Annotated in this window: 46 protein-coding genes and 2 tRNA genes (1 of these 48 running past the window's edge); 28 read left to right on the forward strand and 20 right to left on the reverse strand. The window is 39.8% G+C overall.

The features are described 5' to 3' along the window. The first annotated feature begins 646 nt into the window (after positions 1-646). The 7 genes from ACWIB3_RS15190 (at position 647) to ACWIB3_RS15220 (ending at position 7,283) form a co-directional block, all read left to right on the forward strand. Positions 647-1,099 (forward strand): GNAT family N-acetyltransferase, encoded by a 453-nt coding sequence (locus ACWIB3_RS15190; protein WP_214648425.1) that lies wholly within the window; start codon positions 647-649, stop codon positions 1,097-1,099. 89 nt (positions 1,100-1,188) lie between these two features. Next, positions 1,189-2,127: an alpha/beta fold hydrolase gene (locus tag ACWIB3_RS15195; RefSeq protein ID WP_454292023.1), complete on the forward strand. Its 939-nt coding sequence runs from the start codon at positions 1,189-1,191 to the stop codon at positions 2,125-2,127. Between the two features lie 68 nt (positions 2,128-2,195). Continuing rightward, positions 2,196-2,657, forward strand: coding sequence for a GyrI-like domain-containing protein (locus ACWIB3_RS15200; RefSeq protein WP_313262230.1), 462 nt, complete (start codon positions 2,196-2,198; stop codon positions 2,655-2,657). A 191-nt stretch (positions 2,658-2,848) separates the two neighbouring features. Next, positions 2,849-3,844, forward strand: a complete 996-nt coding sequence (locus ACWIB3_RS15205; RefSeq protein ID WP_262890807.1) for an NAD(P)H-dependent glycerol-3-phosphate dehydrogenase — start codon at positions 2,849-2,851, stop codon at positions 3,842-3,844. Next, complete coding sequence (gene hemF / locus ACWIB3_RS15210; protein ID WP_454292024.1) at positions 3,844-4,740, forward strand: oxygen-dependent coproporphyrinogen oxidase; 897 nt, start codon at positions 3,844-3,846, stop codon at positions 4,738-4,740. The genes ACWIB3_RS15205 and hemF overlap by 1 nt, the downstream gene beginning before the upstream one ends. Before the next feature lie 22 nt (positions 4,741-4,762). Continuing rightward, on the forward strand, positions 4,763-6,022 hold the full coding sequence (locus ACWIB3_RS15215; protein ID WP_454292025.1) for a M16 family metallopeptidase: 1,260 nt from the start codon (positions 4,763-4,765) through the stop codon (positions 6,020-6,022). Further along, entirely contained in the window at positions 6,012-7,283 is a 1,272-nt protein-coding gene (locus ACWIB3_RS15220) for a M16 family metallopeptidase (RefSeq protein ID WP_454292026.1), read from the forward strand. The genes ACWIB3_RS15215 and ACWIB3_RS15220 overlap by 11 nt, the downstream gene beginning before the upstream one ends. A gap of 108 nt (positions 7,284-7,391) precedes the next feature. Here ACWIB3_RS15220 and ACWIB3_RS15225 read toward each other — a convergent pair whose 3' ends face one another. Genes ACWIB3_RS15225 through ACWIB3_RS15235 form a run of 3 tightly spaced genes read right to left on the reverse strand, consistent with a single transcriptional unit; the run spans position 7,392 to position 9,132 of the window. After that, positions 7,392-8,111: a tRNA threonylcarbamoyladenosine dehydratase gene (locus ACWIB3_RS15225; RefSeq protein WP_185212623.1), complete on the reverse strand. Its 720-nt coding sequence runs from the start codon at positions 8,109-8,111 to the stop codon at positions 7,392-7,394. Between the two features lie 3 nt (positions 8,112-8,114). Continuing rightward, on the reverse strand, positions 8,115-8,765 hold the full coding sequence (locus ACWIB3_RS15230; RefSeq protein WP_313262236.1) for a TatD family hydrolase: 651 nt from the start codon (positions 8,763-8,765) through the stop codon (positions 8,115-8,117). A gap of 40 nt (positions 8,766-8,805) precedes the next feature. Beyond that, the gene (locus ACWIB3_RS15235) at positions 8,806-9,132 is read right to left on the reverse strand and encodes a hypothetical protein (protein ID WP_185212621.1); all 327 of its coding nucleotides are present in this window, start codon (positions 9,130-9,132) and stop codon (positions 8,806-8,808) included. Positions 9,133-9,543: 411 nt separating this feature from the next. Between ACWIB3_RS15235 and ACWIB3_RS15240 the strand changes: the two genes are divergently transcribed. From ACWIB3_RS15240 to ACWIB3_RS15250, 3 genes are read left to right on the forward strand one after another with little or no spacing between them, the layout of a single operon-like run. Continuing rightward, positions 9,544-10,455: a histone deacetylase family protein gene (locus tag ACWIB3_RS15240; RefSeq protein ID WP_313262238.1), complete on the forward strand. Its 912-nt coding sequence runs from the start codon at positions 9,544-9,546 to the stop codon at positions 10,453-10,455. A gap of 6 nt (positions 10,456-10,461) precedes the next feature. Beyond that, a complete protein-coding gene (locus ACWIB3_RS15245) occupies positions 10,462-11,517 on the forward strand; it encodes a nucleoid-associated protein (RefSeq protein WP_185216872.1) in 1,056 nt (351 codons plus the stop codon). 2 nt (positions 11,518-11,519) lie between these two features. Next, complete coding sequence (locus ACWIB3_RS15250) at positions 11,520-12,590, forward strand: DUF3810 domain-containing protein (protein ID WP_454292027.1); 1,071 nt, start codon at positions 11,520-11,522, stop codon at positions 12,588-12,590. Between the two features lie 32 nt (positions 12,591-12,622). Here ACWIB3_RS15250 and ACWIB3_RS15255 read toward each other — a convergent pair whose 3' ends face one another. Then, positions 12,623-12,949 (reverse strand): HesB/IscA family protein, encoded by a 327-nt coding sequence (locus ACWIB3_RS15255; protein WP_185212618.1) that lies wholly within the window; start codon positions 12,947-12,949, stop codon positions 12,623-12,625. Between the two features lie 74 nt (positions 12,950-13,023). Continuing rightward, positions 13,024-14,196 (reverse strand): cysteine desulfurase family protein, encoded by a 1,173-nt coding sequence (locus tag ACWIB3_RS15260; protein ID WP_454292028.1) that lies wholly within the window; start codon positions 14,194-14,196, stop codon positions 13,024-13,026. A gap of 85 nt (positions 14,197-14,281) precedes the next feature. On the opposite strand from ACWIB3_RS15260, the gene ACWIB3_RS15265 reads away from it, so the two are divergent. Further along, on the forward strand, positions 14,282-15,136 hold the full coding sequence (locus tag ACWIB3_RS15265; protein WP_454292029.1) for a mechanosensitive ion channel family protein: 855 nt from the start codon (positions 14,282-14,284) through the stop codon (positions 15,134-15,136). Positions 15,137-15,285: 149 nt separating this feature from the next. Here the strand turns inward: ACWIB3_RS15265 and ACWIB3_RS15270 are convergent, their stop codons facing one another. The 3 genes from ACWIB3_RS15270 to ACWIB3_RS15280 are packed head-to-tail and all read right to left on the reverse strand — an operon-like array spanning position 15,286 to position 19,144. Next, entirely contained in the window at positions 15,286-16,011 is a 726-nt protein-coding gene (locus tag ACWIB3_RS15270; RefSeq protein ID WP_454292030.1) for an MIP/aquaporin family protein, read from the reverse strand. A gap of 45 nt (positions 16,012-16,056) precedes the next feature. Next, complete coding sequence (gene glpK / locus ACWIB3_RS15275; protein WP_454292031.1) at positions 16,057-17,550, reverse strand: glycerol kinase GlpK; 1,494 nt, start codon at positions 17,548-17,550, stop codon at positions 16,057-16,059. A gap of 25 nt (positions 17,551-17,575) precedes the next feature. Further along, positions 17,576-19,144, reverse strand: coding sequence for a glycerol-3-phosphate dehydrogenase/oxidase (locus ACWIB3_RS15280; RefSeq protein WP_454292032.1), 1,569 nt, complete (start codon positions 19,142-19,144; stop codon positions 17,576-17,578). Between the two features lie 513 nt (positions 19,145-19,657). Here ACWIB3_RS15280 and ACWIB3_RS15285 point away from each other — a divergent pair. The 4 genes from ACWIB3_RS15285 (at position 19,658) to ACWIB3_RS15300 (ending at position 27,896) form a co-directional block, all read left to right on the forward strand. Further along, positions 19,658-20,926 carry a Gfo/Idh/MocA family oxidoreductase gene (locus ACWIB3_RS15285; RefSeq protein WP_185212612.1) on the forward strand — a complete coding sequence of 423 codons (1,269 nt, stop codon included), beginning with the start codon at positions 19,658-19,660 and terminating at the stop codon, positions 20,924-20,926. 11 nt (positions 20,927-20,937) lie between these two features. Further along, positions 20,938-24,336, forward strand: coding sequence for a family 16 glycoside hydrolase (locus ACWIB3_RS15290; protein WP_454292033.1), 3,399 nt, complete (start codon positions 20,938-20,940; stop codon positions 24,334-24,336). Positions 24,337-24,487: 151 nt separating this feature from the next. Beyond that, positions 24,488-26,818: a prolyl oligopeptidase family serine peptidase gene (locus ACWIB3_RS15295; protein ID WP_454292034.1), complete on the forward strand. Its 2,331-nt coding sequence runs from the start codon at positions 24,488-24,490 to the stop codon at positions 26,816-26,818. Positions 26,819-27,710: 892 nt separating this feature from the next. After that, positions 27,711-27,896 (forward strand): hypothetical protein, encoded by a 186-nt coding sequence (locus tag ACWIB3_RS15300; protein ID WP_185216852.1) that lies wholly within the window; start codon positions 27,711-27,713, stop codon positions 27,894-27,896. 221 nt (positions 27,897-28,117) lie between these two features. On the opposite strand, the gene smc is transcribed toward ACWIB3_RS15300, so the two are convergent. The 4 genes from smc to ACWIB3_RS15320 form a co-directional block, all read right to left on the reverse strand. Then, the gene (gene smc, locus ACWIB3_RS15305) at positions 28,118-31,663 is read right to left on the reverse strand and encodes a chromosome segregation protein SMC (protein WP_454292035.1); all 3,546 of its coding nucleotides are present in this window, start codon (positions 31,661-31,663) and stop codon (positions 28,118-28,120) included. Positions 31,664-31,762: 99 nt separating this feature from the next. Beyond that, positions 31,763-32,236, reverse strand: coding sequence for a DUF6882 domain-containing protein (locus tag ACWIB3_RS15310; RefSeq protein ID WP_454292036.1), 474 nt, complete (start codon positions 32,234-32,236; stop codon positions 31,763-31,765). 100 nt (positions 32,237-32,336) lie between these two features. Continuing rightward, positions 32,337-33,038 (reverse strand): DUF4397 domain-containing protein, encoded by a 702-nt coding sequence (locus ACWIB3_RS15315; protein ID WP_454292037.1) that lies wholly within the window; start codon positions 33,036-33,038, stop codon positions 32,337-32,339. 145 nt (positions 33,039-33,183) lie between these two features. Further along, complete coding sequence (locus ACWIB3_RS15320; protein WP_313262268.1) at positions 33,184-33,747, reverse strand: suppressor of fused domain protein; 564 nt, start codon at positions 33,745-33,747, stop codon at positions 33,184-33,186. Positions 33,748-33,893: 146 nt separating this feature from the next. On the opposite strand from ACWIB3_RS15320, the gene htpG reads away from it, so the two are divergent. Next, a complete protein-coding gene (htpG, locus tag ACWIB3_RS15325; protein ID WP_454292038.1) occupies positions 33,894-35,783 on the forward strand; it encodes a molecular chaperone HtpG in 1,890 nt (629 codons plus the stop codon). Between the two features lie 1,024 nt (positions 35,784-36,807). Here htpG and ACWIB3_RS15330 read toward each other — a convergent pair. Then, positions 36,808-37,218: a hypothetical protein gene (locus tag ACWIB3_RS15330; RefSeq protein WP_454292039.1), complete on the reverse strand. Its 411-nt coding sequence runs from the start codon at positions 37,216-37,218 to the stop codon at positions 36,808-36,810. Positions 37,219-37,485: 267 nt separating this feature from the next. On the opposite strand from ACWIB3_RS15330, the gene ACWIB3_RS15335 reads away from it, so the two are divergent. The 3 genes from ACWIB3_RS15335 to ACWIB3_RS15345 are packed head-to-tail and all read left to right on the forward strand — an operon-like array spanning position 37,486 to position 41,924. Next, a complete protein-coding gene (locus ACWIB3_RS15335) occupies positions 37,486-38,460 on the forward strand; it encodes a 2-hydroxyacid dehydrogenase (RefSeq protein ID WP_454292040.1) in 975 nt (324 codons plus the stop codon). Next, positions 38,460-39,596, forward strand: a complete 1,137-nt coding sequence (locus ACWIB3_RS15340; protein ID WP_454292041.1) for a glycerate kinase family protein — start codon at positions 38,460-38,462, stop codon at positions 39,594-39,596. The genes ACWIB3_RS15335 and ACWIB3_RS15340 overlap by 1 nt, the downstream gene beginning before the upstream one ends. 27 nt (positions 39,597-39,623) lie before the next feature. Beyond that, positions 39,624-41,924 carry a GH92 family glycosyl hydrolase gene (locus tag ACWIB3_RS15345; RefSeq protein WP_454292042.1) on the forward strand — a complete coding sequence of 767 codons (2,301 nt, stop codon included), beginning with the start codon at positions 39,624-39,626 and terminating at the stop codon, positions 41,922-41,924. Here the strand turns inward: ACWIB3_RS15345 and ACWIB3_RS15350 are convergent. Next, positions 41,921-43,495, reverse strand: a complete 1,575-nt coding sequence (locus tag ACWIB3_RS15350) for a hypothetical protein (protein WP_454292043.1) — start codon at positions 43,493-43,495, stop codon at positions 41,921-41,923. The genes ACWIB3_RS15345 and ACWIB3_RS15350 overlap by 4 nt on opposite strands. Positions 43,496-43,882: 387 nt before the next feature. Between ACWIB3_RS15350 and ACWIB3_RS15355 the strand changes: the two genes are divergently transcribed. Next, entirely contained in the window at positions 43,883-44,605 is a 723-nt protein-coding gene (locus ACWIB3_RS15355; protein ID WP_185212597.1) for a WbqC family protein, read from the forward strand. A gap of 120 nt (positions 44,606-44,725) precedes the next feature. On the opposite strand, the gene ACWIB3_RS15360 is transcribed toward ACWIB3_RS15355, so the two are convergent. After that, positions 44,726-44,799: transfer RNA gene (locus tag ACWIB3_RS15360), tRNA-His, on the reverse strand. Positions 44,800-44,994: 195 nt separating this feature from the next. Here ACWIB3_RS15360 and ACWIB3_RS15365 point away from each other — a divergent pair. Further along, a complete protein-coding gene (locus ACWIB3_RS15365; RefSeq protein WP_454292044.1) occupies positions 44,995-45,903 on the forward strand; it encodes a hypothetical protein in 909 nt (302 codons plus the stop codon). 339 nt (positions 45,904-46,242) lie between these two features. Here the strand turns inward: ACWIB3_RS15365 and ACWIB3_RS15370 are convergent, their stop codons facing one another. The 4 genes from ACWIB3_RS15370 to ACWIB3_RS15385 all read right to left on the reverse strand — a co-directional run bounded on the left by ACWIB3_RS15370 (position 46,243) and on the right by ACWIB3_RS15385 (position 50,715). Continuing rightward, the gene (locus tag ACWIB3_RS15370) at positions 46,243-47,184 is read right to left on the reverse strand and encodes a hypothetical protein (RefSeq protein ID WP_454292045.1); all 942 of its coding nucleotides are present in this window, start codon (positions 47,182-47,184) and stop codon (positions 46,243-46,245) included. A gap of 11 nt (positions 47,185-47,195) precedes the next feature. Continuing rightward, positions 47,196-48,263 (reverse strand): glycosyltransferase family 4 protein, encoded by a 1,068-nt coding sequence (locus tag ACWIB3_RS15375; RefSeq protein WP_454292046.1) that lies wholly within the window; start codon positions 48,261-48,263, stop codon positions 47,196-47,198. Between the two features lie 661 nt (positions 48,264-48,924). Next, positions 48,925-48,998 (reverse strand) — tRNA-His (locus ACWIB3_RS15380). 157 nt (positions 48,999-49,155) lie between these two features. After that, complete coding sequence (locus tag ACWIB3_RS15385) at positions 49,156-50,715, reverse strand: serine hydrolase (RefSeq protein WP_454292047.1); 1,560 nt, start codon at positions 50,713-50,715, stop codon at positions 49,156-49,158. Positions 50,716-51,038: 323 nt separating this feature from the next. Between ACWIB3_RS15385 and ACWIB3_RS15390 the strand changes: the two genes are divergently transcribed. Together ACWIB3_RS15390 and ACWIB3_RS15395 are read left to right on the forward strand one after the other, a co-directional pair. Beyond that, complete coding sequence (locus tag ACWIB3_RS15390; RefSeq protein WP_237219476.1) at positions 51,039-51,467, forward strand: four-helix bundle copper-binding protein; 429 nt, start codon at positions 51,039-51,041, stop codon at positions 51,465-51,467. A gap of 188 nt (positions 51,468-51,655) precedes the next feature. Next, complete coding sequence (locus tag ACWIB3_RS15395; RefSeq protein WP_185212595.1) at positions 51,656-52,072, forward strand: hypothetical protein; 417 nt, start codon at positions 51,656-51,658, stop codon at positions 52,070-52,072. A gap of 3 nt (positions 52,073-52,075) precedes the next feature. On the opposite strand, the gene ACWIB3_RS15400 is transcribed toward ACWIB3_RS15395, so the two are convergent. Further along, positions 52,076-53,467: an aminotransferase-like domain-containing protein gene (locus tag ACWIB3_RS15400; RefSeq protein WP_454292048.1), complete on the reverse strand. Its 1,392-nt coding sequence runs from the start codon at positions 53,465-53,467 to the stop codon at positions 52,076-52,078. A gap of 142 nt (positions 53,468-53,609) precedes the next feature. Between ACWIB3_RS15400 and ACWIB3_RS15405 the strand changes: the two genes are divergently transcribed. The 5 genes in view from ACWIB3_RS15405 to bioA are tightly spaced (at most 4 nt apart) and all read left to right on the forward strand, a layout consistent with a single transcriptional unit that may run on beyond the window. Next, positions 53,610-54,230, forward strand: coding sequence for a hypothetical protein (locus tag ACWIB3_RS15405; protein WP_185212594.1), 621 nt, complete (start codon positions 53,610-53,612; stop codon positions 54,228-54,230). Further along, on the forward strand, positions 54,217-55,329 hold the full coding sequence (locus tag ACWIB3_RS15410) for an aminotransferase class I/II-fold pyridoxal phosphate-dependent enzyme (protein WP_454292049.1): 1,113 nt from the start codon (positions 54,217-54,219) through the stop codon (positions 55,327-55,329). Before ACWIB3_RS15405 ends, ACWIB3_RS15410 begins: the two co-directional genes overlap by 14 nt. Further along, positions 55,322-55,939: a dethiobiotin synthase gene (gene bioD, locus ACWIB3_RS15415; RefSeq protein ID WP_454292050.1), complete on the forward strand. Its 618-nt coding sequence runs from the start codon at positions 55,322-55,324 to the stop codon at positions 55,937-55,939. Before ACWIB3_RS15410 ends, bioD begins: the two co-directional genes overlap by 8 nt. A 4-nt stretch (positions 55,940-55,943) precedes the next feature. Beyond that, positions 55,944-56,942, forward strand: coding sequence for a biotin synthase BioB (gene bioB, locus ACWIB3_RS15420; RefSeq protein ID WP_254527661.1), 999 nt, complete (start codon positions 55,944-55,946; stop codon positions 56,940-56,942). Then, a protein-coding gene (bioA, locus tag ACWIB3_RS15425; protein WP_454292051.1) for an adenosylmethionine--8-amino-7-oxononanoate transaminase crosses the window boundary here: on the forward strand, positions 56,924-57,671 show its 5' portion. The gene runs 527 nt beyond the window's last position; only the first 748 of its 1,275 coding nucleotides appear in the window; the start codon lies at positions 56,924-56,926; the stop codon falls past the right edge of the window. The genes bioB and bioA overlap by 19 nt, the downstream gene beginning before the upstream one ends.

Raw genomic sequence — 57,671 nt, forward strand, 5'->3', positions numbered from 1 at the left:
GTGCTGGTCGAAAATGTTCCTGAAAAACGATATACAAAAAGCCTTCATCGAATAGATGAAGGCTTTTTTGCGTAGGTGAGGGATCGAACCTTGTGTTGGCCGGGGTTCGACCCGCAGGGGGTTCAGGGTTTGCGCTGGGGGCATGTGGGGCTGAACCAATCCCTCACGGGTGCTGGTCGAAAATGTTCCTGAAAAACGATATACAAAAAGCCTTCATCGAATAGATGAAGGCTTTTTTGCGTAGGTGAGGGATCGAACCTTGTGCCGGCCGGGGTTCGACCCGCAGGGGGTTCAGGGTTTGCGCTGGGGGCATGTGGGGCTGAACCAATCCCTCACGGGTGCTGGTCGAAAATGTTCCTGGAAAACGAAATACATAAAGCCTTCATCGAATAGATGAAGGCTTTTTTGCGTAGGTGAGGGATCGAACCTTGTGCCGGGTGGGGTTTGCCTAGAGTCCATCTAATTTTCAGCTTCATTTTTAAAATATCATGTAAAGGCTGTTTAGGCGTTCAATTTTGCAATTAGAGAATGCATTTGGCTTTCAGTTGTCACAACGTTTTTTAATCCTTTCCCTAAAGCGATCACATCGTTAGATACAGTTGATATTTTATTTAATTTTGCAACAGCAATCAATAAATATATTAGCATGATGCCTTCTGAGAGCTTTGAAATTATTAAATATTCCGATGCATATAAGCAACAAGTTTTGACTGTTTGGGAAAAATCAGTTCTTGCGACACACGATTTCTTGACCCCAAATGATTTTAAAGAAATTAAGGAATTAGTCAGTACAATTAATTTCAATGATTTTCAGGTTTTTTGTTTAGTAAATGGAAAAGTTATATTAGGTTTTATTGGTGTTGCAGATATGAAAATTGAAATGCTCTTTTTAGACCCTAAATATTTCGGACAAGGGCTGGGACAGAAATTATTAAATTTCGCAGTCAAAAAACTAAATGCAGACAAAGTAGATGTAAATGAGCAGAACTCAAAAGCAGTGAAATTTTATCATAGGTTTGGGTTTGAAATTTTTGAAAGAACTGATAAGGACGACCAAGGAAGAAACTACCCTCTGTTAAGGATGAAATTAGCTGATTAACAATACAGTATCTATAAAATTATCTGTCAATCTGTTTAAATTATAACCTACCCATTTCCTTTCCTCTCTCCAAATCTTTAACTTTATACATGGCTATTAAAAAATCTGGAACTCATTCCATTTCCTTTGAAGGCACAACCCTCGACGTCTTTTACAACTCATATCTTCCTAGCTCCGACAAAATATACGGCAGCATCATTGTCCTGCACGGTATGCAGGAGCACAGCGGTCGATACGATGAATTTGCTACCTTTCTTTCGAAAAACGGATTTGCAGTCCTGACCTATGACCATCCTGGTCATGGACAAACTGCCAAGGGAAAAGAAGAATTAGGTTTCTTCCATGAAAACAAACCTGGAGAGTTTTTGATTCAGGTAGCTATAGGCATGTCACAGTTTTTGAATTCGCAGTACAAAGATCAGCCTCATTTCATCATAGGTCATTCATTAGGTTCCTTTATCTCAAGGAATGTCATTCAGGAGATAGGGGAAGAATTTAGGGGAGCCATCTTGATCGGTTCGGGACATGCAATGAAGGGAAGCTCCCTGGGCACGAAGTTTTTGGGAGTTCTTAATCGAGTAGCTCCAAATTCCAGGTCCAGTTTTATGAACGAAAAGTTTGCCCAGATCAATAACAGGAAGTTTAAGGATGAGCCCAACCATGAGGATCTAAATTGGTTGAGCCTAAACTTGGAGAATCGTGATAATTACCTTACTGATGAATACTGTGGGATAGACTTTACGGACAATGCTTTTTATGGAGCGGCGCAGGTGACATTGTGGGGCAGTGGGAACGGATGGGTCAAAAAGATTCCAAAAGAGCTATCGGTTCTGTTTTTGAGTGGTGAGGACGATCCGATTGGTGATTTTGGGAAAGGGGTGAAAAAATCTGCTGAGGAGTTGGTAGAACATGGGAGCAAGGATGTCAAGTATCAACTTTATCCAAAAATGAGGCATGAACTATTGAATGAGGATGTAAAGAAGGATGTTTATCAGAAAATATTGGACTGGTTATTAATCAAGATTTGAGTTTGGGGATGATGCTGACAGGCTGTTGTCATAGCTTTGTTTTTCTTTGTCCTAAATAAATACGAAAAATGATGAGTAGAGAACATATTGAAAGGTTTTATGTGATAGGCATTGCTGTCACAACCTGTAATACCGATGGGTCGGCGGCACAGGATATTCCTGCACTTTGGGCAAAATTTGCAGGGGAACGATTGGATTCTAAAATTCCTAATCGAATCGATGACACTGTTTATTGTATCTACACAGATTATGAAAGTGACTATCAACATCCTTATCTAACCTTATTGGGGTGCAGGGTGAGTTCTTTGGATGAGATTCCTGTAGATATGGTCGGGAAAGAGATTCCGGCCTCGAATTATGAAAAGACCATTGTGGAAGGTGATATTTCAGGTCCTGCCATTTATGGAGCTTGGGAAAAAATCTGGGCTTCTGATCTGGACAGAGCATATAGAGCGGATTTTGAAGTCTACTCTGCTGAAACTTGCCAAGCCGAGGAACCATCCCTTGAAATCTTTGTTTCCGTGCGTTAATTGTAGATTAGTTAAAGAAATTCTTAATAGGAAAGCTGCCATTGGTGGCTTTTTTTGATTTCTGCATCGTTTTATTTTAGGATTGATGGGCCAGCCTTTAAGTTATATGCGGTAAAATCAAGCTTTATTTTACATTAGCAACGGGCTTTTATTGGTATCTTTGTTTTTCATACAAATAAAGGAGGGATCTTTTGGCAAAAATTGGAGTTATAGGTAGTGGAAGTTGGGCTACTGCAATGATCAAAATGTTGACAGATAACCAACAGACTAAACATATCAATTGGTGGGTTCGCAAGCAGGAAGATATTGATTATATAGAGCAATACCATCATAATCCATCTTACTTAAGTGCTGTTGAAGTTAAATTGGACCATATCAGTTTGTTCTCTGATCCAAAGGAAGTATTCCAAAATTCGGATATCATTATTCTGAATACCCCTGCAGCTTATCTTGAAGACGCCTTGCAGGATCTTCAACCTGATGATTTCAAGGATAAACTTCTGGTATCCGCCATCAAAGGAATTGTGCCATCCATAAAAATGATCGTCGGCGAGTTTTTGAACAAGAAATTCGAGGTGCCATTGGAGGATACGGTTGTTGTAGGTGGTCCTTGCCATGCGGAGGAGGTATCGCTTGAAAAACTTTCGTACCTGACCTTTGCTTCGAAGAACACTGCAAATGCTGCTGTTGTTGCTCAATTTTTTCAAAACCATTATATAAAAACAGTGGTGTCCAATGATATGTTGGGCGTAGAATATGGCGCTGTCCTTAAAAATATCTATGCATTGGCTTGTGGTATCTGCCATGGTCTAGGTTATGGCGATAATTTTCAGGCGGTATTGATATCCAATGCTATCCGTGAAATGGAGTATTTCGTCAATGCTATCGATCCGCAGAAAAGGGAAATCAATCAATCGGCCTATTTAGGGGATCTATTGGTGACAGCCTATTCGCAATTCAGCCGCAATAGGACCTTCGGTACCATGATCGGCAAGGGCTACAGTGTGAAATCTGCACAGATGGAAATGAATATGGTGGCAGAGGGATATTTTGCTTCTGATTGTATCCAAGATATTATCTTGAACCATCAATTGGATATGCCAATCTGCAACACCGTTTACAATATTTTATACAAAAATCAATCAGCTACATTAGCTGTGAAAGCATTATCGGATAAACTGACGTAATGATTAATAAAGATCAAATCGCTGAAAAATATAAAGAGATTCAAGACGAGATCACCCAAGCGCTAGAGGCATTGGATGGAAAGTCTCGTTTTGAGGAAGAACTGTGGGAACGTGAAGGTGGAGGTGGAGGAAGGACCCGTATCATCCAACATGGAAATATATTGGAAAAAGGTGGGGTAAATTTCTCTGCTGTACATGGAAAGCTTCCTGAGCAGATCAAGAAAGCATTTGGCGTAGATGAAGATGAATTCTTTGCTACAGGTGTTTCCATTGTGATCCACCCCAATAATCCATGGGTGCCGATTATCCATATGAACATCCGGTATTTCGAATTGAATGAAAATATACGTTGGTTTGGTGGTGGTATTGACCTGACTCCGCATTATGTGGATGAAACCGATGCTACTTATTTCCATCAGGAACTGAAGAAAGTCTGTGATCAGTATTCATCGGAATTCTATCCTAAGTTCAAGGATTGGGCTGACCAGTATTTCTTTATCAAGCATAGGGATGAAACCAGAGGGATCGGTGGTATATTTTACGATAAATTGACTCCTGAAAAGGCAGGTATCTCTGATCAAGAGATCTTTGACTTTTCATGTGATCTTGGCCATCTTTTCCCGAAAGTATATAGTGAATTAGTAAACAGAAGCCGAAATAAACAATTTACAGAAGCTGAAAAGAACTGGCAGTTACTGAGGAGAGGCCGATATGTGGAATTTAACTTGGTATACGATGCTGGTACTAAATTTGGCTTAGAGACCAATGGAAGGATTGAATCCATATTGATGAGCTTGCCAGAACAAGCGAATTGGTTCTATAATTTCCAAACCGAACAAGATTCTAAAGAAGAAAAAACTTTGTCCCTATTGAAAAAGGGGATTAACTGGGTTTAGTGTTTATTGAAATTCAGATTCAATGATAAAATTTGAAAGATTCATTCTTGAGAATGGATTGAAAGTGCTTGTCCATGAGGACCCTCATAGTCCTATGGCTTGCATGAACATTTTGTATAATGTAGGGGCACGGGATGAGCAGGAAGACAAAACTGGCTTCGCCCATCTGTTTGAGCACCTTATGTTCAGTGGTTCAGTAAATATTCCGAACTACGATCAACCTTTACAGAGAGTTGGCGGTGAAAATAATGCGTTTACCTCAAACGATATCACCAATTACTATATCACCTTACCCGCAAACAATATTGAAACTGCCTTTTGGTTGGAATCGGATCGTATGATGGGCTTGGCATTTAATGAGCAAGGCTTGGAGGTTCAGCGCAATGTAGTGATCGAAGAATTCAAGCAGCGTTATCTGAATCAACCTTATGGTGATGTTTGGCTGAAGCTGAGGGATTTGGCCTATAAGGTGCACCCTTATAAATGGGCTACCATAGGGAAGGAAGTCAAGCATATCGAGGATGCCAAAATGGAGGATGTAAAGGCTTTCTTTAAGAAGTTTTACACCCCTAATAATGCCATTGTAGCCATTACCGGTAACGTAAAGTTAGAGGACATCAAGGCATTGGCTAAAAAATGGTTCGCTGATATTCCGGTTGGGGAAGCCAATGATAGAAACCTTCCGCAAGAGCCTAAGCAAACAGCGGCCCGTGTGGAAGAAGTGACCGCGGATGTGCCGGTGAGCAGTATTTACATTACTTTCCATTCGGTAGATCGGCTAGATCCCAACTATCAGGTGGTTGATCTGATCACGGATGTGCTGGCCAGAGGAAGCTCCTCTAGACTCTACAGGAGATTGGTAAAGGACCGCAAATTATTCAGCGAGATCAATGCATATGTGCTGGGTAGCTTGGATAACAACCTTATCGTTGTGGAGGGCAAGCCGGTTGAAGAAGTCTCCCTTCAGGATGCAGAGAAAGCAATCTGGGAGGAGCTTGATAAACTGAAATCGGAATTGGTTTCTGTGGAGGAACTGACCAAAGTAAAGAACAAGATTGAATCAACCATGGTCTTTGCTGAACTATCGATCTTAGATAAGGCGATGAACCTGGCATATTATGAATTGCTTGGGGATGCTGAACTATATAATCAAGAAGTAGAAAAATATTTGAACATAACTGCCGAAGATATCATGCGAGTATCTCAGGAGACCTTTCAACGAGATAACTCATCCACATTAATGTACAATGCAAGAAGTAAGGAGGCTGAACATGCTGAATAGAATACATGCACCATCGATTAATGGAATTGGCGATATCAACCTTGAGCGACCAGAGGAAATCAATTTTTCCAACGGGCTGAAGGTTTTTGTGTTCCATGCGCCGGAACAGGAGCTGGTAAAGGCCGAGTTTGTTTTCAATAATCTCTTTGAAGGTTTTGAAAATCCGGTTAGGAACACCGCTCTGAGCTCTATGTTGAAGGAAGGGACGAGTTCATTGAACAGTGCCCAAATTGCAGAGAAGATTGATTTTTACGGGGCTTATCTGGTTCCTGAATTCAGTTTTGACTATAATGCCCTGACGCTTTATTCATTGGGTAAGCATATTGATGCGGTCCTGCCCATAGTCAATGATATCCTGAATAACTCCATCATCCCTGAACAGGAATTGCAAACCTATGTGAGGAACAACAGTCAAAGTCTGCAGATTTCATTGGAGAAAACTGATTTTATCGCTCGTCGTTGCTTTTATGATAGCTTGTTCGGTTCCACACGTTATGGACAATCGGTAACGGATGAATTGTTAAAGGGATTGGATAGGGAGGATATTGCAAGATTGTACAGACAGCAGATTCAACCTAAAAACGCGACATTGTTCCTTTCGGGAAATATTACTCCGGAGGTCTTGTTCAGTTTTCGGAATTATTTTGAAGATCAATGGCAAGGAGATGTTCAGATCAACCATTCGCCATTTATCCAAAAAGCAGAACATAATATGGAGTTGCTTAAGGTCGATAAACCTGGAGCATTACAATCGTCCATCCGCCTAGGAAAGATTGGAATCAAGCGTTCGCATGCGGATTATCCAGCTTTACAGTTTGTAAACACGTTGTTTGGTGGTTTCTTTGGTTCCAGATTGATGAGCAATATCCGTGAGGATAAAGGCTATACCTACAGTATTGGTTCGTTGGTGGCCAACCTAAGCCATGCTGGTTTTATTTCCATCGTCACAGATGTTGGTTCTGCATACACAGAAGATACCTTGAAACAGATCGAGTTGGAGTCCAGGAGATTGCAGGATGAAAAGGTGAGCGAAGAAGAATTGGAATTGGTGCGGAACTATATGCTAGGGGCAATGCTAGGAAGCTTGGAATCTATATTTTCGCATGTCGATAAATTCAAGTCTGTCTATTTTTCAGGATTAGACCTTGATTATTACACCTATTACAGCAATATCGTAAGAAATATCAACGCCGACCAAGTTCAAGATATAGCCCAGAATTATTTGGGAGTAGATGATATGGTGAAGGTGGTTGTGGGATAAGTAGTATTTAGTAGTTAGTATTTAGTATTTAGACCCTTTCAACCGTCTAAATACTAAATACTTGATACTAAATACTATTTTCAATATACTTGATACTAAATACTAGTTTCATGCCATTAAATCCCTGATTGCTACGGAGGCTAAAGTGCCACCAAATGCTGCTGGTAGGTAGGACATGGTTCCGTAGGCAGATTTTTTGAAATTGCTGCCATCGGTGTACAGTAAAGATTCTTTATCTGGGAGTTCGGTTGAGAAAACAACTTTGACTCCTTTTTTTATGCCGTGTTTTTTGAGTTTTTTGCGGATATGCTGTGCAAGCTTACAGTTGAAGGTACTGCCAATATCGGCTACTCGGATTTTAGTAGGGTCGACCTTGCCACCAGCACCCATGGAACTTACAAAAGGTACCTGGGCATCCAATGCCAAGCGAATGAAAAACAATTTAGGCGTGATACTGTCAATAGCTTCTACGCAGTAATCGGGTTTTAAGTCCAATAGACCGGGGATGCTCTGTGGCAGAATAAACTCTTGCACCACATTAAGTTCCAATTCAGGATTGATAGCCAATAGCCTTTCTTTCATGATCTCAGCCTTTGCTTGGCCATGATTGGTTGCCAAGGCTGGTAACTGCCTGTTTCTATTGCTGGGATCGACCGTATCTCCATCGATAATGGTCATCTTTCCAACACCAGACCGTGCAATAAATTCAGCGGCAAAGGAACCTACACCGCCAAGACCAAGTACCATGACATGGGAGTTAGCCAATTTCTCCAGAGCTTCTCTACCGACAAGTGCTTCGGTACGAGAAAGCCATGATATATCCATCATTCTTTATATACTATAATTAAAAACCTTCTTGAAATTCAGCAAGATCTGCTGCTCCAGTTCCTGCAAAGGCAGTTTTCTGGCGCGGCAAAAATAAGCATAAATTTCAGAGATTTTTGCATTCTTATCGTCACATTCTAAGAAAACACGATCGAGAGGGATATTGCGGATTACCTCCAGCATTCCGCCCTGTAAGATGTGTGGGCCCAAGGATAGGTAATAGCCATTTTTCAGGAGGGTTTCTGCCAATGCCCAGTTTTTTGCATAGCCATGCATCATGACGGGAACTTGATTGTGTTTTGCGGTCAAGGCACTGAATACTTCCGAATAGGCTCGGACACAATGGATAATAAGGGGCTTGTTGATTTCATTGGCTAATTCGATCTGTTTTTCGAAAGCCATGACCTGCTTCTCCCAAGGAGTAGAGGCCAATTTATCTAAACCACATTCACCAACGGCGATCACTCCTTCTTGAGCCTGATAGCGCAGCAAGGTTTCAAACTGCAGATCAAAATTCTCATCTATATACCATGGATGGATCCCTGCGCTGCAGGGTTTTCTGTAGATAGACTCTTTGGAAACAATGACATTGGGCAGCGTGAGGACTCCCGGATCAGGTTCTGCATGTTTATGGGTATGGATATCGATCAGCAACATATAGATTTTGATTCTAAACTAATGATATTTTTGGCAAAAACTACTCCATTATTTCTACCCGTTCAAATTCAAGGATGATAATTCCCGAAGTGGTATCTATTTTAAAACGTTTGCGATTGTGGTCATTGTCGAAATTCTTTTCGATTTCAGGGACTGTTTCTGAAATCTCGAGGATTACTGGATAGCCTTCGTGGGCAATTTCAGAGCGTGAGTAATGGGTGACCTGATCAAATTTCATTTTCCGCTCATGTCCATGATGGCCGGCATCATCATCCAGCAGTAGGGTTACGAATAGTGTCTGCGACTTGGAGTCTTCTTCTGTTTTTATGATTTCTGCTCCTAATAGAGAATTAATGTCTATTACCATAATGCTACATTGTCTAGGTATCTACCTGTATAACAGAAATCGCGTTATTTCGTTTTTATAATAGGTTAATTATTACTAAAAACAAAATTATTGTGCCTAAGGTCCTCCATAATCAACTTCATGATATCCTTCTTTCTTTCAGCTATCAGTTTAGCCTTCAGATTTTTGATAAAAGGATGCTTCCCAGACGACTGGGACTCATTTTTTGAGGAGTTGTTTTTCTTGTTGAACATATTACCTCCTGATGATAAATTGTTTATAATGGTCAAACATTCTAGTAACCAAATGAGATTCAGCTAACTAAGTGTTGTATTAAAGTTAAGGTAATGTGTTGATAATAACAATAGATGGGAAGAATTTTAAGCAGGGATTTAATTTTGCTTAAGGATTGCATATCTTCGTTTCAAAATCTTGAAATTGCTAAAAATCGCCCATCATACTGCTTATATACAACCTTTGCCGGAAGGACATCGCTTTCCGATGATGAAATATGAGCTGATTCCCGAGCAATTGATTTATGAAGGTTTGGTGGGTAGAGATTCCTTCTTTGAACCTGAATTGGTTGATAAGGAAATCATCTACCTAGCCCATGACAAGCAATATACTGACGCTTTATTGAACCTGACCTTAGATCCGAAGATGGTCCGTCGGATTGGTTTTCCTATGACGGAATCGCTTGTTGCACGAGAAAGGTATCTGATTGATGGAACCATTAAGGCTTCCCTGGAAGCCATGAAAAATGCTGTGTCATTCAATACCGCCGGAGGTACCCATCATGCCGGAAGGGACTTCGGCGAAGGATTCTGCCTGCTCAATGACCAGGCAGTAGCTGCCGCCTATCTGTATCATGAAGGGCTGGCAAAGAAGATATTGATTATCGACCTGGATGTTCATCAAGGCAATGGAACTGCCCATATCTTTGAAGACCATCCCGATATCATTACCTTTTCAATCCACGGTGAGAAGAATTTTCCTTTCAAAAAAGAGAAATCTCATTATGACATCGCATTGCACGATGCTGTCGAAGATGAAGAATACCTTTCCATATTAGCAGATAGTATTCCCGAATTATTTAATAAAGTTGAACCTGATTTTGTGTATTTTCAGTCAGGTGTCGATGTATTGGCGACTGACAAGCTCGGAAAATTTAACCTGAGCATGGAAGGTTGCCGCCAGAGAGATGCGATCGTCTTTCAAAATTGCAAGAAGTTTAAAGTCCCAGTTGAAGTGAGTATGGGCGGCGGATATTCTGTTCACATCAAGGATATCGTCAATGCTCATGTCAACACCTATAGGACTGCCATAGATATTTACGATTTATAAAAAATTATGTTTTTTCACCAAGATGCTAGTTTCCTGAACCTGATAATCCATCATGTAGGAAATAAAAGCCAAGACGAGTATTTTACCTTATCTGAGGAAGAAGTTGATGTTAAATCTGATGAGATATTAGCAGATCTGTTGATGCAATATTTTATGAAACCATTTGCTAAGGCGAATGAGGTCTATCGATTCTACCATCCTAACGATACCTTGGATCTAAATGAGGTTTTTTACTTTTCAAGACAGTATTTCAAAGGAGAATTGGGATTCGTGGATTTTTCAAAATCCATTGCTAAGTTCCTGTATGAAGTAACCGAACATCCCAAGATCAAATCTGGAGAGCTGTATGTTGTAGCTCTGGATAATGTGCAATTGGAAGGAGAGGAGCATAAGGCTATAGGGATCTTTAAATCGGAAAATAAGGAGGCTTATCTGAAAGTTTATACCGAAGCTTCAGGCTTAGGGGTGAATTACGAAGAAAAAGCAATCAATATCAATAAACTTGATAAAGGGGTGGTCATCGTGAATGTTGAAGAGGAGGAAGGCTATAAAGTGCTCTGTGTGGACCAGACCAATGGTTCTGAAGCGGTGTACTGGAAGGATGATTTCTTAAAACTGAAGACCAGAAATGATAACTACCAACAGACCGGGAACCTGATGAAAGTCTACAAGAACTTTGTTAACGATAAGATAGATGAGGTTTTTGATATGGACAAAGCAGATAAAATTGACCTGATGAACCGTTCCATGAACTATTTCAAGACAAAGGAAACCTTCGTGGAGGATGAGTTCAACGAAGAGGTAATCGGTAACCCTGATGCTATTTCTCTATTCAAGGATTATAAGAGCAATTTTGAGGATGAGTTTGAAACTCCTTTCCAATCGAACTTCGATATTGCTGCTCCAGCAGTGAAGAAAATGGCAAGCAGCTATAAATCCGTCCTTAAACTGGATAAAAACTTCCATATCTACGTGCATGGCAAGCGTGAGCTCCTTGAGAAGGGTTATGATGAGGATAAGGGAATGAATTATTATAAACTGTATTTCGAAAACGAAGATTAGTCATGGCAAGACCTAAGTCAAATAAGCAGTATTACAAATGGATAGGCATCTGTATTTTGCTGATATTGGCCTTGCAGATCTTTCAATCAAACTCGAGTTGGGTAGAAACTGCTTATAGCCGTGGTTTCTACCCCATTTACGCTTATATCCCCAAATTTCTTTTTGGCTGGTTACCCTTTAGTATCGGAGACCTGATCTATGCTTTTATCTTTATCCTTCTTGCATGGACACTAATAAAAGCCATTGTTTTGCTCTTCAAAAAGCAATATGCTCAGTCAGGAAAACGATTTTTAAGGTTTATTGGCCTACTCTTGACTTTCTATATCTTCTTTTATGCTGCTTGGGCATTGAACTATTATAGGATACCCATCAGTAAGCAATTGGATATAAAAGTTGATACCATAAAGCTTGAAGATCATCTATCGGTACTGGAGGCCCATATTGCCAAGGCAAATGGGCTTCGGGAACAGATAAATATTACAGATCAAGATAGGGAAAAGGCAGCTGAGCAGATTCAGGAATTGATGTTAACTGATCAAACATTTCCTATGCTCAGTAAGTCGCAGGTCGAGATTAAGACCCCATTGATTGGTCCTATGGCATCGTATTTTGGGGTGTCGGGTTATTTCAATCCATTCAGCAATGAGGCTCATGTCAATGCTGAGATGCCAAAAACGAGCTATCCTTTCACGGTTGCCCATGAACTATCCCATCAGATGGGGATTGGATTTGAAGACGAATGTAATTTTATCGCTTTTGTTAAGTTGAAGGACCATGCAGATCCTTGGTATCAATATGCGGCCTATTATGAAAGTGTTACTTACCTGCTTAGGACCTTATATCTGGTCGATAAAGTAAAGTTCGAGACCTATAAGGAGCAGCTTTCCCCACTAGTTAAAGCTGATATCAAGGAAGACCAAGATTATTGGCTGCGCTATACCGGTTGGATATCGGATATATCAGGCTTGTTTTACAACCAATATTTGAAACATAACAATCAGATCGAAGGGATGGCAAGATATGGAATGGTCAGTAGGTTGATCATTGCCTGGGAAATAAAAAAGGCTAACTGAACCAGCTAGCCTATTATCGATTTTATCTTTTCCTATACAGAGAAACTTTCTCCGCATGCACAAGTTCTAGAAGCGTTAGGATTATGGAATTCAAATCCTTTACCTGTCAGACCATCAGAGTAATCCAATTCTGTTCCGGCTAAATAAAGATAAGATTTGATATCTAAACAAATCTTTACTCCATTGTCCTCGAAGAACTGATCTCCTTTTTTCTCTTCATTGTCGAAGTTCAATTTGTAAGATAGTCCTGAGCAACCACCGCTTTCCACAGCAACACGTACGAAATAAGTGTTATCGTAGTTCTCTTCCTTAATAATTGCGCTTATACGTTCTTTTGCTTTATCAGTAACGGTAACCATGATTTCTCCTTTAAATAATTCTACAAAAATACATAAAACAAATATGAAATATGATTTCAATCATCTTTCTTCTGTCAAATTAATCCTTCCTTGTACATCTCCCAAATTGGTGAATCCTTCCTAATGCTTTCACAGGCGGCTTTTATGAGAGGAATCGCATAGTCTATTTCTGCCTTGCTATTGTATTTGCTAAAGCTGAAGCGAAGGCTGCAATAAGCTTCGTCATCGGTATAGCCCATGGCCTTTAAAACATGAGAAGGATCTCGATCTCCAGAGACACATGCCGACCCAGAGGAAATAGCTATGGTTGGAAGTTTGGTCATTAATTCTGTTGCCTTTACATGTTTGATATGTATATTGCTGCTGTTGGGTAATCTGCTGCTTCCCAGTGTTTTGATTTCGCTCTCCTCAATCTCTTCTAGAAGCCTTTTTTCAAAGTAATCTCTTACCTCTCCCACTTTATCATGGTCGAAATTTACCTGTTTCGCTGCCTCTCCCAAGCCTACAATTTGATGGACAGCATAGGTTCCGCCACGAAAGCCTGATTCCTGTTTTCCTCCTACAATCAAGGCTGGGATCTGGGTAGGTTTCGTCTTCCTGCGGATATATAATGCGCCAATTCCCTTCGGTCCATGGATCTTGTGGGCACTCAAACAGGTAATATCGATAGGTATCTTACTGAGGTCCAATGGCAGCTTTCCAATCCATTGGGTGGCATCACAGAAAAAAAGAACATCGTTTTCTAAACAGATCTTGGCAATCTCTTCAATAGGTTGAAGAACTCCGGTTTCATTATTGGCTGCCATAATGCTTATCAAAACTGTTTTGTCTGTGATCGTGTTCTTTAATTCTTCCAAATCGATAACTCCAAATTTGTTCACCTTGAGGTAGCTAACCTGCATACCTTCTTTCTCCACAGCGTGACAACTGCTCAATACAGCTTTATGCTCCGCACTGGAAGTGATGATATGGTTGCCTTTGGATTGATAGGCTTTGCTGATTCCCTTGATTACGGTGTTAATGGATTCTGTAGATCCCGAGCTGAAATAAATTTCCTTAGGGTTTACATTCAATAATTCTGCGATCTGTAAACGAGCCTTTTCTACAGCATGGTTGGCTTGTCTCCCTAATTTATGCTGTATGCTGGAAGCATTTCCGTAGGAGTCCTTTATATAGGGGAGCATGGCCTCAAAGACCTGATTGTCTATCTTCGTTGTGGCATTATTATCAAAATAGCAGTAGTCCATATGTTAAAGTTATTTAAAATATTAAGCCATCAGCTGAATAAAAGACTATTTTTTTATTTTTGGGCTAAATTATCACAGCAAGAAAATGAACTTTGCAAATTTAGAATCAAGCTTAGAGAAGTTGTTCGACGTAATCCTTCTTAAAATCCCGAGTATAGCCGTTGGTTTCTTCATCTTAATTGTAGGCCGTTACATCATAAAATTCGTCCTGAAATTTATCGATAAGCGCTTTGTCAAAAAAGATGTTGATATTTCAATCCGCTCCTTTATCAAGAGCCTTTTAAAATTTGCGATGTATGCCTTATTGATCCTGACGGTAGCTAATACCATGGGGATTGAAACCACCTCCTTTATCGCTGCATTATCAGCCTTCGGTCTAGCGGTTGGTATGGCCTTGCAGGGAAGCTTGTCAAACTTTGCAGGTGGGGTGCTGATCTTGGTGTTCAGACCATTTGATGTGGGCGATTATATATCCAGTGCCAATGGTTCTTCTGGCTCTGTGGAAAGAATTGATCTATTGTATACCACCATTATTGATGATGACGGAATCCGCGTATTTAGTCCTAACGGAACCTTAGCGAATTCGGTCATTAAGAATTATACAAAGATCACCGCGCGAAGAATGCAGTTCACTTTCGTTGTTTCCTATGATACGAACATCAAAGTGGCCCGTGAGGCAATCCTTTCGGTATTAAATACTGATGAACGTATTTTGGATGCGCCAAAGAAAGAGGTCATCGTGGGTGACTTAAAGGAATCAGGAATCAGTTTGGTGGTAAGGGCTTGGGCGAACCGCGAAGTATTCTGGGCAACGAAAAACCAGGTTAGCGAGGAAATCAAGAATGTTTTAGATGGAAAGAATGTAATATTCCCTTCCAATATAGTGAAGGTCATAGATGAAACTCCAGGCGATGAAGAAAAGGACAAGGCCGTTTCCTAATCCATTGAGTTAATCAAAACATAATATCGGTAAGCTACAACAGCCTGTTGTAGCTTACTTAGTTTAGAAGGGTCCTCCTTACTATACTTTGGAAGTACTTTCTGGTTGATTTTGTTCAAAATCCTAAAGAATCCCTTTTTCATATTTTTTTAGTGAATCAATAAATTCAAACCTACAGCTAATAATGCTCCAATAATTGGACCAAGAACAGGCACCCAAGCATAACCAGCATCAAATCCAGCTTTATTTCTTATCGGAAGGATGGCATGTACGATCCTTGGACCTAAATCCCTGGCAGGGTTGATCGCATAACCCGTTGTTCCACCTAGAGAGAGTCCGATCACCCACACCAAAAAGGCAACAGGAATTGCCCCAATAGAACCCAAACCTACCACAGAATCATCCGAAAGCTTGGCATCCGTAAAATGGAGGATAGTGAAGATCAGAACAAAGGTTCCCACAACCTCAGAGATCAGGTTGATGGGCAGGTTCCTGATGGCAGGTTCTGTACAGAATACAGCTTGCTTTGCACCAGGGTCTTCCGTAGCATCAAAATGACTCTTATAGACCAACCATACCACAGTTGCCCCGATCATAGCACCCAAAAACTGAGCAGCAATGTAAGATAGGGAAGTAGCAAGGTCCAATTTGCCCAATGCCAGGTTCGCAATGGTTACAGCGCAGTTCAAGTGGGCTCCTGAATAGGGAGCGGCAATGCTGACCCCTACAAATACAGCCAATGCCCAGGCGGTTGTGATCACGATCCATCCCGAATCATTTCCTTTAGTTTTGTTCAATACGACATTGGCAACAACCCCGCCTCCTAAGAGAATCATTACGGCGGTGCCAACAAGTTCAGCTATAAATGGTGTCATTTTTAGGTTTTATAGTAATATGTTTTCAATTAGGTGTTAGTGGTATTATGCGTTATCCGACCAATAGATCACAGCGTTTACCGCGCGTTTCCATTGTTCAAGATTCTTGTCCAGCTTTACGGACTTATTGTTTTCAATGCGTTTATCTTCTTGCCAAAGCTCTTGGAGTTCCGATAGATCCTTCCAGAATCCAACAGCCAGACCCGCTAGAAATGCGGCTCCCATAGCAGTAGTTTCTGTGATCTTAGGTTTTACAACCGTAGATTTTAATATATCAGCCTGGAACTGTAAAAGGAATTGGTTTTGAGTCGCACCGCCATCCACGCGCAATTCTTTGATCTTGGTCTTAGAATCCGCTTCCATGGCTTTCAGGATATCATGGGTTTGGTAAGCGATACTTTCGATGGCTGCCCTAGCAATATGGGCATCAGTTGTTCCTCTTGAGATTCCAAAGATTGTTCCTCTGGCGTTTGGGTTCCAATGTGGAGCACCCAATCCCGCAAAAGCAGGGACTAAATAAACCCCATCAGTGGTATCAACACTGGTTGCCAAGGCTTCTATATCGCTTGATTTTTTGATGATCTTTAACTCATCCCGTAGCCATTGTACAACAGCTCCGCCAATAAAAATACTTCCTTCCAAAGCGTAGACTACCTCTTTTCCGATTTTCCAGCCAATGGTAGTTACCAATTTATTTTCCGATTTGACAGGTTTGTTGCCAATATTCATCAACAAGAAACATCCGGTCCCATAGGTATTCTTGGCCATTCCCTTTTTCAGGCACATCTGCCCAAAAAGAGCCGCTTGTTGATCACCGGCGATACCGGCAATCGGAATAGGTCGGCTGCCCAATTCGGTGGATGTTTCACCATATACCTCAGAAGAGCTCTTTACTTCAGGCAACAGGGACTCCGGAATGTCAAACAATTCCAATAGTTCCTTATCCCATTCTAGATCATTGATATTGTAAAGCATGGTTCGTGATGCGTTGGTCACATCCGTAACATGTTTTTCACCATTTGTCAAGTTCCAGATCAACCACGAGTCAATGGTTCCAAAAGCAAGTTCCTTGCGTTCAGCCAGCTTTCTTGCACCTTTCACATTGTCCAGGATCCATTTGATCTTTGTTGCAGAGAAGTAAGAATCGATCAGGAGACCAGTTTTCTCCTGAACCATGTCCAAGTGACCGTCTTTGATCAGCTTGGCACAATAGTCAGCAGTTCTGCGATCTTGCCATACGATTGCATTATAGATAGGTTCGCCAGTTCTACGGTTCCATACCACGGTCGTCTCCCTTTGGTTGGTAATACCGATACCTTTGATGGATTCCAACTTGGTCTTGGATTTCGCCAAGGCTTCCGTGAATACAGCCATCTGGCTAGACCAGATTTCCTGCGGATCATGCTCCACCCATCCCGATTTGGGATAGATCTGTTGAAATTCCTTTTGGGCTATGTTGACGATATCCCCCTTTTTGTTAAATAAAATTGCTCTCGAGCTTGTCGTTCCTTGATCTAATGCAACAATATATTCTTTCATTCTCTACGGTTTATATAGTCTTGAATTATAGTGTGTAGCGTTTCGCTAGTTCAATGTATTGCTTAACTTCATCTTGTGCCCAACCTTCAGGTTTTCCCAGTTCCTTGGCCATGATCTCGGCCACTTTAGGAGCGGCTTTCATCGACGCCTCGGCATTTAACAGTAGGAGGCGACAACGTCTGGCAAGGAAATCTTCAACCTTACGGACCATCTCGTAACGGCAAGCCCAAACCACTTCAGCGGCGTTGTATTCATAGCCATCCACCAGCAGGTCGCGTAAGGATTCATCCTCTTGGATCAGTTGCTGTATCGCTTGATAATCCTTACCATAAAGGTTCCAATGCGCATGATAGACATCTGGGGTTGAACCATGGATTGCTAAGTTTTTGGTCCTACATGGTACATCTTTCAATTTCCCGATCTCAATGGCCATATTGACGGTATCTTCTGCCATTTTACGGTAGGTTGTCCATTTACCTCCCGTAATCGTGATCAAGTCAGATTCCGAGTGGATAAGCTTATGGTCCCTTGAAATTTCCTTTGTGCTTTCATCATCGTCTTTTGGAGCGGCCAAAGGCCTTAATCCGGCATAAATAGCTAGGATATCTTCACGCTTTGGCGCTGGATTCAAATAACTGTCTGCGGTTTCCAAAATAAAATTGATTTCATCTTCCATTGGTCTTGGTTCGATCATATGATCCTTGATAGGGATATCGGTTGTGCCGAGCAGGACTTTCCCATGCCAAGGCACACCAAAGAGGACACGTCCATCACTAGTCTCGGGAATCATCAATGCATCGATCCCATCGAGGAACTTCTGGTCAATCACGATATGCGAACCTTGACTTGGACGAACCAAGTTTTTATGCTTAGGGGAGTCCATCTTCAGGATATCGTCCACAAATACACCGGTAGCATTGATAACCGTCTTAGCCTGAATGCGATATGATTCGTTTGTTTCAGTGTCTCTTACGGTAATTCCATTGACTTTTCCTTGCTCATTCTTGTGGATCTCCATTGCTTCCATATAGTTCAGAACCGTCGCGCCATGTTCAAATGCCGTCTGACCCAAGTTCACGGCAAGTCTGGCATCGTCGAATTGACCATCATAGTACAAAATCCCACCTTTCAAGCTTTTTGTCTTGATGTGAGGGAGTTTCTGAACCACCTCATCTTTGGAGAGGCCTTCCGAATTTCCGATGCGTAGGCTGCCTGCAAGCCAATCATAGAGCTTCAGGCCAATTAAGTATTTTAATTTGCTAAAAGTCGAATAGACAGGGATAACAAAGGATTGTACGGATGAAACGTGTGGGGCATTCTTAAATATCAGGCCTCTTTCTCTCAAGGCACCCATCACTAATTTGATATCACCATTTGCCAAGTAACGGACACCACCATGTACCAATTTGGTACTCTTACTGGAGGTTCCTTTGGCAAAGTCATATTTTTCGATCAATAGGACTTTAAAACCTCTACTGGCAGCATCTACTGCTGTCCCTAAGCCGGTAGCACCGCCTCCGATGACTACCATGTCCCAAATGGTTGATTCTTTTAGTTTATTGAGTTGATCTGATCTGTTGATTCCAGCGAGCATGTAATTGTGTTTTATGCTAAATGTAAGAATTTTTAAGAAGAAAATTAAATCCATGCTGAGGACTTTACATAAAATTAACGCCTTTAATAATCCATAAAAAAAGGCGTATCTCCTTCTTTTTTAAAGGAATTTTATTCTTATTTTTGATGTTAAGCCAATATAAATAAATCTTGAATTTTATAAAAACAATGATTTATTTATCTTAAATTACCTTTAATAATGTTTTATAATAAGAGCCGCATCTACCGCTACGATACTTAGTAATAATTCATTTACGCAAACGATTGACTAAATCCTACTGACCAAAAATAAAAGTATATGACTTAAATTAATAAAGTTATGACTGAATGTGATAACCGAAAACTGAAAAGTTTTCCTACACTTGTGAAACTAAATCTATTTATACAATTTTTATGATACAATAATCTTCTTTTTTGCTGAATCAATTTCCGAGGGTGGGAGCTGTTCGTAGCAAGGAAAGAGTTTGTTATATCCAGTTGAATCATAAATTTTATGAAAGAAAACAATAATACTTCTAGGCGCGATTTTATCAAGAAATCGTTGATTGGGGCAGCAGCATTTACTATTGTGCCTCGTTTTGTACTTGGAAAAGGCTATTTAGCACCCAGCGATCACTTGACAAAAGGGGTAATCGGTGTCGGCTCCATGGGCCGTGGACACTTTGAATACGCCGGTACCAAGACAGTCGCTATCTGTGACGTCGATACCCGCCACTTAGCAATAGCACAAAAAGCATTGGGGGGAGGTGTCAAGGAACACCATGACTTCCGTGATTTGATCTCAAATCCTGAAGTAGATATTGTCCACATCGCTACGCCACCACACTGGCACGGATTGATGGCGGTCGAGGCTGCCCGCTCCGGAAAAGATATCTGGTGTGAAAAGCCAATGACCAGAACCATCGGTGAAGGTAAAAGAGTGAAAGAAGCTGTCAAACAGCATGGTAATATTTTCCGTTTAAATACATGGTTCCGTTTCGATGCCAATTTCTATGGCATGAATGTACCGGTTAAGAAAATCAAGAAATTGGTTGATACAGGTATGCTGGGATGGCCATTGAAAGTGACCATCAGCAAGCATACAGGATTTGACTGGAAATTCTACTGGGTAGGAAAAACCAACCTACCGGTGGAGCAGGTTCCAAAAGAATTAGACTATGATATGTGGTTAGGTCCAGCACCATACAAACCATACAGCACCCACCGTACCCATTTGACCTTTAGAGGTTATTGGGATTATGATGGGGGTGGCCTTGGTGATATGGGTCAACATTACATGGACCCAGTTCAATATTTCTTAGGAAAGGACAATGAATCACCAGTTAAGATTGAAGTTGATGCACCACAACAGCATTCAGATGCGGTAGGAACTTGGAGAAAGATTACCTATACCTACGCAGATGGTTGCCAAATTATCTTGGACGGTGAAGGCACGGAAGAAGGAAAAGCGTACATAGAAGGGCCTAATGGAAAACTATATAGAGGATTTGTTTCGGATATTCCAGACTTGGAGCGCAAGCTGGCTCAATATCCAGATCCAGCCCCTCAAGTTACCGACTTCGTAGAGGCAGTTCGTACGCGTCAGAAATTTGCACTGAATGAAGAGAATGGTTATTACTCCTGTACCTTGATCAACTTAGGGCTTGCAGCGCTTAGATTGAACAGGACTTTACATTATGATTCCGCGAAACAGGAATTTGTCAATGATGAAGCAGCTAACAGATTAATTCACCAGCCGATGAGAGGCCCTTGGTCTTTCTAAATCTACGAAACATGAAAAAAGTATTTAACACCATAGCCGCATTATTATTTTTACAAGTTGCCGCTTATGCACAGCAACCAACGGGACGCACCACTGCGACCAAGATTGCCGATGTATTAGCCCAACAGCCTGCAGAAGAACAAGCAAAGTTCCTGATGGCAATGAAAGAACTGGAAGGATTTACTTCCGAGGATGTTTCAGCGCTATTGCTAGGATTGAAACCTCAAGGAGGAAATAATGCGCCAATAGAATATGCAACTAATTCATATGCGTTTTTTGTGATGCAACCCAACATGGAAGGCCAACGTGCAACCTATGTAAAGGGCTTATTAGAAGCATTGGATAAACTAACTGACAAAAACAACAAGGGATACGTATTCGAACTGCTTAAATTCTGTGCTAAAAACGATGCTATTGAAAAGGTAGCTCCGTACTTGGCAGATGAAGACTTAGCGGAAAAAGCCGCTCGCGTTTTGAATGCTATCCATACTCCTGAAGCTGCTACCGCATTAAATGCTGCTTTAAACAGCTCAGCGACTGAAAAAACAGCTACTGCTATTGTAACGGCTCTTGGTGAGCTGGAATCTACCGAAGCGGAAGCGAAAATCATCGAACTGATCGGAAAATATACCTCAGATAATTTTCAAGTTGCAGGTTTAACGGCATTGAGTAAAATTGCTGGTCCTAATTCCGCAGAGATTTTCTTAAAAAAAGCAGAAGAAAAAAGCTATCAGTACGATAAGACCAATGCGGCAAGTCTAGCGGTAGACTATGCAGAAGGGTTAGCTAAAAAAGACAAGGATGCGGAAGCAACCAGATTTGCTACCACCTTATACAAAAATGCTACGGCATTCAAAGCGCCAACAATCCAAGCCGGAGCTATTTCGGTATTGACTGCAATCAACCCAGCCAAGCAGAAGAAACAATTGATCAAATTGGCTTCTAATGAAGATAAACTTCTTCGCAATGTAGCCCTAGGCCTATTGGCTGATGAGGCGAAAGCGAGCGACTTGGTAAAACTAGCTGGTTCATTGAGAAAGTTTGATGGCGATGCCCAAGAGAGCTTATTGAACTTCTTGGCCACCGAAGATGCAACGGGTTCAGTTAAGGCTATTGAAAAAAGCTTTCCTGCATTGAAGGATGAAGAAGCAAAAATCGCAGCTTTAAATGCGCTTTCTGTATTGACCAAAGGAGCAAATTCAGACTTCTTGATCAAACAGATACCAAATGCCTCTGAAAAGGAATTGGCCGTTATCAAAACATTACTTTTATCCTCAAAAGATAAAGGAACAATGGATGTTGTGAATGGAGCTTTAGCCAATGCTGATGCAAAAACCCAAGTGGCTTTATTGGATGTCCTATCACATAGAACGAATCCTTCATCATCTGCTGCGGTATTGCCTTTAACAGCTTCAACGGATGCTGCAGTGAAATTGGCCGCTTTTAAAGCTTTGTCCAATACCGTAAATCCGGATAACCTTGAGGCAGTCATCCAATTAATGGACAATGCTTCCGGAGAGGAATTAAAATACGCACAGCAAGCAGCCATCGATGCAATCAATGCCAGCCCAGATAAGGATGCTAAAATCCAACGTCTGGCAGCTAATATATCACGTTCAGCGGCTCCTTCCGCAGCTAAATATTTCCCAATATTCGCAGGTGTAGGTGGTGCAGATGCCTTAAAAGCAGTTGAAAACTATGTAGGGAGCAATGGACCGTTAAAAGCTGAATCTATCCAAGCCTTGGCAAACTGGTCAAACTCGGAATCTCTTCCTGTTTTGATCCGTCTTTCCAAAACGGAAAAGGATCCAGCGCTATTCAATACCATTTTCAATGGCTTGATCAAGCAATTGAATGCAAGTACTGTCAATCCAGAACAGAAAACCTTATTGTTAAAAGATGCTTTTGAACTGGCGCAAGACGTAAAGCAAAAGAGAGCTGCGTTGTCAAACCTTCAGTCTACTGGTACTTACCAAGCCTTGATGTTTGCTGCACAGTACATGAATGACAAAGATCTAGGTGGATCAGCAACCAACGTAGCCATGAATATCGCTATGGACCATAAGGACTATATTGGAGCTGATGTTCGCAAGATCTTAAATGATGCTGCAACTAGACTTTCAGGAAGCGAAAGTTCTTACTTGAAAGAAGCTATCGTCCGTCATCTAGCAGAAATGCCAAGTGGTGAAGGCTTTGTTTCCATGTTCAATGGTAAAGATTTGACTGGATGGCAAGGATTGGTGGAAAATCCAATCAAACGTGCCAACATGTCGAAAGCTGAATTAGCGAAGAAACAAGCGGAAGCTGACAAAAAGATGCGTGAAAGCTGGACTGCGCAAGATGGTGATCTTGTATTCAGCGGACATGGTGACAATATCGCTACAATCAAGAAATATGGCGATTTTGAAATGTTGGTGGATTGGAAATTAGATCCTAATGGTAAAGAACCAGATGCTGGTATTTACCTGAGAGGAACTCCACAGGTTCAGATTTGGGATATCTCTCGTACCGAGGTAGGTGCTCAAGTAGGTTCTGGTGGTCTTTATAACAATGCTAAAAATGCCAAAGACCCTATAAAAGTTGCAGATAATGCTTTAGGCGAATGGAATACCTTCAAGATCAAAATGGTAGGTGAAGATGTATCCGTTTGGTTAAATGGCGAATTGGTTGTTGATAATGTTCCATTGGAAAACTATTGGGACCGTAATCAATCTATCTTCCCAACGGAACAGATCGAACTGCAAGCTCATGGATCCAGAGTATGGTACCGTGATATCTTTATCAAGGAAATTCCTCGTAAGGAAGTCTCTACTTTGAGCAGTCAAGAGAAACAAGAAGGTTTTGAATTGCTGTTTGATGGTACTAACCTTGATAAATGGACGAGTACTTCAGCTTATGAGATCACTCCTGAAGGCTATATCCGTTCAAATCCAGATGCAAAATTTGGAAAGAACCTTTATACCAAAGATCAATACGGCGATTTCGTATATAGATTTGAGTTTAAATTGACGCCAGGAGCAAACAACGGTGTAGGAATCCGTACACCATTAGAAGGCGATGCTGCCTATCAAGGTATGGAAATCCAAATCTTAGATGATGGAGCTGACGTGTACAAAGATCTTAAACCTTATCAATACCATGGTTCGGTCTATGGAATTATTGCTGCTAAACGTGGTGCCTTAAACCCAGTTGGTGAATGGAATACGGAAGAGATCCGTATCCAAGGCGATAAGATCAAGATTTCCGTTAATGGAAAAGTTATTGTAGATGGAGATCTGAAACAGGCGACCAAAAATGGTCCAGCTGATGGTAAGAGTCACCCAGGTCTAAGCAATAGCACTGGCCATATCGGTTTCTTAGGTCATGGTACCGAAGTTTTCCTTCGTAATATCAGAGTGAAAAAATTGTAAATAGATTTTAATAGAATGAAAGAGGGACTGTCCATTTAGGATAGTCCCTTTTTTTATCCCGAGTTTTTTATCGTAAAATAAAGCTGACAGTTCCGCATATTCCTCCCGAATCTCGTATACTTGCCATAGTAAAAACAACAATCAATTATTCATGCATAAGATTAACCTCATCATCTCTTGTTTGGTCCTTGGAGCTGTTTCTAGCAGCTTTGCCCAGCTATCACCTTTAACGGTCGAAAAGATCATGCGAGATCCTAAATGGATGGGTACTTCACCCTCAAATTATCGTTGGTCTGACAACAGTAGATTCCTTTATTTTGATTGGAATCCAGAAGGCAAGGATAAAGCCCAAGTTTATCGCTTGGATATTGCCTCCAAGAAATATGTGTTAAGTTCGGATAGCATTGCCAATCTGGATGAAGCTCCACAATATATTTTTAATAAGGACAAGAGCATTGCCGTATTCGAAAGGGAAGGAGATCTTTATGTTAAGAACAAGGATCAGGTCAAGCGTCTTACCGAAACTGTAGAAAGGGAAAACCCGTTATCCTTTTTGTTGAACGATGAACTGGTATTCCAGAGGAATGAAAATGTATTTACCCTAGACCTGAACAATAATACAGTTCGTCAATTGACAAACTTTCAACGCGGTGCTGCTCCAAAATCCGACCAAAAGCTGTCCGATCAGGATGAATGGCTGAAAAAAGACCAAGAACAGCTGTTTGAAGTCTTTAAGGAAGAGGATCGATTAAAGGATAAACGGAAAAAGAAGGAGAACAAAAAAGTATTATATCTTGGTGACGCTTTTTTGGGCGGTTTGTCGGTTAGTCCCGATGGGCAATATATCACTTACCGTTTGATCTATCCTGCCAAAGGAAATAGAAATACCATTGTTCCCGATTTCATCACCCGTTCTGGTTATGTGGAAGACCTCAATATGCGTACTAAAGTGGGAAATGAACTTACACAGTTTAAGGCCTACGTGTATAAAGTGAAACAAGATACTGCTTTGGAGGTTAAGGCAACCAATATTCCGGGAATCAAAGATCTACCGGCTTATTTATCTGACTATCCAGAACGTCTTGCAGAGCTCCAAAAAGCAAATAAGGATCGTCAAATCACTTGGGGTGTAGCTTCTTGGTCGCCTAATGCTAAATATGCAGTAATCACGGCAAAAGCTCAGGACAACAAGGATTTTTGGATCTTGAAGGTAAACCCGGAAGATGCAAGTGTGGCCCAATTGGATAGACAGCATGATGATGCCTGGATATCTGGACCTGGAATAGGAAGAGATGTCAAATGGTTGAATGACAATACCTTTTATTTCAATAGTGAAGCCTCTGGATACTCGCATCTGTACAGCTACGATTTAAATAGCAACAGTAAAAAGCAATTGACCGAAGGAAACTGGGAAGTACAATCCGTGCAGTTGTCAAAAGATGGAAAGAACTTCTATATCTCAGGAAATAAAGAGCATCCAGGCATTACCCATTTTTATAGCTTACCTGTTCAAGGAGGCAATTTATCACAGATCACCTCGATGAAGGGTGGTAATGAAGTCACGCTTTCACCGGATGAAAAATATTTGGCGATCAGCCATTCTACCATGAACAAACCTTGGGAACTGTACTTACAGAATAACAAAGCCCAAGCGAATGCCAGTCAGATTACCAAATCGACCTCTGCAGAATTTGATAGCTATGCTTGGCGAGAGCCTGATATGGTTAAATTCCAAAACCGCTATGGCGATGATGTATATGCTCGTGTTTATCCAGCCAAGAATCCGCACCCCAATAAGCCGGCGGTAGTATTTGTACATGGAGCAGGTTATCTGCAGAATGTACACTATTGGTGGAGCCAATATTTCAGGGAATATATGTTCAATAACATGTTAGCCGACAATGGCTATACCGTTATTGATATTGATTATACGGCGAGCTCCGGTTATGGACGTAATCACCGTACAGGCATTTACAGACATATGGGAGGGAAGGATCTTACCGATCAGGTTGATGGTGTAAAGTATTTGGTAGACCATTACGGAGTTAACCCTGCTAATGTAGGCCTATATGGAGGCTCCTACGGAGGTTTCATTACCTTAATGGGCCTTTTTACCGAACCGGAGGTATTTAAGTCTGGTGCGGCGCTAAGGTCGGTTACAGATTGGGCACATTATAACCATGGCTATACCGCCAATATATTGAATACACCGGTAGAGGATCCGATTGCTTTCAAAAGAAGTTCCCCAATTTATTTTGCCGATAAATTAAAAGGCAATCTGTTGATGTTGCATGGTATGGTGGATGTCAATGTACAATTCCAGGATATCGTAAGGCTTAACCAGCGTTTGATTGAGTTAGGAAAAGAAAATTGGGATTTAGCGGTTTATCCAGTCGAAGACCATGGATTCGTACAACCAAGCAGTTGGACCGATGAATACAAAAGGATATTTAAGTTGTTTGAAAATACCTTGAAGAAATAAAAAGCAGAGTCTTCTTCTAGAATATTTTGCCAGATTCCTGTAGTTTGAACCAGGATGGAATGGATGAGAGGATGGACCAAGATCATGGTATAATCGTGCATTATTCAACGATATTTACCCCAATTACTTTAGGGGCCTATTGAATACGTCCACCTCAATATTTTGTTTGCATTGGAGTACAGGTCCTCAATCTTCGATTGAGAATGACAAGGGGATGATGGGGGAGAACCGTACAGATTCTTCACTCATCGTTCAGAATCAAAATGTTCTGGAGGGAGATTCAGAGTGCAGCGAAGAATCTATTTTTAATTTTATTGTGAAGGGTTTTTCATTTCGAAATCGTAAGATGAGAAACCTATTTCAAGTGAAGTATGGATAGTTCCGAGACCCTTCGGCGGTGCCCTCAGGGTGACATAGAAAAGGTATAGAAAAATATTTCACCCACGCTGTGGGTTGGCCATTTCCAAAAATCTAATTTCTACAAAGATGCTACCCCCGCTGGTTTTTTTACAAACACTTATCCTTCCGAAGGAAGCCCTTTAGCCCCGGCTCATTTCCAATGGCGGAAAAATGGAAAGGATGCCGGTGCCCTGTGGGATGGGAATGGCCTTGGATGCTATCAAGAAATTCTCCCATCGAAGGGGAGAATTTAGAAGAACAGCATCCTCGACATCCAGGCATTCTTTTCATGTGCGGATGATTGTGCGAAAAGCCATCTTAAATGAGCCGAAGGTTTTTGGTTACTGTTGGGCTCCAAAAGTAACGAAGAATCAAAATTTTGTTTTTTTCTTAATTTAATGACATTGCCCATTGGGGGTTATTCAGCTGTTTACCATTTCTTCAAATTTTCTTCTTATCTTCAGGGAGTTACTAACCAATTAACCAATTTGTTATGAATTATAATCGACTTCTGTTGCTGATTATATCATTAACGGCAGCGGCGACCATGTTCTACTTCTTGTTTGGGCCCAACAAGGACAATAAATCACTTGGCTATTTTGCTTTGGTCATATTGATAGGCACCAATGCTATCTACTTCTTGTTTTCCAAGGATTGGATCAATCGTAAACCTAGGTAATTCCTACCTTATTCGAGACATATTCCGAATTTTGGCCAAATGTTCAATATTTTAAGAAAGGTATTCCCGAAGCATTCCCGAAGATGCCTCGAACATGGGTAAAAGGAAAGGGCTAATTAAAAATGCCTGCTCTGGAACTTGATTAAAAAAATAACGGATAAAAAAATCCCCCTAAGTTTCTTTTCTTAGGGGGATTCCATATTTATTTTGGTATTAATCTTTTAAGCGACGTCTCTTAAATCTACCGCTACAACTCTTGATACACCTTGTTCCACCATAGTTACACCGTAGATAATATCGGTGCTGGCAATCGTACGTTTATTATGGGAAACCACAATAAATTGGGATTGGTTGGAGAACTCGCGGATGATGTTATTGAACTTATCAATATTGGTGTCATCCAATGGAGCATCGACCTCATCGAAAATACAGAACGGTGCCGGTTTCAATAAATATAAAGAGAACAATAGGGCAGTGGAAGTCAATGTTTTCTCACCACCTGAAAGCTGGTTGATGGACAAAGGACGTTTCCCTTTAGGACGTGCTACAATATCGATATCGGATTCCAAAGGATTGTTTGGGTCACTTAATACGATATCACAGGAGTCTTCCTCGTTGAACAGGGATCGGAATACCTTGATGAAGTTCTCACGAACGGTGGTAAAGGCGTACATGAATTTATCATTGGCAGACTGATCAATCTCTTGGATCGTGCTCAATAAGGAAGCTTTGGCTTCCATTAGATCTGTTTTTTCCTTTTGTATAAAACCATGGCGTTCATCCATTTCATCGTAGGCTTCCTTGGCCATTGGATTGATGCTTCCATAGTCATCCAATTGCTTTTTAAGCTTTCTGCAGGAAGTCTCTAGATCGGCCATAGCCAATCTTTCCTCTGGGATTTCCGCTTCCAATAAATCTTGTAACTCGATATTGAATTCAACTGAAAGCCTTTCCTTCAGCGCATTCAAGTCAATCTGTAATGTTGTTTTCTTATCCTTCAACTCAGATATCAAAGCGTCAGATATATCCTTGGATTTACGAAGTTGATTGATTTCATCTTCTAGATCGTTGATTACCTTTCTGGATTTAAAGAAATTTTCTTCAACTTCTTGCAAACCTTTTTCAAGCAATTCCTTTTGTTCGTACATTGAGCCCAGGTCTGTATCGTTGTTGTCTACAAAACTCAAGGCTTCTTTCAGGTCGTTTTTGACTGTTTCAAATTCTATGCTGAACTTCTCGATTCTATCTTCTAGGTTCTCACGTTGTGTTTCCCTGTATTCTACATCCCTTTGCAGGGTATTCACTTTGTTCTGCTGTTGGTGGAACTTAATGTTTTCCTGGTTATAGACAGTTGATTTCTCGTTCAGGATCTCGTTCAGTTCATGGTAGGAGTCCTCCAGACGGCTTAATACCGTTTGGTTTTCGGTTGCCGTTTCTTTGAATGTAGCCAATTCAGGCTCAGATTTCTCTAATTGAGCGATGATATTGGCAACCTTGGTCTCAATATCCTGTTTTCTGTTCTGGCTGCTATTGATGAAAGTTTGATATTGCTCCTGTTTTGTCTTTACGGTAGTCAGCTCATTGTTCAGACGGTTCAATTGTATTCGCTGTTCATCGATGAATTCCTTTTGGGAACTGCCTTTCAATCCGACCAATTGACCATTCAATGCCTCTTGGGTTTCTTGTATGATATCAATCTGTTCGTTCAAATCTTTGATTTCCTTTTCCAGGATTTCTAAATTCTTGGCTCTTCCGATACGTTTGCCTTCAAATAAACCTACCGAGCCACCAGAGATTCCCAATTTGTTTTTAGCGTATTTTCCCTCTTTTTGAAGAAGGACTATGTTATCAGCTGGTAGGTTGGCATCGATGTCAATTTCAGCTTCCGAGTCAATTAAATACACATCTTGTAAAAGGATATTACAAAGGTTTCGGTATTTTTCGTCAACCTTAATAATGTCCATGGCCGGTATAAGAGCCTTATTGTTTTCTTTAGCGATGTTGTTTGGTTTTTGTTCGTTAATTGCTTCTAAAACAAAGAAGTTGGCTCTTCCTCTTGAAGAATCACTTAACAGTTTTATGGCCTGTACAGCATCCTCTTTGGTCTCTACCACATAATGGTTCATGATAGGCTCCAAGAAATTTTCGACTGCCACGCGGTAATCTTCCTTACAGAATAGGATATCAGAAAACAAGGGAGGGTTTTTCTTCCAGCCAGCATGTTTTCTTAGGAACTTAATGGACTCTGGAAAACCTTCCAGGTTATCCACCAATGATTTGGTCAAATTATATTCGTTCTGTTTGGAATCTACAGACCGCGCTTTTCTACTCAGGTCATCTGCTGATTCTTTGAGCTTGGTTTCGCATTGGCCAATCTGCCTTTGGATTTCCTCTTCCGTGCGTAAGGCCTCATCAAATTGATCTTGTTGGATCCCTACACGTTCTTCTAATTCGGCAACTGCATGATTGAACTGTTGAAGTTCCAGTTCTTTTGATTCAGAATCATGACTGGTTCGCAAGGATTCTTGTTCCAAAGCTTCCTTTTGTATGCCTAAAACTGCCAATTCCTTTTCCAAAGCATAGATTTGGCTCTGTAGAGCCTGGCTATTTTTGGAGAATTCGTCCAGCTTCGTTTTTGCTGAGGATTGTTGTGCTCGCAGTTCTTCAACCTCGATTTTATTAGTATCTAGGTCCTGCTTTAAGACATCTAAGCTGTTCTGTTCTTCAAAAAGCTCCTCGTTCAGTCGCTTTATTTGATATTGCACATGGTTCAATTGCTGTTTATCGTTCTGCAGGTCATTGTTAAGACGGGTTTCCTTTTCCTGCAGATGTTGCAATTGCGCATTTTTGATCTTTTTCTCAGATTCATAAGACCTGATCTTATTGATATATTCCTGGGTAGCCTTTTGTTGGGTAGACAGGTTCTGTTCTTTGGCAAGGATATCCGTTTTGGATTCTTGCAAGGTTTTTTCCTTGCTTTCCATTTTGGAAAGCACATTTCTCAGTTTTTCCTGTTGCTCGGCTTCCTGATTGGTAATCCTTTCAAGATCTGTTTGAAAACCCTCAAGTTTATAGTAAGCTAAACCAATGCTTGCTTCCTTATATTCATCCTTGAGTTTGAAGTATTTCTCCGCCTTTTTTGCTTGGTTTTCGAGCGATTTTAAGTTCTTGTTGATTTCAAACAAAAGGTCATCAACCCTAGAAAGATCGGATTCGGTATCTTTTAGTTTCGATAGGGTCTGTTTTTTGCGGACTTTGTATTTAGATATCCCTGAAGCTTCCTCAAAGAGGTTTCTTCTGGAATTGTCTTTATTGGCGATGATTTCATCGATCATCTTTAATTCAATGATCGAATAGGTATCAGAACCAATTCCCGTATCCAGGAAAAGATCCGTAATATCCTTTAATCTACATTTTACATCGTTAAGTCTATATTCACTTTCACCGGTTCGGAACAGTTTTCTTGTGATTGTAACAGTTGCAAACTCGGTAGGTAATATGTTTTTGGTATTATCAAAGGTCAATGAAACTTCAGCCAGATTAGCAGCTTTACGGTTTTTGGTGCCGTTAAAGATGATATTCTCCATTTTGTCTGAGCGCAGGTTCTTGGTGCTCTGTTCACCTAGTACCCAGCGCATTGCATCAACAACATTAGACTTGCCACAACCATTAGGTCCAACAATGGCTGTTACCCCTTCATTGAAGTTGATTGTTACTTTGTCACCAAAACTTTTAAACCCTCTAATCTCTAATTTTGTTAATTGCATTAGCTCTTATAAGTAAAAAATGTGTGCGAAATTAAGGAATTTCAACAATGAATGAAATACCCTAATAATGGTCAGGGTACTCCTATATATTTTAAGGTGTTAGGCTAACACTTCCTTAAAGTATACAAATTGGGCTTCAGTGTCTTTTTGAATCCTGAAGATTCCTTTGGAAATGCGGAGGTAACCGGAAATTGCGGTCAAAGCCCAAGCGATAGGGGTGTCGATTTCCAGTTTTGGGTTGCTGAGGTATCCAAAATCATAGAATTCACCATAATTTTTGATGATATCCAATTCTTCCTTTTCAGCTTCAGAGATTTCTGGATTATCCCATCTCCAGGTCCAAATAGATTTCTCAGGATCAAGACTACCCACAATCTGAAACGCTAGATTTAAGTTTGAATTGTCCTCATTTGAAAAGCTGATGATATTATTTTCCCAATCTACGGTATAGCTGGAGAATTGGCCAAAGGCATGTTGTTCTTCAAGAATTTCTTGTTGATCCGTAATGTATTCATGCGCTTTAGCGTGAAGTACACGAAAAGATTCGTCTATTTTGGGTTTCTCAAGGCTCATAGGCCATAAATATAGCAAAACCTTAAAAATAAGAAAAGCCCAAATCATTGGGCCTTTCCGTTTTTATGGATGTATTGTAAAGCTGCCTTGTTGTAAGTCGTTAATCTGTAATGTTATAAAAGCTGTATACAAGCTCTAAAGGAAATTCACTGTTGTCCTTCGTTCCGATTAACATGAAGTTGTAATGTTTGTTGTTTTCCAAATTGATCTCATCGATTTTGGCGATTACCTTTCCTTGTTCATCCGTCACGGTAACAGCAGTTTTTCCCGTGGTAGATTCTCTGAAGATTTGTGTCTGGGCTACAGTGTTAGGGTTTTCCTTCACACGGTTGGTCGATCCGACGATTTCCTGACTGCCTACCTTGAAATTTACTTTGCCTACTTGGTTGGCCAAATGGAAGAACCTAACCCCGGTTTTAGTCCCCGCATTTTTTAATTCTACATCTGGAACCCTGATAAATTCAGGTTTTTCTTCCGTTCCATAGACCATACAGCTGTATACCACTGAATCGGCAAAGGTGAAAGTCGTATCAATGATCGGTTGATTATTTAAGCGATCAACAACCTGTATCTTTTTGTTTCCCGGAATAGCGAAGAACATAGAGATACCTTTGTATCGCGGATCTATCTGATTTAATAGGTTTCCATTGACTGCGTATAGTATTCCCGAACTTTTTGGATAGAAGTTAAAAAGGGAAACAGCAGGGTAGTTTAAATCTGGATAATCATCATTATCCTTTAGACAACTACTTAATGTTAATATACTTAGTACAATGACTAATAGAAGACTATGTTTTTTCATTTGTTCAGTAAATTCTTTTTTGATTTCAATTTTTGAACGTTCAATAAAAAAACGGTAATGTTTACTGATATGCTACAGTGTTAGGGAAAAATCTTTTTTTTGTTGGATTCAAGCTTGTAGAGGAGGATTTAAATAGAGGAAGACCTTATAATGGTTTCCGTTTAGGGTCTGTTTTGGATTTTCCGAGTTGCTTGATGAAATTATCCAATCCTAATTTTTGGATATTATAGACTTCCTGTTCATAAATAGGAAGCAATTCTAACAGTTGTACAGTTGATTTCCTCCCATCCTTCACTTTTTGGGGAATACCATCTTGAACAGGAATCACCACAAAAGCGTTTAGGTCAGACTCTTGGCTGACCTTTTGCCCCAGTCGGATTATTTCGCCACTATTGAAAGGGCAATCCCCACGGAGCTGATTGGTTAAATATCCAACAACATGTGCCCAGGTCATATCTTCAGAATCCATCTGCAGGCATAATTCAACCTTATTGTGTTGATCTGGATGATTAGCGAATGAAAGACCATAGGAGAAGGTTGTCATTGGGCTGTCTTCAGTTTTGTGAAAAACCAATGAATAGACGAATGGAAGTTTTTTCTTTACGCTTTTCTCCCGAAAAACAGCTGCTTTTGCTTGTAGGGTATTTTCCAATTGGCTGCGGAAATGTTCCAAAGGAGACTTAAGGAAATCTGGTTTTTTAAATATCATCTGAAGAATTAACCTGTTTTTTCAGTCAAAAATAGCCAATTGTGTAAAAATTTCAGCACAAGCTGTCAATTTGACTTAAAAATAACATTGGAATATAAGTTGATTACTGAAATATATAAATCTTAAAAAAATAAATTAACAAACATATGCAAGAAGAGAAAGGTACTATTTCAATTCATACCGAGAATATATTTCCGGTGATTAAGAAGTTCTTATACTCAGATAACGAAATATTTTTACGCGAGCTTGTATCCAATGCGGTCGATGCTTCCCAAAAAATCAAAAGATTAGCTTCATTAGGTCAATATAATGGAGAAGTGGGCGATCTAACGGTACAAGTGAAAGTTGATGAAGATGCCAAGACCATTACCATTTCGGATAACGGAATTGGTATGACGGCTGAAGAAATCAAGAAATACATCAACCAGATTGCCTTTTCAGGAGCAACAGAATTCATGGAGAAATTTAAAGAAGCCAATGATGCCAATGAAATCATTGGTCGATTTGGTCTTGGTTTCTATTCTGCATTCATGGTTGCCGATCAGGTTGAGATTGACTCTTTGTCTTACCAAGAAGGAGCGGAGGCTGCACATTGGGTTTGTGATGGGTCTACTTCCTATGAGATCTCTGCAGGTAGCAGAACTACCCGTGGTACCGATGTAATCTTACATATCAATGAAGAATCATTGGAATTCCTTCAAAAGCAAAGAATTCAACAGATATTAAATAAATATTGTAAGTTCTTGCCGGTTCCAATCCAATTTGGAATGAAATCAGAGTCTGAACCTGATGGTGAAGATGAAGAAGGTAAACCAAAATACAAGACCGTAGAGGTTCCAAATATTATCAACAATACACATCCAGCTTGGACAAAATCGCCATCAGAATTGACTGATGATGATTATTTGAAGTTCTACCATGAACTTTATCCACATTCTATGGATGAACCTTTGTTCTGGATTCACCTGAATGTAGATTACCCTTTCAATTTGACCGGTATTCTGTATTTCCCGAAAATCAAGAACGAATTGGAAATCCAACGCAATAAGATCCAATTGTATTCTAGACAGGTATTCATTACCGATGAAGTAAAAGATATCGTTCCTGAATTCCTGATGTTATTACAAGGGGTCATTGATTCTCCAGATATTCCTCTGAACGTTTCAAGATCATTCTTACAGGCGGATAGCAATGTGAAGAAGATCAACAACTATATCACCAAAAAGGTTGCGGACAAATTGAACGAGATCTTTAAATCAGACCGTAAAGGTTTTGAGGAAAAATGGTCTGATATCAGTTTGTTCATTAAATACGGTATGTTGAGCGATGAGAAATTTGCTGAAAAAGCAAATGATTTCTGCTTGCTTCAGAATGTGAACAATGAATATTATACCTTCAAGGAGTACTACGAAAAGGTTAAGGATATCCAAGTAGACAAAGATGGCAACATCATTTACCTGTATACCCAAGATAAAGCGCAGCAAGATGGCTACATTGCAGCAGCCTTGGCAAAAGGATATGATGTCCTGAATTTCAATGGTCCTTTGGATACGCATTTTGCAGGCTATGTGGAGCAACATGGCGGCGAGAAGGTGCAGTTGAAACGTGTTGACTCGGATGTAATCGATAAATTGATCCCTAAAGACGAGAAAATCGAACAGACTCTGACTGAAGATGAGAGCAAGAAAGCAACTGGAATTTTTGAGAAAGCAATCTCTCGTCCGGATATGAAGGTTGAAGTGGATGCCTTGAATGCCAATGATCTCCCAGTTGCCGTAACTATCGATGAGTTTATGCGTCGTATGAAAGATATGGCCAAAACTGGTGGTGGTATGGGATTCTATGGTACCTTGCCTGATAACTATAAGGTAACGGTTAATGGAAACCATCCATTAGTGAAACGTATTGTAGAATCCTCCGAAGAAGAAGGTGAAAAGCTAGCCAAACAGGCATTTGATCTTGCTCTATTGTCAAGAGGTCTGTTGACTGGTGCTGAACTGACAGCTTTTGTAAAAAGAAGCGTGGATTTGATTTAGGATAGATATGAGATGTGAGATTTGAGATTTGAGACTTTTCTGATGTTTCAAGAGGATGATTTCATGTTTCAGGAAATATTTATGTAGATAAAAAAGCAACCCCAGAAGGGTTGCTTTTTTTTGAACCAGGATGGAAGAGATGCGAGGATGGACCAAGATCATGGAATGAACTATCTTTTCGCTAAAAAGGTAGCAGGTGTTGTATGGGCGAATTGAATTCGCCCGCTGGATGCAATCTTAACATCAATATTATCCTTTAGGGTGATTATCTCTTAAATTCGTTTAGATCAGCTAATAAAAAATCCCCATCGGGGGTGAATCTTTTTCCATACCCTTTTTTGTGTCACCCTGAGGGTTTCCCCGAAGGGTCTCGGAACTAACCACAATCATTTGAAATAGTTTCCTCATCTTACGATGACCAAAATTTCCAAAAAAACAACAATAGATTCTTCGTTTCACTCTGAATCCCTCTTTAGCGCATATTGATTCTGAACAGATAGTGAGGAATCTGTATGGTTCTCCTCCTAAAGATCGTGTCATCCTTTACCGAAGGTAAAGGAACTGTTCGCCAGTCAAAAAAACTGTTTTTGATTTTGATGGTCTGTCAAGTTTCGAGATACTTCGGATGAACCTCAGTATGACCAAAAAAACTTAACCTTCTTTAGGATGATGGAGGGTGATAACCGAAAGTAAAGGAACTGTACGCCAGTCAAAAAAGATGTTTTTGATTTTGATGGTCTGTCAAGTTTCGAGATACTTCGGATGAACCTCAGTATGACAAAATAAAACTTACCTTATTTTCTTTTATTTTGATTGTCTGTCAAGTTCCGAGATACTTCGGATGAACCTCAGTATGGCAAATAAAACTTAACTTAATTTTTTGTTTTTGATTGTCTGTCAAGTTCCGAGATACTTCGGATAAACCTCCGTATGACATAAAAAACCAAAACCTACTATCATTGTCTGCTATAATTAAACTGAAAACGTATTATAGCGGATAAATACGCTCAAAAAAAAATGGGACTTAATTAAGTCCCAAGTTTTTATCATCCATGTATTTTAACATCTTTTTGAGTTCTGGATCGTTGAAATAGGCTAAGCTTTCGCTGGCGATCTTTCTGGCAATCCTGAATTCTTTCTTTTCAAGTTGGTCCGCTGCGAGGCTAACGGCAAATGAAATTAGATCTTTATTGTCTTTCAGTCCTAGGTCCTGATTTTTTGATAACTCTTCAATTACCAGATCATGGTAGGCCAGGGATTTTTCGATATTCTCTTCCTGGAAGCTAAGGAATGCTAATTGATTAGCATTGATCGTATATAGCTTACGGACTTGTTTGTCATTTTGTAGGAAAGGAAACTTGGCAGTCCATGAATCAATACTATCCAAAGAACCTTGTAAGTTGTTCTGATCAGATGCAATACTGATCAATGACATTGAAAGTGCAATGCATGATATGAGGTACGATAAGCAACAATTGTAGCAATGGTAGGTTTTTTCCCATTCAAAAGATTTTGTTTTACAGTATCGTAATTTTCATTTTTCACCAACAACAACCGCTGATTTTTGGTGTTAACCATTTGGTAGAATCTCTATGCTTAATATTACCAATAGAGGTGATATTAAGATTGAAGTATAGCCAGTCTACCTAAAAACGATACATTTTTAGTATATTAAACTTATTGCACAAAAAACCTAATCAACATGAAGATCTTCATAAATAAACTTATCCCTGAAGTCGGCATGAAAATGCTGGCTAGACCTGATATCGATCTAATAATGCCTGAAAATCCAGAAATATCCTATGATGAGTGGATTTCGTATTGTCAACAATGTGATGCGATCCTCAATATTGGAGCCTATAAGATTGATGCGAAGTTTTTTGACCTCTGCCCTTCGGTGAAGGCTGTATCGCTATTCTCGGTCGGCTATGATCAAGTAGATTTAGAAGAGGCTACCCGGAGAAGGATACCGGTTTCCAATACTCCAGATGTTCTGAGTAAAGCTACATCTGATATTTCCTTTATGTTGATGTTAATGGTTTCTCGATTGGCATCCTTCCATAGCAATCAAGTACGTGTAGGAGTTCGATTTAAGTATTTCAATCCGATTGCAAATTTAGGCCAAGAGCTTTATGGTAAGACCTTAGGTGTATTTGGATTGGGAAGGATAGGATATGAGATGGCCATAAAATGCAAAGCAGCTTATGAAATGCCGATCATATACCATAACAGGAATAGAAATGAAGAATTGGAAGAGAAGTTGGGAGCAAAGTATGTGAGTTTTGAAGAACTCCTAGCGCAATCTGATGTATTATCTATACATGCCAATTATGCTCCTGAATACCGAGGTTTGTTTAATAAAGAGGTATTTGAGCAGATGAAGGATACTTCGATTATTGTAAATACGGCAAGGGGTGGCTTTATCAATGAAAAGGATTTGGATGAAGCGCTAAATGCGGGCAAAGTTTGGGGTGCAGGCTTGGATGTGACGGATCCTGAACCGATGTTGCCTGATAATCCACTTTTAATACATGAACGGGTCTGTGTATTACCACATATAGGTTCAGCAACCATTGAGGCTAGAGGAGGAATGGCGAGAATTGCGGCAGAGAATATTGTTGCCTTTGTCGAAGGAGAAAAATTGAAAACTTGTTTAAATCCAGAAGTCTATTCTTAATGCTCAACATTTTAATATCACCCAATAGTTTCAAAAATAGCCTAAAGGCTGATAAGGTCGCGGATGCAATTGAAAAAGGTTTGAAATCCAGTGGAATCCAGGCTAATATTTCCAAATTTCCTATTGGAGATGGCGGTGACTATAGCTCTATTCTCATCTGTAAGCAGTTGAATGGAGAAATAAAGAGCATGAAGGTTGCTGGTGCTTACCTAAAGAAAACAAAAGCTAGTTATGGTTTGATTGATTCTGGCAAATGCGCTGTTATTGAGGTGGCAGAGACCTCAGGATTTAAATCAATCCAGAACAAACTTAAAAGTCCATTGAAATCAAGTAGCAAAGGATTAGGGCAATTGATTTCAGCATTGATTGATTCAGGTATCAGGGATTTTGTGATCTGTTTGGGCGGTTCAGTTACCGTTGATGCTGGAATAGGTATGCTGCAAGCGATGGGTCTAGAGTTTCGGGATAAAAAAGGTGCAGTGATAGAGCCCTTACCAAATGATTTTGAAAAGGTGGATTCTATGGACATTTCGAAATTCAAGGAAAGGATCTTAGGTTGTGAGTTTACTGTTCTTTGTGATGTTGAGAATAAATTGTTGGGAATAAATGGGGCGGCAAGGGTTTTTGGTCCGCAAAAGGGAGCAAGTGAAGAAGATATCGAAAAATTGGAGGAGTTTTTGAAAAGCTTTGACCGATTGACAAAAAAAACGGTTCAAAAATCATTGAACGGTATGAAGGGAGGAGGTGCTGCTGGAGGGCTTGCAGCTGCATTTTCCGTATTCTTGAATGCTGATCTAAAAAAAGGAGCATCCTATTTCTGTGAGATAACAGGTTTTGATGCAGCTTTGGCACAAGTAGATTTACTGATCACTGGGGAAGGGAGCATAGATAGTCAATCATTAGAAGGGAAAGCGCCGGTAGTAGTGGCTGCCAAAGCCAAGGAAAGACAAATTCCTTGTATTGGATTGGCCGGAAAAATCCCCTTGAAGATTCCAAAAGAACTGCAGGATTATTTCCTGATGTTGCTGCCTATTGGAAATCAACCAGAGGAATTGGAGATGTCCATAAAGCATACAGAAAAGAACCTTCTTCGAACAGCCCTGCAATTAGGCAAGATGCTTGGGCAGGTGAAATAACAATTGAATCATTATTTAGATAAATACATGTTTTTAAAATCCTTAGTTTCCGTATTTTTTGTAAGCTTGGCCATTACTGTTGAGGCGCAATCTCCCGTTGGTGCTTCAAGATATGTGAATCCATTTATTGGGGCAAGCACCAACACGGCAAGTTCCTACCATGGACTTGGAAAAACTTTTCCGGGTGCTGCCACTCCATTTGGTATGACACAGGTCAGTCCCAATACCATTACAGGGGGTGATAATGGCTCTGGATATAGCTATGAGCATAAAACCATTGAAGGTTTTGCCTTTACACAGATGAGTGGGGTAGGGTGGTATGGAGATTTGGGGAATTTTTTAGTGATGCCCAGTACGGGTCCATTACATGTAATTGCTGGGAAGGAAGGTTCAGGTGAGCTCCAAGGCTATAGATCTACGTATGATAAGAACTCAGAAACTGCTAAGGCAGGTTATTATTCGGTGTACTTAGACCGCTATCAGATTAAGGCGGAAGCTACAGCATCTCCCTATGGCGGTATGCTTCGGTTTACTTTTCCTGAAAATGATACCTCGAGGATTCAAATTGATTTGGCGAGAAGGGTCGGTGGAACTTCTACCCGACAGTCTGTGGAGGTTGTAGATGGCAATACCATCAAAGGTTGGATTAAATGTGATTCAACTGGTGGAGGTTGGGGCGATGGAGATGGTCATCCCGATTATACAGTTTACTTTTATGCGGAATTTAGCAAACCCTTGTTAAATTATGGATTCTGGGCACAGGATGTGCCCGATGGACAGGAGCGGAAAAACAAGGATGTTGCGAGCCTTGATTATCAGCGTATGCTGGAACGGGCAAAGGTCATTCCTGGAGCTTCTGCTGTTGAGGCCGACCATGTTGGGTTTTATCTGGAGTTTCCTACAAGAGATCAAGAACAGGTATTGCTGAAGGTGGGGATTTCTTTCACAGATATGGAAGGAGCTGAAAATAATTTCTTTGCCGATGTGAAAGGGAAGAACTTTAGGACCATGCAGGAACTGGCCCAAAAGGCCTGGGATGATGCTTTAGGTAAAATAGATGTAAAAGGTGGGACGGAAGATGAAAAATCAATATTCTATACGGCACTTTATCATACCATGATTGATCCAAGGAACATTACGGATGTCGATGGGCGATATCCTAGGCCAAATGGAAAGGTGCATGAATCGGAAGGTTTTACCAAAAGGACCATCTTTAGTGGCTGGGATGTTTTCAGGAGTCAATTTCCATTGCAGACGATTATCAATCCAAAGATGGTCAATGAAGAGATAAATTCCTTGATCAGCCTAGCTCAGCAAAGCAATAAGAATTATTTAGAGCGTTGGGAGTTTTTCAATGCTTATAGTGGTTGTATGATCGGCAATCCGGTTCTGTCGGTGATTGCGGATGCCTATGCAAAGGGAATCCGTGGATTTAACCAAGAGGAAGCTTTGGACCTGATGATCAAAACCTCGGAAAAGTTTGGGAATTCTGACCTAGGGTATGTTCCGGTTGAATCAGGCTTTAGCATTTCTGAAACTTTGGAATATGCGTATACGGATTGGTGCATTGCCCAAATGGCCAAAAATATGGGCAAAAAGGATATTTATGAGAAATATATGAAACGTGGCCAGTTCTATAGGAATATATTTGATTCTAGAAAGGATTGGTTTAGGCCCAAACATCAGGATGGGTCGTGGGAGAAATGGCCAGAGGAAGGCCGCATGAAGGAATGGTACGGCAGTATTGAAGCGAATTCATATCAGCAAGGTTGGTTTGTACCGCATGATGTTGAAGGTATGGTGGAGTTAATGGGTGGCCGGAAAAAGGTATTGGCGGATTTGACTGCATTCTTTGAAAATACCCCGAAGGATTTCTTGTGGAATAAGTATTATAACCATGCCAACGAACCAGTTCATCATGTTCCCTTTCTGTTCAATAGGTTAGGAGCGCCGGAGCTGACTCAAAAATGGACTCGTTACATCTGTGAGCATGCCTATAAAAATGAGGTGGAAGGCTTGACAGGTAATGAGGATGTAGGTCAAATGTCGGCTTGGTATGTCCTTGCGGCTTCAGGTATTCATCCTATTGCTCCTGGAGATCCGGTCTATGAAATCACAAGCCCAGTTTTTGAGGAAATTACTTTCAAGCTTGACAATGGGAAGCAGTTCAATATTGTAGCGACCGGTAATTCTAAAGAAAAAATCTATATACAATCTGCAAGCTTAAATGGAAAACCTTTGGAAAAGATGCAGATCAGCCATGCGGACCTCCTGAAGGGCGGTACATTGAAACTTGAAATGGGGGCAATGCCGAAGTTGAAGAATTAAGGGCTCGTCCTTATTTTTTCGTAGCCATGATAGAGATATAATGCTCCATAGGTCCAGTTTGGACCTTTCAAACCAGGGTAATTAAATCGGTCCATCATCAAGGCGATATATTTTGTTGGATATCCTTCGGGTAGTTGAATAACATTTGGCCAAACCCTACTGTTGCTCGTTTCGTCCCATGGTGGAAGGTCCATGGTTAAGTGGCCCAATTCTTTAAGGTCAGGATAGGAATAGATAAAGACTTCTTTTTCGGAGCTGCCCGAAAAGCAGAAAAGTTTACCGTTGATTCTTTGGATAGAGGTTCCGGTAGAATTGTGCTTTACAGGACCGGCAATTTTTTTGTAGCCCTTGTCCCAATCATCGGATTCCAATATGATGGCTTTATATCCATCGCTATTTTCACAGGTCAATATGCGCCATTTATTGGCGTCCTTGTCAAATATTATGTGCGGATCTTCAATATCTCCGACCTGGCCCATTGGTTTAGCTTTCATAATGGAGAAACCAAATCTTGGGTCTTGTTTTGACTCGACCGCAAGTAATTGTTTCTTCTCGGATTTTTTGGCATAGGCACTAAATCCGGTTGTGATCCCTCTCCAAATGGAGTCCCTACGGTCAAAGAAGATATGAGAGGCGACCTCGTTTCGCCATAACCCATCCCCACGATCAAATACCACAATGCCTTCAAACTTGATGTCAAATACAGAAGGATCCATGCTAAAGATTCCTTGGAGGTGATGCGGCAATGCTCTTCCTCGCACGCTCATGCTAAACCATAGACGACCTTGATCCATTATGGGTTCGCCAGTTTCGTAGGTCAATGCGCGGATATCCGCAAGACCCATTCCTGCATTTAATTGGATGTCCACTGATTTTATTGCTATGGTCCCTTTTTGCTGCTGGGCATATAATGAGGTTTGGAATTTTCGGATTTTTTCAATTTCCCTAAGGTCAGTGTATTCTGCAAAATCCTTTTGGGCAAGGACAGTAGGTAAACCCTCATTTTGAAGGTAAAGGGTCAATCCACTGCCAAGCATCTGTAATATGAGCTTGCCTTTTAAAGGAATATCTTTTTTCTCTGGAATATAAATGGATTGATTGAAATTAATGTGCTCTGCTGGTTTTTGATGGTCAAATTCGATGTCAGCAATAAGTCCTGCTGCATAAGAAATGGAGAGTCGGACAATTTCCTTCTTTTTCGGATCGGCAAATTGAAAGCCCAGTTTCCCTTCTCCAGTGATATCGCCTAAGTCCATAATATAGGTGGCAAAAGGATTAAATCCTGCCAACCAAATGGTTGATTCAGATTCAGTATTTGCTGTAATATTCAATAGTCCTTTTTCAATATTAATCTTAGCTGAATCCTTGCCATATTGATGTATGGGGTGCATTACATTTAATCCAATAATCTTTTCCGGATTAAGACTGGCCAATGGGATAGATTGGTCCTGGTCAAAGATAATGCGCTTTACTCCTTGACGGACAAATTGTATTTCGGTTGGAGCAGTTTGGGAATAAGCTGCTAACGTAAAGAATAGGAATACAAAGAATGTACAGCTTAGTTTTTTCATGATAGGTTTAGCGATTGTACAATTTACGAATTAATTGGAGAATCTCCGTTTTAATTGGGATCCAAAGAAGCATCTTTATATTTTTTTCTCCAATTATGGAAAGCCGTAAAAATGGACCAAATGTTCATTTTAACTTTGAACTAGTTAGTGATTAAGAAGTCTCAATCGATCTGGTTTTGTGGCTCAATAATCAATTTAGATAGATTTAATAAGGCTGCTGAAGGAGTAACGCGCTGTTTTACTTTTTCAGGCTGTGATGCTATGAATTGAATCTATCCGGAAGCAATGCCGAATAATAATATTTTCTATACCTAAATGATGAACCTGATTAAGAGGCTGCTTTTAGGGATAGCTATGCACTATAACCAAACTAATTATTAAATAATAATGCTTAGAAAAAAGATCGGAATAATTCAGCCTTATTTCTTTCCGTATTTAGGGTATATCAGCCTATTGAAACATACGGATCGATTTATTTTATTGGATACCGTACAATACATTCAACGAGGTTGGATTGAACGGAACCGTATTTTGAAACAGGGTGATGGATGGTTGTATATACAGGTTCCTGTGAAAAAACCAAACGGAAGAGCTTCCTTGATCAAGGAATGTGTTTTGGACAACAGTCTGCCCTGGAAGGATAAAATGTTTTCGCAAATGGCCATCTATAAAAAGATTGCTCCTTACTATAAACCGACCCTTGATTTTGTGAAAGAAACTTTGTCCAAGGACTTTGATGATATTACTTCCCTGAACAGGCATGTGCTGACTGAAATATGTAACTATCTGGAAATGCCAAGGGAGATTGTTGCCTTTTCAGAGATGGAATTGATGATCGAGCAACCGAAGGACTCTGACGAGTGGGCATTAAATATCTGTAAGTCGATAGGTCAGAAAGTTACTTATGTTAATCCAATAGGCGGCATGAGTTTTTATAACCGGGAAAAATATATTCAGTCGGATATAGATATCTTCTTTCATGAAATAAAGCTCCGGGATTATCAACAAGGAGGGCGGGTGTTTGAGCCAGGACTATCCATTCTGGATGCTTTGATGTTCAATAGCAAAGAGGAGGTACATGAGATGTTAGATCAGTATAAATTAAATTAGGAGAGTAAAACGGGTTGATGGATTTCAATCCGTTTTTTGTTTAGGATTTTTTTAATCAGGAGAATGTTAAAGGGAATTTTAGATACAAAAAAAGGAGGCCTTTTGGACCTCCTTTAACCGGGTAAGTAATGGGGCTCGAACCCACGACCCCTAGAACCACAATCTAGTGCTCTAACCAACTGAGCTATACCTACCGTGATTTTGTGATACAAAAGTACCATTAATCTTTTTACCTTAAAAACTTATTATTTTATATTGTAAGTATCTATAAATCAATTAAATAACAATTCTTCTAAAAATGTTAGAGCCATCTAATATTTTGTTATGATATCCAGTATATCCAATCTTTCTAATGTGATTTTCTGAACGTGGACAAACTTTTGGACAAAATGGAAAATTATTCAATTAAGATTACTTCAACTAAAGACATAGATAGATCATTTATAGCTATCACAGTTAACGGAAAAAGATTTAGAGAATACACAGGGAAAAGACTAGGTTTAGACATCTCCCCAAACAAAGAAAAATGTTCTAAGGCAAAATTAAAACTATTCAAAAGACTAGAATTTGAATTTACAAAAGCTCTTGACAATGGAACTTACCAAAGCTTAGTGTTTCCAAAAGAAGATGAATTATTACATACCACTGAAACGTTATTACAAAAAGCTTTAAAACAGAAACTTTCAACAGATTTAAATCCTCACTATGCAAAAGCATTAGAGAGAAATTGTCAGAACTTCTTGTGCTTTTTGACAGAAAATGAACGTCAATCTGATATTAATTTACTTGATATTAATAGAATACAAGATTACCTAAATTCATTCAAAACCAGTTCTAACAATTACATGGCTAAAAGACGAGAATTAGGCTCTCTCTTTGGCTACATTAAAAAGAAAGGTTTTCTTAATAAAGATTTAATTCAAAAAACAGATAGGTTAAAAGTAAAAGCTACATTACATCAGATTTATACAGAAGAACAATTGCATACAGTTCTCTCTTATTTAAAAGCAAATCACGAAAATCTTTATTTCTGTTGTTTACTCAGTTACGGGTGCTTACTCAGACCGCACATTGAAATTCGTAATCTAAAAGGAAAGCATTTCAATACTGAGTATTCGGAAATACATCTATCTGGTAATGAAAATAAAAGCGGAAAGGTAAGAGTAACTTTAATCTCTAATTATGTTAAAGAACAAATTTATGAGTGTGTCCAATCTTTGACAAGAAATCAAAATTTCTTTATGCTCACAGATGATCCATTTAATGAATATTACTTTAAAACAGCATGGTCAAGTTAAATGTTTATGTAATCAATAAATCGACTTTGAGCAAATCGGATATCCTTGACAACTTTGTATGCAACGAAACAAATGCCACATATAACTAACGCTTTACCTTCATTTGATGAATAATCATCACCTTCTGTTAAGTAACATTATAATGTATGAATGTTTTATTTAGTTGATTTTTCGCATTTATCAGTTTCATTCTTTTTTTCATTTTTGATTTGCCTCTAACTTTTTTTTTTTTTGGTGATGTGTTGGAATTAATATATTACTTTTTAGATTTGTTCAAATCATAGTTCAGGTAAGCATTAAAAAGTTTTTGTGAAGAATAATATGCTTAAAGTATTTTACTTATTCAACTTGCTCAATATTATTGGACAAAGGCACTAATGGAATAAGCGGCATTATTTCGAATTTTAATTGATTCTTAAAATACGAATTACAGTTGGCCACATAAATATCATTTCTTTTTAAACTGGTATTTTCACTCCATAAATTTACAACTTGAGAATCCGCTACAACATACAGTAATTTTGAGTTGTTTCTTGGTGTTATGTATTTCACATTTAACCCATTATAATAAGTGCAAAACCATAACCACACATCATCTGCTTTAGGTGTAATTTTCATAAAAACCTCTTTATTAAAAACTTCCTGAGTTAATTTGTTTTTTAAAAATAATACTCCGCCTACTCCTTCTGCATATAAGGTTTTTCCGACTTTAAAGTTTTTGGATAGATGCAACCAATTGTCGTAAGGTTCTATTGCATTTTCAGTACGAAAGACTTGTATTGCTTTAAAGGCAAAAACATCAAAATTTGGATTATTTTTTGGAGCTTGTGTAAGATCTTTTAACCAATCATAATAGTATACGACGTCATCGTCACAAATAACAATGTCTTTCCGATTACCAAAAGACTTAAAAGCATAAAAATATTTACTATGACACCCTAAGTCCTCTTCCATTTCTATCAAATCTATAATCCCCGAATCCAGATGATTCAGAAGGATAGCATTTGGGTTTGCATTGAGCAGGTTTTTAAATCCCTGCGGAACATAAATTAATATTTTTTCGGGCAATACACTGCCCGCTAGTATTGAAAGAACTGCATATTCAAAAGCTTGAACTCGTGGTGCATAGGTTGTAAGTGAAACGTATAAATCCTTTATAACAGGTTTTTTTTGATATGTTCTTAAAATACGATTCCGTCTAGCTTTTATATTTTCATAAGTTCCTTTTACAAGAATTCTCAAGAAACTCTCTATTCTTTGTCTTAATATAATTTGTTTCATACTTTTATAATTTAGGAGAATTGCATGGTTTGTTGGTAAATTTCTTCATATTCAGCAGCTGCTCTATCCCAATTAAATTGTTGAGACCATTGAATAATCTCTTTTTTATTAACGTTTTTATTTAATATTGCTGGAAGCTCTTCGACTGCAAAATTTTTCAAATAATCTACATCTTCTGATTCAAAATAATGGGCTAGGCTGCCACCTACTTCAGGTAAGGAACAGTGTCTGGACAATAGCGTTTTCTTACCAAATCTCATTGCTTCTACAACGGGTAATCCAAACCCTTCAGCAAATGATGGAAATGCAAAAAGTGAACAATCTCTGTAAAGTCTATATTTGTCCATTTCGGATACAGGACCAGTTAAGTGAACCCTATCCCGAACTCCCAATTGTTCTGCGATATTAAGAATGTGATCATAGTAGGATTTATCTTGAATAAACCCTGAAATCACTAATTTTAATTGATTGTCCAACAATAAATAGGGGAGAATATGGAAATTTTTCTTAGGCGCAATAACACCAATGCTAAAGATGTATTCGCCTTCCGAAAAATAGTTAGATTGATCTAATTGATTAATTAATTTTGGGTCAATTGAGCAGCCATTATAGATTACTTTCACAGTTTTTCCATTTAATTGGCAATACTTTTCTATATCATCTTTGACATAATTGGATATAGCAACAATACTTGTCGATAAGTCAATATTATGCTGAAGAATTGCTAAATCTTTCTTTATTCCTTCTTTTGACTTTTCTTTTAAAAAGTTAAGATCGTGTATTGTCAATACAATTTTAGTGTTTTTCTGAAGTGGTAATAAATCTGTTAATTGATATGTAATGTGCCAAATTTGGAATTTTGTTAAATGTCTGTATAAATATTTATACAATCTATAGGAGATTAGTTTTACAGGGTTTTCTACTTTGAATACTCGATTAAAATTCATACGAAGAAAATAAAAGCGGTATTTGTGGGCAAATAATTTTCCAAAAGATTGACTTAGACTTTTACAATAGCTAAAATGACCGCAAAATGGGTTTCCTGTTAATCCTGCTTCAATTATAATTTTTATCTTCATGTTTAAAATAGATGGAAAAAAGGTATTCCACTCACCTTTATAGGGGATTAAGATACGCCAAACCAAGCTATAAATAAAACGGTTTCCCGTAATTTATTTATAGAACTTCGCTGTTTGTCATAATTATTGTCTAGGTAATCCCTTCACTTCATAAAAGCTCCTAAATCTTTTTAATTTTATTAAAAATCTTCATGCTTTTAGAGTTTGGCTCGCCTGCTGATCACTCAGGCCTGGATGTTGTCACTATTATTGATATTCCAATCGCACTATTCGTTTTCAAAAATACCTACAACAGTCTTCGTTTATTTCGTATATATCGTTGAATCATCCTTGAGCATTTCTCTTCAACGACCTTCGTTCCAACTCGCAGACGGCGAGCAATTAGCGTTAATTGTTATTTGAAATTTACTGCAAGGGAATTTGATACTTATGAGAATTTGAATTCGCTCAATATCATTTTATGATTTTTTTAAGCTCCACGTGGACAAAAACGTGGACAAAACTTAGTTGAAATGCTTAATATTTGACGGATTTCATTAGATTTAAAATTGGACTTAAAAATAAAAATTTCACTTCCATCGCTCTTTGAATCCATTAGAAAGACTTGATTATTAGGATTTTAGATACAAAAAAAGGAGGCCTTTTGGACCTCCTTTAACCGGGTAAGTAATGGGGCTCGAACCCACGACCCCTAGAACCACAATCTAGTGCTCTAACCAACTGAGCTATACCTACCGTGATTTTGTGATACAAAAGTAGGATTAATCTATATATACTCCAAATGTTTTTACCCTAATCATTGGTTTAAACAGTGAAAAAGCTCATTTCTAATGAGATATTTTTATTTGCAGGATGAAAATCTCCTTTTGCTGCATTAATTATGCTTCGAAAATCAATCTATTCTTTTTAAATCTAAGTCATGGAAGTCAAAAGAAAAGTCTGTTAATGGAGAAACGGCTTTCATTTTTATGCTTTCTGCCTTGGCATTTTCATCCAGGTTGAACATAACATAAGAGTCTGCATTCATGCTGCGGTCATTCCAAGCGGCAACGAAGGTGTTCCCTTGGTAATAATACATTTTGCCCTGCAGCTGTGGAGATCTTGCTGATGTAAAATATAGTTGACCATTACGGTTACTGATTTTGATTTCTCCGAACCATGCGTCTTTATATTTACCAAGGAAAGGAGAGAAGTCTATTTTTTGGTCCTGAGCTTTGATTTTGGCCCAGACCTCATTGGTAACTTTGTCGCCTTCGCTTTCGTTTTTGGATTCCCTAGCTTTAAGTTCTGTCAGGCGGTCGGTTCCTTTGATCCCAAAATAGGAATCTTTGATCTGATTGGTGATCGTGGTAAAAGCATAGCCAGACTGTTGGTTGGTCAGCACGATAATGCCGAGCTTCAGTTCAGGAATCAAGGTCATTTGAGTAACCATGCCACCTAAGCCACCGGTATGTTCGGCAACAAAGTATCCATTCTGATCACTGAGAAAGAAGCCTAAACCATATCCTGTGAAGTGAGCATTATAGGGACCTGAACCTCCGATAACGGTCTGTAGGGTCATGATCTGCGCAAGCCGTCTTTCGGAAATGAGTTGCTTTTCCAGGTTGTTCCCATATTTTCCTTTGTTCAAAAGCATGGTTGCCCATTTGCTCATATCCTCTATGCTGCTGTTTATTCCGCCCGCTGCATTGGTTGTTTCGCTTAAGTACCTGGCAATGGTAATCAATTTGCCATCTATAGGGACGTGGGCATCGATTACATTGTTTTTTGACTTCATCCGGCTCAGGGAGGCAGCACTATTCGTCATGCCAAGAGGTGCCATGATCCTTTTCTCTATAAAGTCTTCCCAGCTCATTCCCGAAGCTCTTTTCAAGACCTCGCCAGCGACGATATAAAGTAGGTTGTCATAATCAAATTTTGTTCTAAAGCTGGATACCGGTTTAAGGTACCTCAGGTTATGGATCACTTCTTCAGTATTGAAGTTTGCAGAATCTGGCCAAAACATTAGATCACCAGCACCGAGACCTAATCCTGAACGGTGGGTCAATAGGTCCCTAACGGTAAATTCTGAAGTGACATAAGGGTCATGCATCTTGAATTCTGGAATAAAATCGGTGACTTTGCTATCCCAGGTTAGTTTTCCCTCATCCATAAGCATGCCCAAGGCAAATGCCGTAAAGGCTTTGCTATTTGAGGCGATTGCAAAGGCAGTTTGATTGTCAACAGGTTTTTTACTGTTTATGGATCTTTCTCCATATCCTTTTAGGTGGATGGTTTTTCCATCTTTTATAATCCCTAATGCTATTCCCGGAACATTGAAGCTCTTCATGGTTTTTTCTACTAGCTGGTCTAGGTCTTTTTGAGGTAGTCCCTGTGCAAGGGACTTGAAGGAAAAGGACAATAGAAAGAGTATTGCCAATAAGTGACTGAAAGAAGATTTGTAATTGTTCATGATTTTCAAATTAGGTTTGAATTGCAAAACGTTCAATTTTTCTGAGGACAGTTGCAATTTCTGGATAAATGTAGCTTGTATTTTTAGGATTATAAAATTCGGTTCTATTTATTTTAAAATACTGTAGTAGAGGGTTTTCTACAAAATTAAAAATACTACATTTACGGTTTTTGGCTAAAATTAATCGTTGATAAAACTGATAATGAGGTTTCAGAAAATAGTTTCAATAGATTCGTTTTTTATAAGAAAAAGATTATCAGTAATTGTAATTTATTTAATACAAATCAAAAATTAACTTATATAAATGAATTTAATTTGAACGAATGTATTGTGAAAGTGTTAACTTAATGGGTATCAATGCTAAAGCTATTGAGCTCAGTTTTATTATTAGCAATAAAAAGGAGAAGCAAATGGAACAAGATCAATTGGTAAAGAATTGTATAGAGGCGTGTCAGCAATGTGTGGTTGCTTGTTTAAAATGTGCGCAAGCATGTTTGAGAGAGGAGAAACTGGAAATGATGCGCAAGTGCATTCAAACGGATCTGGAATGTGCAGAGATCTGTGAGTCTACCTATAAACTGTTGATTATGGACAGTAAACCTAAGTTGGAGTTAGTTAAGATTTGTTTGGATCTATGTGAAGCCTGTGCGGAAGAGTGTGAAAAACATGCTGCTCATGGAATGGAACACTGTCGTGAATGTGCCGAAGCCTGTAGGTCTTGTGCTGAAGCCTGTAGGAAATTGGTAGCATAAGCTGCTGCCAATAAGTATTGATAATAAGCATTAAGAGTTAGATTTTCAAAGAATTAATAAAAAGATAATCTATATCTCCACTGCCATTGACTTGAGAAAGAGTAAATTAACCAATAAATGGATAATTAAGGGTTTTCCTGATAGATCTTTAATCATCTATTATTCACTAACACATAAATTATGAAGCTATGGTTACTAAAAACATACTGGTCGATTCGGCATTGATAGGCACTATCCACTTTTATGCTTATGTATTCAACACTGATAATGGTGTTATAGGGTTTGGCTTATTTCCAAATAATAGTCCCAGACCCATATTTTATCTTTTAAATTCCCAAGGCACGAAAATTTCTCTACATTTTGATGATGAGCTGATCCTAAAAGTTTGCCAACAGAGTAATTTCACTACCCATGAACGTCGGATGCTTTTCCGAGAATTCCTTGATTTTGCAACAAAAATGGAAAAAAAGGCCGCCCAGTTGGTCTTTAGGGATACGAAGATGAATTATTTGGCGGACTCTAGGGAGATGGTGAAATATAAACGCATGTATGTCCATTTTAGAGACGTTCAACCCAAAGAAAGCAGAACAATATTTGCAGACTAAACATTAGATTTCAGATAGGCTAGATCTTAAGATTTGGATGGCTTTTTCCATTTCTTCTAGGTTTAGATTGCCAAATCCAATACGCATTGCCTGAAGGTCCTTTTGTTGGTAAAGCAAGGTTTTCGGAATAAATAGGTTGTTCTTGGCCGCTTGCTGACTGAGCTTGAGCAGATTGATTGGCTTTTTCCATTTCAACCAAAATACAAGGCCGCCATTGGGGATATTAAATTCCAGCAGGTCACCTAATTCTTTTTCAAGTAGAAAGGCCATGTAGTCCCTTCTTTCCTTGTAAACCTTCAATGATTTTTTTAGATGCCTGTGTATCGCACCTTCCTCGATCATCTCTCCCAAAGCCTGTTCCATTAAGATATCTCCCTGCCTGTCAATGATCCCGAGATGTTTTCTCATTTCAACCATCAGGTTTTCAGGAGCAACGATAAAGCTTGTTCGGAAGCCGGGAGCCAAGGATTTTCCAAAGGAACCAACATAGATCAGCATTCCGTTCTGGTCTGAAGTGGCAAGGGGTAGAAGTGGTTGCTTGTCGAATTGGAAGTCATAATCATGGTCATCTTCAACGATGATGAAGCCATATTGATTTGCCAGCTGCAGGATTTTCATTCTCTTATGGGCACTTAAGCTAGCAGTGGTTGGGTAGTGTTGCTGAGCTGTGAGGTAAAGCATCCTTATGGTCTGCTTTTGGCAGAGTCTTTCAAGTGCCTCCACGTCGATTCCATCATCCTCCAATGGGATAGAGATAATTTTGCTGCCAGACTTCTGAAAGATCATATTTGCAGCGAAGTAGCTCAGTTCAGCGACCAGCACGGTATCATCCTCTGTGAGCAAGATTTCCGAGATGATATAAAGGCTCATCTCAATACTCCTGCTGATAAGGAGGTTGTTCTTGTTGATTTTCAAGGCGCGGCTGCTCTGCAGGTAATCGAGCATCTGTTCCTTAAAATATTCGCTCCCTTCCTGATTGTAATACCCCATCTTTGACCGGTTGCTCTTGCGTTTCATGTTGGAGCTATAGAACCTAGAGAGATCTTCAAATTGTGTCAATCGGATATCGGGACTGCCATCATTGAATATATAGTCGCAGTTTGTGTGTTCGAAAGGACTGTCCAAGAGAATGGATTTCTTGAAGGTATAGCCAGTTTCCTTTGGATATTGGAAGCTTGAAAGGTCTTGCTGTTCCTGTAGTGGAAGTTGTGAGGCGACGTAGGTTCCTTTATTGGGATGGATTTCTACCCAACCTTGTCCGAAAAGTTCCTCATAAACCGCAGTAATCGTGTTTCGGTGCACTTCTAATAAATCCCCCAATGCCCTTGTCCCTAATAATTTAGTTCCCGGCTTAAGCTTACCCTGTGCGATGGCTTGGATAAATTGATTTGCCACCTGTAAGTAAATGGGGGTAGCGGAATTCCTTTCTATATGGATAAAACTTTTAAAGGGTATACTAACCGGACTAATCATATTCTTTAAACTGGCACCTTTGAACCATCCGGCAAGGTAGTACTTTTGGACCAATTAGAAAAATATGAAAGCAATCCTGAATCAAATAGTGGCGGATGCCACGGTTCACGCCAAATGGCTGAATACCCTTTCTTTTATGGAAAATGCTGGTGCCAGAAAGATCTCGGCATGCGAAGACCCTGTGCGTACCGATCTTATCCAATTGAAGCATGCTGCCGAAGAACATAGACATGCATATTATCTCAAGAAGCAAATTGGTAAGCTAGCTGTGTCTGGTTTTGAGTATTATAAGGAAGATTCATTGTTAGGAGGTAAATCTTCCATTCAATATTTACATCGTTTGGACCTTAAAGCCAGTCGATATCTAAAAGAACAGTTTAGCTTATCTGGTCAGGATTTACGCTATGCAGCCTATTTATTTGTGACCTATGCCATTGAGGTTAGGGCGGATGAATTGTATCCGATCTACCAAGATGCGCTCAGCGAAGCTGGTTCAAAAGTTATGGTGAAATCCATTATCCTGGAGGAAGAAGGTCATCTCGAAGAGATGATCAGCCAGTTGAAAGGTTTTGATGCAGAATGGGAGAGACATGCCCAGAAAGTCTTACAGATCGAGACAGACTTGTTTCAGGATTGGATAGCTGAGCTGTCGAAGGAAGTTGAGAATTGTGATGTCAATAATTGATGGATTACTACTTGAACTCCAGAATAGAAAGCTAGAAGGTCGGTACAGGCAATTGAAGAAACAAAAACAAGGTGTTGACTTCTTTTCCAATGACTACCTAGGTTTTGCAAGGAGTGAAGGATTTAGATCTAGATTACATGATATTTTTCTGCAGTACCCAGACTCCATAATGGGAGCGACAGGTTCTAGGTTAATTTCAGGAAATTCAGACTTACAGATGGAAATAGAGCATTCTGTCGCAAGTCAGCATGGTTTTGAATCAGCCCTATTATTTCCCTCAGGCTATAGTGCAAACTTATCCTTGTTCTCGACATTGCCAAAGAAAGGGGATACCGTCATCTTAGATCAAAAGGTCCATCGATCTGTTTATGATGGATGTAGGCTTTCAGCGGCGGTTCGCTGGAAGTTTCGGCATAACGACCTTGCACAACTTGAGGATTTACTGAAGAAGGCTAAAGGAAGAATCTGGGTGGGAATAGAAAGTCTTTATTCCATGGATGGGGATTTTGCGCCAATCCAAGAGATAGCAGCCCTCTGCAAGCAATATGCTGCAGCCTTGATAGTGGATGAAGCTCATGCTATTGGTACATGTGGATTGGGGCTTGTTGATCATTTTAATCTGCAGGATCTGGTTTTTGCAACTGTAATCACTTACGGCAAAGCGATGGGCTTATCAGGTGCATCTGTTTTGGGATCTAAATGCCTAATTGATTATCTGGTCAACTATTCTTCAACGTTTATCTATAGTACTGGACTTCCTGATTTCCACGCCTTAAGTATTAGGGCATCCTATGAATTTTTTAGGAATAACATGCATTTGATTAGCGTTCTGCAAGAAAATATTAAACAATGCGATCATGTTAAGGAGTCCGATTCTATTCCATTTAGAAGTCCTATCATACCGGTTAGATTCTCAGAGGCGAGAGATTTGGATAGGGCAACTGGTCTGTTGGAAAAACAAGGGATCTTGGGCTATGCAATCAAGTATCCTACAGTGCCAAAAGGCGAGGAGATGTTGCGCATTTCGATGCATGCCTTCAACACAAGAGAAGAAATAGAATTATTGAAAAACTGTCTAAAGGAAGTAAATAATGAATAAGAAATACTTTGTAACAGGCATTGGAACCTCTGTAGGGAAAACCATTGTGTCCGCGGTCTTGGTAAAACTTTGGAATGCGGAATACTGGAAGCCGATTCAGTCTGGAGATCTCGAAAGCAGTGATAGCCAAATGCTCAGAACATTAGTAGGAGCTGAGCTAATAGTTCATCCAGAGCGATTTAAATTAAATACCGCTGCTTCCCCCCATTATGCCGCGGAAGTTGATGGAGTGGAGATCAAACTCCAAGATTTCCAGCTTCCTGAAACTAGCGGAAACCTCATCGTGGAAGGTGCGGGAGGGATGTTTGTACCTATAAACGATCAGCATTTTATCCTTGACCTTGTAGCGTATCTGGACTTACCGGTGATCTTGGTCTGTTCGGATTATTTAGGAAGCATCAACCATAGTTTGCTGTCCTTTCACAGTTTAAATGAGCGGGGGATAGCAGTAGATTATATCGTGCTGAATGGGGAATTCAAGGAAGCAAGCAAAAGAATTTTGATCAAAAACAAACCAGCAGGAAGCAAGATCATCGAGATTCCCCAATTGGAATCATTGGATGCAGCGGGTCTAGAAAAAGCAATTTTAAAAATTAGAATAGAAAATTAAAGAAATGAGTGCTAATAAAACATTAAAACACGATTGGACGAAAGAAGAGCTATTAGAGATCTATAACAGACCATTATTGGAATTGGTATATGAAGCTGCAACGGTACATAGGCAATGGCATAATCCACAGGAAGTCCAGATTTCAACCTTGTTGTCAGTGAAGACTGGAGGCTGTCCGGAAGATTGTTCCTACTGTGGGCAGGCCGCACGGTACCATACCGACATCAAGGTGCAGGCCTTATTGCCAACAGAGACCGTTTTGGCCCATGCTAAAAAAGCAAAGGACAGCGGTTCTTCCAGGTTCTGTATGGCTGCTGCTTGGCGAGAGGTTAGGGACAATCGGGATTTTGATAGGATCATTGAAATGGTTCAAGGGGTCAATGAAATGGGCTTGGAAGTGTGCTGTACGCTAGGGATGTTGACCGAGGATCAAGCAAATAGGCTTCAGGAAGCAGGACTCTATGCCTATAACCATAACTTGGATACTTCTGAGGAGTTTTATGATGAGATTATCTCCACTAGGAAGTTCGACAATAGGATAGAAACCATCAAAAATGTCAGAAAAGCGGGGATTACCGTTTGTTCTGGAGGTATAATAGGTCTGGGAGAGAAAGCTGAAGATAGGATTTCGATGCTTCGCACTTTGGCCAATATGGAAAAACATCCAGAATCAGTACCAATCAATGCTTTGGCGAGGGTAGCCGGTACGCCTTTAGAGCATTTGCCAAAGATTGATGTGTGGGAAATGGTCAGGATGATTGCTACGGCGAGGATAGTATTGCCATCTTCTATGGTCAGGTTAAGTGCGGGGCGTATAGAAATGAATGAGGAGGAGCAGGCATGGTGCTTTATGGCTGGGGCAAACTCGATTTTCACGGGTGAAAGGCAGACCCTTTTGGTGACTCCAAATCCTGGCGTGGATGAAGATATGCAGATGTTGAAGAACTTGGGTTTAAAGCCAATGGAATTGAAAAAGGAGGGCTTTTGCAACAGCAATGCATAGACCGTGATATAGCGGTCAATTGGCATCCCTATTCGCAGATGAAGACCAGTACGCACCTTCCTATCGTACGTGGAAAAGATGCTTATCTTTTCGATATGGAAGGAAATCGCTATCTAGATATGGTAAGTTCGTGGTGGGTTACCCTTCATGGCCATTCAAATTCGTATATTGCCGATAAAGTCTATGAACAGCTTAATACTTTAGAGCAGGTCATCTTTGCTGGCTTCACGCACCTGCCGGCAATTACTCTTTCAGAACGGTTACTAGAATTGCTTCCTTCCAACCAGAAGAAGGTGTTTTATTCTGACAATGGTTCTACGGCAGTGGAAGTTGCCTTGAAGATGTGCATACAGTTTGCCTTCAACCAAGGCAAGCGCAAGAATAAGATTGTTGCTCTAAAGAACGGATACCATGGGGATACCTTTGGTGCCATGTCGGTAAGTGCTCGTGGACAGTGGACTGCTCCGTTTGCAGATTTGTTATTTGATGTCATATTTATTGATGCCCCGACGGCGGAAAACCTAGAAGCAAACAAAAAGATCATTGCTGAGCATGCCGATCAGATAGCCTGTTTCATTTACGAACCTTTGGTTCAAGGGGCAGGAGGGATGTTAATGCATCAGGCCGAACATTTGTCGGACTTAATGGTTTATTGTAAGTCGCATGGGATCATGTTGATTCAGGACGAAGTCTTTGTAGGCTTCGGAAGGACAGGGACTTTGTTTGCTG

This window comes from Sphingobacterium sp. NPDC055431, from assembly GCF_053644255.1.

Bases quoted from the DNA above. Each gene is read 5' to 3' on its own strand.
- ACWIB3_RS15230 (WP_313262236.1), bottom strand. From the start codon at position 8,765: ATGTTGCTGATCGATATCCATACCCATAAACATGCAGAACCTGATCCG.
- ACWIB3_RS15215 (WP_454292025.1), top strand. From the start codon at position 4,763: ATGATAAAATTTGAAAGATTCATTCTTGAGAATGGATTGAAAGTGCTT.
- ACWIB3_RS15295 (WP_454292034.1), top strand. From the start codon at position 24,488: ATGCATAAGATTAACCTCATCATCTCTTGTTTGGTCCTTGGAGCTGTT.
- ACWIB3_RS15195 (WP_454292023.1), top strand. From the start codon at position 1,189: ATGGCTATTAAAAAATCTGGAACTCATTCCATTTCCTTTGAAGGCACA.
- smc (WP_454292035.1), bottom strand. From the start codon at position 31,663: ATGCAATTAACAAAATTAGAGATTAGAGGGTTTAAAAGTTTTGGTGAC.
- ACWIB3_RS15410 (WP_454292049.1), top strand. From the start codon at position 54,217: ATGTCAATAATTGATGGATTACTACTTGAACTCCAGAATAGAAAGCTA.
- bioD (WP_454292050.1), top strand. From the start codon at position 55,322: ATGAATAAGAAATACTTTGTAACAGGCATTGGAACCTCTGTAGGGAAA.
- ACWIB3_RS15370 (WP_454292045.1), bottom strand. From the start codon at position 47,184: ATGAAACAAATTATATTAAGACAAAGAATAGAGAGTTTCTTGAGAATT.
- ACWIB3_RS15265 (WP_454292029.1), top strand. From the start codon at position 14,282: ATGAACTTTGCAAATTTAGAATCAAGCTTAGAGAAGTTGTTCGACGTA.
- ACWIB3_RS15250 (WP_454292027.1), top strand. From the start codon at position 11,520: ATGGCAAGACCTAAGTCAAATAAGCAGTATTACAAATGGATAGGCATC.
- ACWIB3_RS15365 (WP_454292044.1), top strand. From the start codon at position 44,995: ATGGAAAATTATTCAATTAAGATTACTTCAACTAAAGACATAGATAGA.
- ACWIB3_RS15255 (WP_185212618.1), bottom strand. From the start codon at position 12,949: ATGGTTACCGTTACTGATAAAGCAAAAGAACGTATAAGCGCAATTATT.
- ACWIB3_RS15335 (WP_454292040.1), top strand. From the start codon at position 37,486: ATGAAGATCTTCATAAATAAACTTATCCCTGAAGTCGGCATGAAAATG.
- ACWIB3_RS15405 (WP_185212594.1), top strand. From the start codon at position 53,610: ATGAAAGCAATCCTGAATCAAATAGTGGCGGATGCCACGGTTCACGCC.
- ACWIB3_RS15330 (WP_454292039.1), bottom strand. From the start codon at position 37,218: ATGTCATTGATCAGTATTGCATCTGATCAGAACAACTTACAAGGTTCT.
- ACWIB3_RS15345 (WP_454292042.1), top strand. From the start codon at position 39,624: ATGTTTTTAAAATCCTTAGTTTCCGTATTTTTTGTAAGCTTGGCCATT.
- ACWIB3_RS15220 (WP_454292026.1), top strand. From the start codon at position 6,012: ATGCTGAATAGAATACATGCACCATCGATTAATGGAATTGGCGATATC.
- ACWIB3_RS15310 (WP_454292036.1), bottom strand. From the start codon at position 32,236: ATGAGCCTTGAGAAACCCAAAATAGACGAATCTTTTCGTGTACTTCAC.
- ACWIB3_RS15395 (WP_185212595.1), top strand. From the start codon at position 51,656: ATGGTTACTAAAAACATACTGGTCGATTCGGCATTGATAGGCACTATC.
- ACWIB3_RS15225 (WP_185212623.1), bottom strand. From the start codon at position 8,111: ATGATGGATATATCATGGCTTTCTCGTACCGAAGCACTTGTCGGTAGA.
- hemF (WP_454292024.1), top strand. From the start codon at position 3,844: ATGATTAATAAAGATCAAATCGCTGAAAAATATAAAGAGATTCAAGAC.
- ACWIB3_RS15270 (WP_454292030.1), bottom strand. From the start codon at position 16,011: ATGACACCATTTATAGCTGAACTTGTTGGCACCGCCGTAATGATTCTC.
- ACWIB3_RS15315 (WP_454292037.1), bottom strand. From the start codon at position 33,038: ATGAAAAAACATAGTCTTCTATTAGTCATTGTACTAAGTATATTAACA.
- glpK (WP_454292031.1), bottom strand. From the start codon at position 17,550: ATGAAAGAATATATTGTTGCATTAGATCAAGGAACGACAAGCTCGAGA.
- ACWIB3_RS15375 (WP_454292046.1), bottom strand. From the start codon at position 48,263: ATGAAGATAAAAATTATAATTGAAGCAGGATTAACAGGAAACCCATTT.
- ACWIB3_RS15320 (WP_313262268.1), bottom strand. From the start codon at position 33,747: ATGATATTTAAAAAACCAGATTTCCTTAAGTCTCCTTTGGAACATTTC.
- ACWIB3_RS15290 (WP_454292033.1), top strand. From the start codon at position 20,938: ATGAAAAAAGTATTTAACACCATAGCCGCATTATTATTTTTACAAGTT.
- ACWIB3_RS15355 (WP_185212597.1), top strand. From the start codon at position 43,883: ATGCTTAGAAAAAAGATCGGAATAATTCAGCCTTATTTCTTTCCGTAT.
- ACWIB3_RS15285 (WP_185212612.1), top strand. From the start codon at position 19,658: ATGAAAGAAAACAATAATACTTCTAGGCGCGATTTTATCAAGAAATCG.
- ACWIB3_RS15300 (WP_185216852.1), top strand. From the start codon at position 27,711: ATGAATTATAATCGACTTCTGTTGCTGATTATATCATTAACGGCAGCG.
- ACWIB3_RS15280 (WP_454292032.1), bottom strand. From the start codon at position 19,144: ATGCTCGCTGGAATCAACAGATCAGATCAACTCAATAAACTAAAAGAA.
- ACWIB3_RS15390 (WP_237219476.1), top strand. From the start codon at position 51,039: ATGTATTGTGAAAGTGTTAACTTAATGGGTATCAATGCTAAAGCTATT.
- ACWIB3_RS15200 (WP_313262230.1), top strand. From the start codon at position 2,196: ATGATGAGTAGAGAACATATTGAAAGGTTTTATGTGATAGGCATTGCT.
- ACWIB3_RS15385 (WP_454292047.1), bottom strand. From the start codon at position 50,715: ATGAACAATTACAAATCTTCTTTCAGTCACTTATTGGCAATACTCTTT.
- ACWIB3_RS15235 (WP_185212621.1), bottom strand. From the start codon at position 9,132: ATGGTAATAGACATTAATTCTCTATTAGGAGCAGAAATCATAAAAACA.
- ACWIB3_RS15350 (WP_454292043.1), bottom strand. From the start codon at position 43,495: ATGAAAAAACTAAGCTGTACATTCTTTGTATTCCTATTCTTTACGTTA.
- ACWIB3_RS15245 (WP_185216872.1), top strand. From the start codon at position 10,462: ATGTTTTTTCACCAAGATGCTAGTTTCCTGAACCTGATAATCCATCAT.
- htpG (WP_454292038.1), top strand. From the start codon at position 33,894: ATGCAAGAAGAGAAAGGTACTATTTCAATTCATACCGAGAATATATTT.
- ACWIB3_RS15260 (WP_454292028.1), bottom strand. From the start codon at position 14,196: ATGGACTACTGCTATTTTGATAATAATGCCACAACGAAGATAGACAAT.
- ACWIB3_RS15190 (WP_214648425.1), top strand. From the start codon at position 647: ATGATGCCTTCTGAGAGCTTTGAAATTATTAAATATTCCGATGCATAT.
- bioB (WP_254527661.1), top strand. From the start codon at position 55,944: ATGAGTGCTAATAAAACATTAAAACACGATTGGACGAAAGAAGAGCTA.
- ACWIB3_RS15340 (WP_454292041.1), top strand. From the start codon at position 38,460: ATGCTCAACATTTTAATATCACCCAATAGTTTCAAAAATAGCCTAAAG.